Source organism: Pseudomonas sp. NPDC087614, from assembly GCF_044743485.1.
In the GTDB taxonomy this organism is placed as follows: domain Bacteria; phylum Pseudomonadota; class Gammaproteobacteria; order Pseudomonadales; family Pseudomonadaceae; genus Aquipseudomonas; species Aquipseudomonas baetica_A.
The window spans coordinates 1-57671 of record NZ_JBIUWN010000025.1 but is presented as its reverse complement, the minus strand read 5'-3'; the positions used below and the strand labels follow the sequence as shown (position 1 = coordinate 57671).

General features: G+C 59.6%; 46 protein-coding genes, 2 tRNA genes and 2 pseudogenes (1 of these 50 running past the window's edge). 34 read left to right on the top strand and 16 right to left on the bottom strand.

Going from position 1 to position 57671, the window contains the following annotated elements; all coding sequences use genetic code 11:
* From sixA to ACIOWA_RS12260, 3 genes are all read left to right on the top strand, one after another.
* Positions 1-134, top strand: the end of a protein-coding gene (gene sixA, locus ACIOWA_RS12270) for a phosphohistidine phosphatase SixA (RefSeq protein WP_339430824.1). 319 nt of this gene lie to the left of the window's left edge; the window shows 134 of its 453 coding nt (coding positions 320-453); its start codon lies off the left edge, out of view; its stop codon occupies positions 132-134.
* A gap of 122 nt (positions 135-256) precedes the next feature.
* A complete protein-coding gene (locus tag ACIOWA_RS12265) occupies positions 257-1912 on the top strand; it encodes an AMP-binding protein (RefSeq protein WP_401160003.1) in 1656 nt (551 codons plus the stop codon).
* Positions 1913-1943: 31 nt separating this feature from the next.
* Complete coding sequence (locus ACIOWA_RS12260) at positions 1944-2387, top strand: hotdog fold thioesterase (RefSeq protein WP_221732999.1); 444 nt, start codon at positions 1944-1946, stop codon at positions 2385-2387.
* 1 nt (position 2388) lies between these two features.
* Here ACIOWA_RS12260 and ACIOWA_RS12255 read toward each other — a convergent pair whose 3' ends face one another.
* Positions 2389-5385 (bottom strand): RHS repeat-associated core domain-containing protein, encoded by a 2997-nt coding sequence (locus ACIOWA_RS12255; protein WP_401160002.1) that lies wholly within the window; start codon positions 5383-5385, stop codon positions 2389-2391.
* Between the two features lie 216 nt (positions 5386-5601).
* Between ACIOWA_RS12255 and ACIOWA_RS12250 the strand changes: the two genes are divergently transcribed.
* From ACIOWA_RS12250 to ACIOWA_RS12235, 4 genes are all read left to right on the top strand, one after another.
* A complete protein-coding gene (locus ACIOWA_RS12250) occupies positions 5602-6408 on the top strand; it encodes an alpha/beta fold hydrolase (protein ID WP_401160000.1) in 807 nt (268 codons plus the stop codon).
* Positions 6405-7259 (top strand): alpha/beta hydrolase, encoded by an 855-nt coding sequence (locus tag ACIOWA_RS12245; RefSeq protein WP_339495424.1) that lies wholly within the window; start codon positions 6405-6407, stop codon positions 7257-7259. Before ACIOWA_RS12250 ends, ACIOWA_RS12245 begins: the two co-directional genes overlap by 4 nt.
* A 127-nt stretch (positions 7260-7386) precedes the next feature.
* Positions 7387-8196, top strand: coding sequence for a DUF4892 domain-containing protein (locus ACIOWA_RS12240; protein WP_221732995.1), 810 nt, complete (start codon positions 7387-7389; stop codon positions 8194-8196).
* Positions 8197-8263: 67 nt separating this feature from the next.
* Entirely contained in the window at positions 8264-9316 is a 1053-nt protein-coding gene (locus ACIOWA_RS12235; protein ID WP_339430818.1) for an AI-2E family transporter, read from the top strand.
* A 77-nt stretch (positions 9317-9393) separates the two neighbouring features.
* Here ACIOWA_RS12235 and ACIOWA_RS12230 read toward each other — a convergent pair.
* The 3 genes and pseudogenes from ACIOWA_RS12230 to ACIOWA_RS12220 all read right to left on the bottom strand — a co-directional run.
* Positions 9394-9549: pseudogene (locus ACIOWA_RS12230) on the bottom strand (histidine kinase); the annotation flags it as partial.
* A gap of 87 nt (positions 9550-9636) precedes the next feature.
* Positions 9637-10686 carry a HAMP domain-containing sensor histidine kinase gene (locus ACIOWA_RS12225; protein WP_339430817.1) on the bottom strand — a complete coding sequence of 350 codons (1050 nt, stop codon included), beginning with the start codon at positions 10684-10686 and terminating at the stop codon, positions 9637-9639.
* Positions 10686-11447, bottom strand: coding sequence for a response regulator (locus tag ACIOWA_RS12220; protein WP_401160012.1), 762 nt, complete (start codon positions 11445-11447; stop codon positions 10686-10688). The genes ACIOWA_RS12225 and ACIOWA_RS12220 overlap by 1 nt, the downstream gene beginning before the upstream one ends.
* 283 nt (positions 11448-11730) lie before the next feature.
* Here ACIOWA_RS12220 and pyrF point away from each other — a divergent pair, with 283 nt between their 5' ends.
* Entirely contained in the window at positions 11731-12429 is a 699-nt protein-coding gene (gene pyrF / locus ACIOWA_RS12215; RefSeq protein WP_339430816.1) for an orotidine-5'-phosphate decarboxylase, read from the top strand.
* A gap of 126 nt (positions 12430-12555) precedes the next feature.
* Here pyrF and ACIOWA_RS12210 read toward each other — a convergent pair whose 3' ends face one another.
* The gene (locus tag ACIOWA_RS12210) at positions 12556-13560 is read right to left on the bottom strand and encodes an NADP-dependent oxidoreductase (protein WP_401159997.1); all 1005 of its coding nucleotides are present in this window, start codon (positions 13558-13560) and stop codon (positions 12556-12558) included.
* Positions 13561-13797: 237 nt separating this feature from the next.
* Between ACIOWA_RS12210 and ACIOWA_RS12205 the strand changes: the two genes are divergently transcribed.
* The 4 genes and pseudogenes from ACIOWA_RS12205 (at position 13798) to ACIOWA_RS12190 (ending at position 18227) form a co-directional block, all read left to right on the top strand.
* The gene (locus tag ACIOWA_RS12205) at positions 13798-14559 is read left to right on the top strand and encodes an SDR family oxidoreductase (protein WP_401159995.1); all 762 of its coding nucleotides are present in this window, start codon (positions 13798-13800) and stop codon (positions 14557-14559) included.
* Positions 14560-14750: 191 nt separating this feature from the next.
* Complete coding sequence (locus ACIOWA_RS12200) at positions 14751-16151, top strand: PLP-dependent aminotransferase family protein (RefSeq protein ID WP_339464087.1); 1401 nt, start codon at positions 14751-14753, stop codon at positions 16149-16151.
* Positions 16152-16259: 108 nt separating this feature from the next.
* Positions 16260-17366, top strand: a pseudogene (locus ACIOWA_RS12195) (HAMP domain-containing protein); the annotation flags it as partial.
* The gene (locus ACIOWA_RS12190; RefSeq protein ID WP_401160011.1) at positions 17346-18227 is read left to right on the top strand and encodes a methyl-accepting chemotaxis protein; all 882 of its coding nucleotides are present in this window, start codon (positions 17346-17348) and stop codon (positions 18225-18227) included. The pseudogene ACIOWA_RS12195 and the gene ACIOWA_RS12190, both read left to right, overlap by 21 nt.
* A 141-nt stretch (positions 18228-18368) precedes the next feature.
* Here ACIOWA_RS12190 and ACIOWA_RS12185 read toward each other — a convergent pair whose 3' ends face one another.
* The gene (locus tag ACIOWA_RS12185) at positions 18369-19127 is read right to left on the bottom strand and encodes a hypothetical protein (RefSeq protein ID WP_339430812.1); all 759 of its coding nucleotides are present in this window, start codon (positions 19125-19127) and stop codon (positions 18369-18371) included.
* A gap of 385 nt (positions 19128-19512) precedes the next feature.
* Between ACIOWA_RS12185 and ACIOWA_RS12180 the strand changes: the two genes are divergently transcribed.
* Both ACIOWA_RS12180 and ACIOWA_RS12175 read left to right on the top strand, forming a co-directional pair.
* Positions 19513-19588 (top strand) — tRNA-Glu (locus ACIOWA_RS12180).
* A 3-nt stretch (positions 19589-19591) separates the two neighbouring features.
* Positions 19592-19667: transfer RNA gene (locus ACIOWA_RS12175), tRNA-Gly, on the top strand.
* Positions 19668-19804: 137 nt separating this feature from the next.
* On the opposite strand, the gene ACIOWA_RS12170 is transcribed toward ACIOWA_RS12175, so the two are convergent.
* The 3 genes from ACIOWA_RS12170 to ACIOWA_RS12160 all read right to left on the bottom strand — a co-directional run bounded on the left by ACIOWA_RS12170 (position 19805) and on the right by ACIOWA_RS12160 (position 21931).
* Positions 19805-20443 (bottom strand): LysE family translocator, encoded by a 639-nt coding sequence (locus ACIOWA_RS12170; RefSeq protein ID WP_401159992.1) that lies wholly within the window; start codon positions 20441-20443, stop codon positions 19805-19807.
* Position 20444: 1 nt separating this feature from the next.
* Positions 20445-21215, bottom strand: a complete 771-nt coding sequence (locus ACIOWA_RS12165; protein ID WP_339430810.1) for a 2OG-Fe(II) oxygenase — start codon at positions 21213-21215, stop codon at positions 20445-20447.
* A gap of 89 nt (positions 21216-21304) precedes the next feature.
* Positions 21305-21931 carry an alanyl-tRNA editing protein gene (locus tag ACIOWA_RS12160; RefSeq protein ID WP_401159990.1) on the bottom strand — a complete coding sequence of 209 codons (627 nt, stop codon included), beginning with the start codon at positions 21929-21931 and terminating at the stop codon, positions 21305-21307.
* Positions 21932-22021: 90 nt separating this feature from the next.
* On the opposite strand from ACIOWA_RS12160, the gene ACIOWA_RS12155 reads away from it, so the two are divergent.
* Positions 22022-23020, top strand: coding sequence for a LysR family transcriptional regulator (locus ACIOWA_RS12155; RefSeq protein WP_339430808.1), 999 nt, complete (start codon positions 22022-22024; stop codon positions 23018-23020).
* 63 nt (positions 23021-23083) lie between these two features.
* On the opposite strand, the gene ACIOWA_RS12150 is transcribed toward ACIOWA_RS12155, so the two are convergent.
* Both ACIOWA_RS12150 and ACIOWA_RS12145 read right to left on the bottom strand, forming a co-directional pair.
* Positions 23084-23491 carry a PA2817 family protein gene (locus ACIOWA_RS12150; protein ID WP_339430807.1) on the bottom strand — a complete coding sequence of 136 codons (408 nt, stop codon included), beginning with the start codon at positions 23489-23491 and terminating at the stop codon, positions 23084-23086.
* An 87-nt stretch (positions 23492-23578) separates the two neighbouring features.
* Entirely contained in the window at positions 23579-26026 is a 2448-nt protein-coding gene (locus ACIOWA_RS12145; RefSeq protein ID WP_401159987.1) for an acyl-CoA dehydrogenase, read from the bottom strand.
* Positions 26027-26274: 248 nt separating this feature from the next.
* Here ACIOWA_RS12145 and ACIOWA_RS12140 point away from each other — a divergent pair, with 248 nt between their 5' ends.
* The 4 genes from ACIOWA_RS12140 to ACIOWA_RS12125 all read left to right on the top strand — a co-directional run bounded on the left by ACIOWA_RS12140 (position 26275) and on the right by ACIOWA_RS12125 (position 29446).
* Positions 26275-26934: a transglutaminase family protein gene (locus tag ACIOWA_RS12140; RefSeq protein WP_401159985.1), complete on the top strand. Its 660-nt coding sequence runs from the start codon at positions 26275-26277 to the stop codon at positions 26932-26934.
* A gap of 43 nt (positions 26935-26977) precedes the next feature.
* The gene (locus tag ACIOWA_RS12135; protein ID WP_401159982.1) at positions 26978-27601 is read left to right on the top strand and encodes a glutathione S-transferase family protein; all 624 of its coding nucleotides are present in this window, start codon (positions 26978-26980) and stop codon (positions 27599-27601) included.
* 136 nt (positions 27602-27737) lie between these two features.
* Complete coding sequence (locus tag ACIOWA_RS12130; RefSeq protein WP_339430803.1) at positions 27738-28670, top strand: ABC transporter ATP-binding protein; 933 nt, start codon at positions 27738-27740, stop codon at positions 28668-28670.
* Positions 28667-29446: an ABC transporter permease gene (locus ACIOWA_RS12125; RefSeq protein WP_339430802.1), complete on the top strand. Its 780-nt coding sequence runs from the start codon at positions 28667-28669 to the stop codon at positions 29444-29446. Before ACIOWA_RS12130 ends, ACIOWA_RS12125 begins: the two co-directional genes overlap by 4 nt.
* A 75-nt stretch (positions 29447-29521) precedes the next feature.
* On the opposite strand, the gene ACIOWA_RS12120 is transcribed toward ACIOWA_RS12125, so the two are convergent.
* On the bottom strand, positions 29522-30040 hold the full coding sequence (locus ACIOWA_RS12120) for a DUF2062 domain-containing protein (protein WP_339430801.1): 519 nt from the start codon (positions 30038-30040) through the stop codon (positions 29522-29524).
* Positions 30041-30176: 136 nt separating this feature from the next.
* On the opposite strand from ACIOWA_RS12120, the gene ACIOWA_RS12115 reads away from it, so the two are divergent.
* From ACIOWA_RS12115 to ACIOWA_RS12055, 13 genes are all read left to right on the top strand, one after another.
* On the top strand, positions 30177-32411 hold the full coding sequence (locus tag ACIOWA_RS12115; protein ID WP_401159979.1) for a DNA internalization-related competence protein ComEC/Rec2: 2235 nt from the start codon (positions 30177-30179) through the stop codon (positions 32409-32411).
* 101 nt (positions 32412-32512) lie between these two features.
* A complete protein-coding gene (locus ACIOWA_RS12110; RefSeq protein WP_221733720.1) occupies positions 32513-33148 on the top strand; it encodes a MotA/TolQ/ExbB proton channel family protein in 636 nt (211 codons plus the stop codon).
* Positions 33145-33573 (top strand): biopolymer transporter ExbD, encoded by a 429-nt coding sequence (locus ACIOWA_RS12105; protein WP_221733712.1) that lies wholly within the window; start codon positions 33145-33147, stop codon positions 33571-33573. The genes ACIOWA_RS12110 and ACIOWA_RS12105 overlap by 4 nt, the downstream gene beginning before the upstream one ends.
* The gene (gene lpxK, locus ACIOWA_RS12100) at positions 33573-34583 is read left to right on the top strand and encodes a tetraacyldisaccharide 4'-kinase (protein WP_401159977.1); all 1011 of its coding nucleotides are present in this window, start codon (positions 33573-33575) and stop codon (positions 34581-34583) included. The genes ACIOWA_RS12105 and lpxK overlap by 1 nt, the downstream gene beginning before the upstream one ends.
* Before the next feature lie 22 nt (positions 34584-34605).
* Entirely contained in the window at positions 34606-34791 is a 186-nt protein-coding gene (locus ACIOWA_RS12095) for a Trm112 family protein (protein WP_187677807.1), read from the top strand.
* Positions 34788-35552, top strand: a complete 765-nt coding sequence (gene kdsB / locus ACIOWA_RS12090) for a 3-deoxy-manno-octulosonate cytidylyltransferase (RefSeq protein WP_221733710.1) — start codon at positions 34788-34790, stop codon at positions 35550-35552. Before ACIOWA_RS12095 ends, kdsB begins: the two co-directional genes overlap by 4 nt.
* The gene (locus tag ACIOWA_RS12085; protein WP_339430798.1) at positions 35552-36016 is read left to right on the top strand and encodes a low molecular weight protein-tyrosine-phosphatase; all 465 of its coding nucleotides are present in this window, start codon (positions 35552-35554) and stop codon (positions 36014-36016) included. The genes kdsB and ACIOWA_RS12085 overlap by 1 nt, the downstream gene beginning before the upstream one ends.
* Entirely contained in the window at positions 36013-37032 is a 1020-nt protein-coding gene (gene murB, locus ACIOWA_RS12080) for a UDP-N-acetylmuramate dehydrogenase (RefSeq protein WP_339430797.1), read from the top strand. The genes ACIOWA_RS12085 and murB overlap by 4 nt, the downstream gene beginning before the upstream one ends.
* Before the next feature lie 247 nt (positions 37033-37279).
* Positions 37280-37750, top strand: coding sequence for a (2Fe-2S)-binding protein (locus ACIOWA_RS12075; RefSeq protein ID WP_221733707.1), 471 nt, complete (start codon positions 37280-37282; stop codon positions 37748-37750).
* Positions 37747-40068 carry a molybdopterin cofactor-binding domain-containing protein gene (locus tag ACIOWA_RS12070; protein WP_401159974.1) on the top strand — a complete coding sequence of 774 codons (2322 nt, stop codon included), beginning with the start codon at positions 37747-37749 and terminating at the stop codon, positions 40066-40068. Before ACIOWA_RS12075 ends, ACIOWA_RS12070 begins: the two co-directional genes overlap by 4 nt.
* Positions 40068-41048: an XdhC family protein gene (locus ACIOWA_RS12065; protein ID WP_339496043.1), complete on the top strand. Its 981-nt coding sequence runs from the start codon at positions 40068-40070 to the stop codon at positions 41046-41048. Before ACIOWA_RS12070 ends, ACIOWA_RS12065 begins: the two co-directional genes overlap by 1 nt.
* Entirely contained in the window at positions 41045-41641 is a 597-nt protein-coding gene (locus tag ACIOWA_RS12060) for a nucleotidyltransferase family protein (RefSeq protein WP_339430794.1), read from the top strand. The genes ACIOWA_RS12065 and ACIOWA_RS12060 overlap by 4 nt, the downstream gene beginning before the upstream one ends.
* 141 nt (positions 41642-41782) lie before the next feature.
* Complete coding sequence (locus ACIOWA_RS12055) at positions 41783-42649, top strand: carboxylate/amino acid/amine transporter (RefSeq protein WP_339430793.1); 867 nt, start codon at positions 41783-41785, stop codon at positions 42647-42649.
* A 50-nt stretch (positions 42650-42699) separates the two neighbouring features.
* On the opposite strand, the gene ACIOWA_RS12050 is transcribed toward ACIOWA_RS12055, so the two are convergent.
* Positions 42700-43998 carry a mechanosensitive ion channel family protein gene (locus tag ACIOWA_RS12050; protein ID WP_221733702.1) on the bottom strand — a complete coding sequence of 433 codons (1299 nt, stop codon included), beginning with the start codon at positions 43996-43998 and terminating at the stop codon, positions 42700-42702.
* A gap of 190 nt (positions 43999-44188) precedes the next feature.
* Between ACIOWA_RS12050 and ACIOWA_RS12045 the strand changes: the two genes are divergently transcribed.
* Positions 44189-45529, top strand: coding sequence for a DEAD/DEAH box helicase (locus ACIOWA_RS12045; RefSeq protein ID WP_339430791.1), 1341 nt, complete (start codon positions 44189-44191; stop codon positions 45527-45529).
* A gap of 61 nt (positions 45530-45590) precedes the next feature.
* On the opposite strand, the gene ACIOWA_RS12040 is transcribed toward ACIOWA_RS12045, so the two are convergent.
* From ACIOWA_RS12040 to ACIOWA_RS12030, 3 genes are all read right to left on the bottom strand, one after another.
* A complete protein-coding gene (locus ACIOWA_RS12040) occupies positions 45591-46190 on the bottom strand; it encodes a hypothetical protein (RefSeq protein ID WP_339430790.1) in 600 nt (199 codons plus the stop codon).
* 12 nt (positions 46191-46202) lie between these two features.
* On the bottom strand, positions 46203-46787 hold the full coding sequence (locus ACIOWA_RS12035) for a papain-like cysteine protease family protein (RefSeq protein ID WP_401159970.1): 585 nt from the start codon (positions 46785-46787) through the stop codon (positions 46203-46205).
* A 261-nt stretch (positions 46788-47048) separates the two neighbouring features.
* Positions 47049-47324: a hypothetical protein gene (locus tag ACIOWA_RS12030; protein WP_003222690.1), complete on the bottom strand. Its 276-nt coding sequence runs from the start codon at positions 47322-47324 to the stop codon at positions 47049-47051.
* A gap of 442 nt (positions 47325-47766) precedes the next feature.
* Here ACIOWA_RS12030 and ACIOWA_RS12025 point away from each other — a divergent pair.
* Positions 47767-57671 (top strand): hemagglutinin repeat-containing protein (locus tag ACIOWA_RS12025; RefSeq protein WP_401159968.1); only part of this gene is annotated, 9905 nt, incomplete at its 3' end.

The following is a 57671-nucleotide window of genomic DNA, read 5'->3' as shown; positions in this document are numbered from 1 at the left end:
GCAATTTGCTCAGCTATCTGCAGCATGGCGCCGGGTATCCGCCCGAGAGGGTCAGCACGGCCGGGCTTGCGGAGCTTGAACACAGTGAGTTGCTGATCGGCTCGATGAAGCTCAATAGCCTCAAGCATCCATAACGTTGTAAACACCGCTCCCACATTTCGCTGTGTCGGTGGAAATTATTTGTTTGAATTTTCCAACCAAGCACTTGCTTGGTTGACTACGCTTGCTCCAGACCAAAAAAACAGGAGCGAGTCGCATGTCTGCCGCATTCCGTTTGCCGCTGGACGTGTTTTACGAACGCGAGGCGCGGCACCCGCGCCAGCGCTTCCTCGTACAGCCAGTCGGGGGCGGGCAGGTCGAAACGCTGACCTGGGCCGACGTCGGCCATCAGGCCCGCCGCGCCGCGCATTGGCTGCGAGCGCGCGAGTTGCCGCAGGGCAGCCACATCGCGCTGATCTCGAAAAACTGCGCGCACTGGATCATCGCCGACCTCGCCATCTGGATGGCCGGGCACGTCTCTGTGCCGCTGTATCCCAACCTGACCGCCGACTCCGTGGCTCAGGTGCTCAACCACTCGGAAAGTGTGTTGGCGTTTATCGGCAAACTGGATGATTGGCCCGGCATGTCGAAAGGCATGCCTTTGGGCCTGCCGACCATCAGCCTGCCGCTGCATCCGGCCGGCGACTTCGATTTCAGCTGGGCCGACCTGCAACGCAGTTCACCGATCCAGGACGACCCGCGTCCCGCCGGCGAGCAACTGGCCACCATCATCTACACCTCCGGCACCACTGGCCTGCCCAAAGGCGTGATGCACAGTTTCGCCAACCTCGGGTTTGCGACGACCCATGGCACGCAGTTATTCGGGCTTAACGAGCATGATCGATTGCTCTCCTACCTGCCGCTGTGCCACGTCGCCGAGCGGATGTTTGTAGAGTTGGCGTCGATCTACACCGGGCAGACGGTGTTCTTTGCCGAAAGCCTCGAGACCTTTATCACTGACTTGCAGCGTGCGCGGCCGACCGCAATGTTTGGTGTGCCGCGAATCTGGAGCAAATTCCAGATGGGCGTTTACAGCAAGATTCCGGCAAAGCGCCTGGATTTGCTCCTCGGCCTGCCGTTCATCGGCAAGCGAGTCGGGCACAAAGTGCTTGCTGGCCTCGGGCTGGATGCCTTGCACGTCGCCCTGTCGGGCGCCGCACCAGTGCCGCAAACCTTGCTTGCGTGGTATCAGAAACTCGGGCTCGACGTCCTGGAGGTCTACGGCATGACCGAGAGCTGCGGCTATTCGCACATCTGCCTGCCGGGTCAATACAAGCAGGGCTGGATCGGTAAACCGTGCCCGGATGTTGAAGTGCGTATCGATGAGTCCGGTGAAGTGCAGGTACGCAGTCAGGCGAACATGCTCGGCTATTTCAAGGAGCCGCAGAAAACCGCCGAAACGATCACCGAGGACGGTTTTCTGCGCACCGGTGACAAGGGCGAGCAGGATGCCGAAGGGCGCCTGCGCCTGACTGGTCGACTCAAGGAGATCTTCAAGACCAGTAAAGGCAAATATGTGGCTCCGGCGCCGATCGAAAATCGGCTGGCGGTGCATTCGCGTATCGAACAGGTCTGCGTGGTGGGCGATGGTTTGAGCGCGCCGCTGGGCTTGTGCGTGCTCTCCATTGTCAATCAGGAAGAGGGGCGGGCGAGTCTGCATTCGAGCCTGGAAAAACTGCTGGAGGAGGTCAACGCGGTGCTCGACAAGCACGAGCGCCTGCGTCGACTGGTGGTGGTCAAGGACAGTTGGGCGGTGGAGAACGGGTTTCTCACGCCGACCCTGAAAATCAAACGCAACGTCATCGAAGACACCTACGGCGCGCGCTTCGAAGAATGGAGCGAGCGCAGCGAGGCGGTGCTGTGGCAGGATTGAGCGACCACTAAAACAACAAAGGAAGTCTGTGATGAGCCTGTGGCGCACCACTCCCGACATCGAGCAGTTGAACGCAATCCAGAAAAACACCATCGGCGAAGTGCTGGATATCCGTTTCGAGGCGTTCGACGAACAATCACTGACCGCGAGCATGGTCATCGACCATCGCACCCACCAGCCTTACGGCCTGCTGCACGGCGGCGCCTCGGTGGTGCTGGCTGAAACTGTCGGTTCTATGGCCAGTTATTTGTGTATCGATGCCAGCCAGTTTTATTGCGTGGGGCTTGAGATCAACGCCAACCATTTGCGTGGTTTGCGCAGTGGCCGGGTGACGGCTGTGGCCAAGCCGATTCATATCGGTCGCACCACGCATGTCTGGGATATTCGACTGACCAGCGATGAAGGCAAGGCCAGTTGTGTCTCGCGCTTGACCATGGCAGTGGTGCCGTTGGGGCAGACACCACCCTCGAGTTGAGTCATACGCTACGTCGTCTGATAACACTCATGGGCAGGTCGCCCGCGTCGGGTGTTTCCGGGTGATAACCGGCGGGTGTCGCATCTCTCCAAATCCGGTTCGCTGGAGTGAAACGATCCAGAGTGAAGTCCCCATCGTCGTACCTGGCCAGCTCGAAGGCGCCACGCTGCACATGCTGGCCCAGGTATGTGCGGGCCTCGGTGGGGGTGGCCAGGCTTTCGACGACTGCTGATTGTAAGTGGGCGTTTTCGATTGTGTTCGTTAGAGGTTCGGCGAGCAATGTCAGTGAGGCGGTCAAGGTTGAGCCGGCGGTGCGTGTTACGACGCCGTACAGCCATTCCGCAGCATTCGGCACAGAAAGCCGATTGCGTTCCGGGCTGCTGTAGTCACCTCCACGCAATGAGTTGATCGTGGTTGTGGACGCTCCATCCAGGCCTTCCACGGTAGCGGCGACAGTGATATCCAGGCCAGGTGGCAGATTTGCCCCGAGCGCACCGTCAGCAAAAAGAACGGCTCCATAGAAGGCGGTGCGCCAAGCGGTCGTGGTGCCGCTTGGCGCAATCGTGACGCTGGGGCCGACGCTGGCGAACGTGCGTTGGCCTGCTTCCCTTGTCATGCTCTTGGGCACACTGGCAAGTATGCTGATGGCTGTCATGTTCAAGGTTTCCCGCTCAGACAGGTACGCATACAGTGGAGCGGCGGCTCCCGCCGCAGCGCCCGCCAGCCCCAAGATACCGGCCATGACTTTCTGTGTGGTGCGGTTGTAGTTGCGGCTGCTGGCAATACGACTGCCTGCTCCTATCCCCATGGAACCACCGGCCAACGCACCCACCATGCTGCCTGCTAGGGTCAATCCCAGATTGACACCCGGGTCTGGCGGTGAGTCCGGATCGCCGGTTGCCCATTGCTCCAACCCTCTTGCAGCAAAATATTTAACCGCTCCTGCGGCCAGTGCACTCACACTGTCCCGGCCAAAGGTTGCCAGAGCGGCGCCCACGCCTTCTTTCAGTGTGACCAGTCCCTGGAAGTCCACGTTCCCGACAGGGTTGCCGTGCACCATGGCAAACAGATTCAGTCCGTCCTGCACCCCCAGCGGGTCCGCATTGAGCCAGCGCTGAAGCCATGGCGTGTAGTAACGAAAACCGTAGTAATACAGGCCACTGGCATCCCGTTCCTTGCCCGAGTAGCGCAGGGTCTTGTAGCTCGCTTCGACCAGGCTTCGGCCCGCCCACCAACAGGTACCGCCAAACGGGTAATAGCTTTCCCGGGAGATCATCTGTGCCTGGGCGTCCAGTTCAATGGTGCTGGAGTTCAATTGATCGGTGAAGCTGTAGCGCTGCTGATGCTGGGGTATGCCGTGTGGTGGCGGTTTTTCAAAGTGCAACACCTGGATTGTCGCGCGACCGGCCTTGACGGTGATGACGTGTACGGTCTGATTCGGATCGGTGCGAATTTCCAGACCGGGCAAGTAGCGCGTTTCACTGAGTCGTTGCACCGATGCGGTACAGGCCTGACGGATTTTTCGCAGGCGTTGACCGCTGCCGTCATAGATGTAGAACTCGCAATCATTCGGTTCACCCTCTCGAACCACCTGATCAACCTGTTGCAATTCATTGCGTCGATCCCATTGCAGCGTTTGCCCTTCGTCTTGGAGAAACACGCGGTTGCCATTGGCGTCGTAAGCGGCGGCAATCGCCTGCTCATCGGGCAGATGGCCGTCGGGGCTTTCCGGCAGGCTGCGATTGCTGGCGCTGGCCACAACCGTGCGCTCGGTGCGGTTTCCACTGGCGGCGCGGTGCTCCATCAACAGCAGATTGCCGGACGGATCATAGGTGTAAGTGCGCGTGTAGTTTTCCAACTGACCCGGGTCGGCAGGAGAGGCAAATGCCGGCAGCTGTGGCCCGCCCGCAGCGTTGCGGATCTGCCGGCCACTGGCCTCGATCAAGCGCGAGAGGCTGTCGTAACGGTAGCGGCAGATCGCGTCTGTTCGCTGGTTACGGTGATAGACAGCCGCCTCTGCGCTATCGCTGATGCGAGTGATATTGCCGACTGCGTCGTACGCGTAGGACAGATCCTGGAGGATCGAGCCATGACTGGTCTGGCTCCTCAGACGTTGCAGGCGGCCATCGTCGAGGCTGAATGTCGCTTGGGAGATCACGTCATTTCCCGCGCGTTGCTGCTCAATAAGCCCAAAGGCGTTGTAGTGGATATCGCTGACCAGCGTCTGGCTGTCGTCGTTTGCGGCCAGTGTCAGACGGGTTTCTTTCACATGGCCCGCCACGTCTTGAAGCTGTATCTGCCGATTTCCCAAGGCATCTGTCTGACCAACCGACTCGCCAAGGGCGTTGTAGCTGAAGTGGGTCGCGGCCGATCGGGTTTCCAGAAAAAAATCGCGATCGACTTCCACTTCCGGCCAGTCCACCGCCCACGCGGGATCGGCACTGAAGGTGCGACAAAGTTGCAGTGGTTGCCCGCTCATACTGAGTTCAGTGAAGTGCAGGGTGCCTGCGGTGTCGTCATGCCGAATCAATCGGCCACGGCGGTTATGGTGGACTTCATCCGGATCATCGAAATAGGTGAAGCGCTCCGTACAGTGTTCAGGCTCGTCGGCAGACTGCTCGAAAGTGGCGCTCGGTCGTCGCAGAGCATCATGGACGATACGGCTGTGGTTGCGTTTCTGATCCCATCCGTCAATGTGAGCGCCGTCCTCTGCGAGCAAGCTCAGGCGCCAGCCTGCATCGCTGTTTTCACTCGACAGCATGGCGCCTGACAGGCTGAACACATTGCTCTGATTCGCCGGGCCGGGTTTTTCAGGTGTGTGCTCGCGGAACAGTCTGGGATCGCGACTCAATACCGTGCGCCCCGCTGCATCATGCGTCTGGTGAGTGATGTAACTCTCGGGTGCCAAAGTCTCATCGCGACGATGGTAATTCACGCTGCGTAATACCAGGCCTCGAGCGTCGAAGGCCTGGATGGCGGGTGTATTCGCGTGAGTCATGGGCGCCGGCAGCTTTAATGAGGGTGATCCTCTTATCAGCCTGAACACGGCGTGGGTCAACTGACAGAACTGACAGTTGACAAAAACACCCACACGGCGGTGCGTCGGATATAGCCATGGCGCGACTGTCATCATTCCTGGCCGTTACGGTCATTGCTGTGAGGCGCACTCTTGCGGACAATCAACGCCACGTTTCCCGCTCATGGATCTACCCGCATGTCGCAACCGATCTTTTTCGCCCACGCCAACGGATTTCCTTCGGGTACCTATGGCAAGTTGTTCGCGGCGCTGGCGCCCGAGTACCGGGTCGCGCATCTGGAGCAGCATGCCCATGACCCGCGATTTCCCGCGGACGATAACTGGTACAACCTTGTCGATGAGTTGATTCACCATTTGCAGCAGCAGGATCAACCGGTGTGGGGCGTCGGCCACTCGTTTGGCGGCGTGCTGCACCTGCATGCGGCGCTGCGTTGCCCTGAGTTGTATCGCGGCGTGGTCATGCTCGATTCCCCTGTGCTGACCCGTACCGATCAATGGGTGATCCGTGCGGCCAAGCGCTTCGGCTTCATCGACAGACTGACTCCGGCTGGACGCACCCTGGGCCGGCGCGAAGAGTTTGCCGATATCGACAGCGCACGCAGCTACTTTGCCGGCAAGACATTGTTTCGCAGTTTCGATCCCGAATGTTTCGATGCCTATCTGCAACACGGTTTGCATCAGGTGGGCGACAAGCTGCGGTTGCGCTTCGACCCGGCCACCGAGATCAGCATCTATCGCGGGGTGCCGCACACCAGTCCCGGCCTTACCCGACAGTTGCAAGTGCCGCTGGCGGTGGTACGAGGGCACAAGAGTCGCGTGGTGATGCGTCATCACACCCGTTTCGTTTCGCGTCTTGCCCAGGGCGAGGCGCTGAGCATGCCCGGTGGCCATATGTTTCCGCTTGAACGCCCGCAAGACACGGCGCGGTTGCTCAAGAGCCTGTTCACTCGCTGGGAAAATCGTCAGGACAAGGATTGCGCATGAGCCCGACCTTCGAAGAAGTACGCCTGAACCTGCCGCATATCGAGTTGGCTGCGCACTTGTTCGGTCCCGAGGACGGTTTGCCGGTCATCGCCCTGCATGGCTGGCTCGACAATGCCAACAGCTTTGCCCGCCTGGCGCCGAAGCTCAAAGGCTTGCGCATCATGGCCCTGGACATGGCCGGGCATGGGCACTCCGGGCATCGTCCGAGTGGCGCCGGTTACGCGTTGTGGGACTACGCCCATGACGTGCTGCAGGTTGCCGAGCAGATGGGCTGGAAACGTTTCGGCCTGCTCGGGCATTCGATGGGCGCCATCGTGTCGCTGGTGCTGGCCGGTTCGTTGCCGCAGCGTATCTCGCATCTGGCGTTGATCGACGGCGTGATTCCTCCTACAGACAAAGGCGAAAACGCTGCCGAACGCATGGGCATGGCCCTGCAAGCGCAACTGGAACTGCGCGAGAAACGCAAACCGGTCTACAACAGCCTCGACCGAGCCATCGAAGCGCGGATGAAAGGACTGGTGGCGGTCAGTCGTGAGGCGGCGGAACTGTTGGCGCAACGGGGATTGATGCCCGTTCCCGGCGGTTACACCTGGCGCACCGATAATCGCCTGACGCTGCCGTCGCCGCTGCGCCTGACCCTGGAACAGGCGATGGCTTTCGTCCAGCGCATCGACTGTCCTGCGCAATTGGTCGTCGCGGCCGACGGCATGCTGGCCAAACACCCAGAACTGCTGGAGCGTCTACCCTTTAACCGGGAACAGCTGCCCGGCGGACACCATTTGCACCTCAACGATGAGGCCGGTGCCGATCTTGTCGCAGACTGTTTCAATCGGTTCTTCGCCATTCCTTGACTTGCTGCGGGCAACTGTCGAGGCTGGGCGGGTTGAAATGGGAGATAACCATGATGGATCTTTACACCGCTACGACCCCGAATGGCCAAAGCGGCACCCAGGCCATGTCTGTCCGATGAACCTATCCATGCGTTCACTCAGTCTCTTGGCACTGTGCTGTTTCAGTTCCTTTTCAATCGCCGACGATGTACCGGGCAGTCAGGATCTACCCATCGTGCCGCGTCTGGCCGATGCACAAATCGTCGACTATCGTGCCCCGACCGAACTGGAGCGTGTCTATCCGCTCGGATCGATCCGTAAAATCAGCGGCAAGCTGCGCTTCGAAGGACAGGTCAGTGCCAGAGGCCAAACCACGTCAGTGACCTACGAACTGCCACCGGAACACTCCGCCAACGAAGCGTTCACTGCCGCCCGTGAAGCGCTGCAAAAAAAACAGGGCGCCGAGTTGCTGTATTGGTGCGAGTCCCGTGATTGTGGCGAAAGCAGCCTGTGGGCCAATGAGGTCTTTGGTAATTCGAAACTGTTTGGTTCCGATGAGCAGCAGGCCTATCTGTTGCTAAGGCTGGCGGCTCCAAGGGATAACACGCTGATAGCGCTCTACAGCATTACGCGCGGCAATCGCAGGGCTTATCTGCATGTTGAACAGTTCGTGGCCGAAGCGCCGCTGGGCGAGTTGTTGCCGACGTCTGCGACCCTGTTGCGGCAGCTCAAAAGCACTGGTGAACTGGACTTTCCGAAGTTGGTGGGCGATCCGGATGACACCTGGCTGCGGCTGATTTCCCGGGGCCTGAACCTGGATATTACGCAAAGGGTGACCGTGTCGGGCCCCAAGGCCGAGGCTTGGCGACAAGCACTGATCGAGCAGGGCGTGCGCGCGAGGCGGCTGGAAGCCGGCAGTGTCGAAGGCCCTGGCCTGCACATTAATCTGTTGCGATAAGGTGTATCGGGCGGGCACGCTGTGTGTTCGCCTATTTTTTGTCTGACTGACTTTTTCGAGACCTTACATGCTCAATAACGATCGGCTGTTGGTGCAAATCCTTCTGCTGGTGCTGTTTGGTGCCAGCCTGTGGGTGATGGCGCCGTTCTGGTCGGCGTTGTTCTGGGGCGCCGTGCTGGCGTTTGCCAGTTGGCCGCTGATGCGTCTTCTGACCCGCTGGCTCAATGGCCGCGAATCGCTGGCCGCCGCCATTCTGACGTTGGGCTGGATGCTGCTGGTGGCGGCGCCGCTGGTCTGGCTGGGGTTCAACCTGGCAGATCACGTGCGTGATGCCACAGCGTTCATCAAAGATGTGCAAGTCGATGGTTTGCCGCAGGCGCCGACGTGGCTGGGAGGTTTGCCGTTTGTGGGTGAGCGGCTGGTCGGGCTCTGGAACAGCATTGATGAGCAGGGCGCCGCGTTGATGGTGTCGATCAAACCTTATCTGGGGCAGGTCGGTAACTGGTTGCTGGCGCGCAGTGCGCAGATCGGCGGCGGGATTCTCGAACTGACGTTGAGCATTGTCTTTGTCTTCTTTTTCTATCGCGACGGGCCGAGGCTGGCGGCGTTTGCTCATCGCTTGCTGGAACGCTTGATTGGCGAACGCGCCGGGTACTACATCGAATTGGTCGCTGGCACGGTTCAGCGGGTGGTCAACGGCGTGATCGGTACGGCGGCGGCGCAGGCGATTCTGGCGTTGATCGGCTTCCTGATTGCCGGCGTACCGGGGGCGTTGGTATTGGGGGTTGTGACGTTCCTGCTCAGCCTGATTCCGATGGGACCACCGCTTGTATGGGTGCCGGCCACGGCTTGGCTGGCCTGGAAGGGTGAGTATGGGATGGCGGTGTTTCTCGGGATCTGGGGGACGTTCGTCATCAGTGGCGTGGACAACGTGCTCAAGCCGTACCTGATCAGTCGCGGGGGGAATCTGCCGCTGGTAATTGTATTGCTGGGTGTCTTTGGCGGGTTGATTGCGTTTGGGTTTATCGGGTTGTTTATCGGACCTACGCTGTTGGCTGTTGCTTATAGTTTGCTGACGGACTGGAGCAAGAGTCAGGCTCGGGTTGAAGACCGCCGTTAGTTTTTTGGAATGGGACGGTATGCGCGGGCCTGAGGACTGACCTGTCTCTGGCAGGAGTCCCCAGTCCGGACTGTGGGCACCGCACGTTTCAGCTCGTCCTGATCCACCGCGCCATCGCTGTTGCTGTCGAATTTGGCGAACAGTTGCTTTTGCAGTTGCTGGCCTCGGGCGTTTTGCGTGGAGGCGCTGCGGGTGCTGGTATAGCTCGTGTAGCTGCTGACGCTACCGATCATCGGGCTCACTCCTGAACTGGAAAACCGGTGGGTGTACCGGCGCAGTCAGCCTCAAGGGGCAGGTGGGTACACACGAGGATGGAGTTCTCAGGGTCGAGGCAGGCGGATGACTGCCGTGAGGCCGCCACCGGGGGTTTGTTCCAGGTTTAGATCTCCACCCAAACGCTGCGCGGCTTCCCGGGCAATGGTCATGCCCAGGCCGACGCCGCCGGAGTTGCGGTTGCGCGAGCCTTCCAGGCGATAAAACGGTTCAAACACTGCCTCGCGCTTGTCCTCGGCAATTCCCGGCCCATGGTCGATCACGCGGATCAGCAGTTGGCCGCGCCGATCCAGCAGTTCGATGCATGCCTGCCCGGCATAGCGCAGGGCGTTGTCCATCAGGTTATTGATGCATGAGCGCAGCGCCATCGGCTGTACCGCAAGTGGTGCGCAATGGCCGCTGACCTGCACATCCGAGCCTTGATCCTGGGCGTTTTCGCACAGAGATTCGACCAGCGCCTGCACGTCCATTAATTGCAAGGCTTCGCTGGTGCGCTGTTCGTGCAAATAGGTAAGGGTGGCATCGAGCATGCCGATCATGTCGTTCAGATCCTGGCGCATCTGGCTTTGCAATTTGTCGTCGCTGATGTTTTCCAGGCGCAGTTTCAATCGCGACAGTGGTGTGCGCAGGTCGTGGGAGACGGCGCCGAGCATTCGCGCGCGTTGCTGAATTTGTTCGCGTATCCGTTGTTGCATCAGGTTGAAGGTATGCGCTGCTTGCCGGGCTTCCCGCGGGCCGGATTCGTCCAGCGGTGGGCTGTCGAGGTCTTCACTGAGGCGCTCGGCGGCGTCACTCAAGCGCTGGATCGGGCGACTGAGCAGCTTGGCGCCATACCAAGCGGCGATCATCAAGGTAATGAACTGAAAGGTCAGTGGCACCACAGGGCCGCCGAACCAGGGTCGCGCTGGCCGTGGCGGATAGCGCGGATCCTGGTGAGGCCGTTGCCCCTCGGCATTTGGGGAAAACGCCGGGGGCGGCGGAGGTGGCGGCGGACCGTAGAGGTGAAACCAGGTGAACGCCAGCAGGTGCGCCAGGACGATCGCCACGAACAACACGCCAAACAGGCGGCCGAACAGGGTGTCGAAGCGCGCCCGCATCAGCCGATGTCTCGTGCGTCGAACAGGTAACCCTCACCGCGCACGGTTTTGATCAACTGCGGTGCTTTCGGATCGTCGCCGAGTTTCTGTCGCAGACGCGAGACCAGCAAGTCGATGCTGCGGTCGAACGCTTCAATCGAACGGCCTCGGGCGGCATCAAGCAATTGTTCGCGGCTGAGTACCCGGCGCGGGCGCTCGATGAAGACCCAGAGCAGGCGGAATTCGGCGTTGGACAGCGGCACCACCAGGCCATTGTCGGCGATCAGTTGGCGCAGAACGCTGTTCAGGCGCCAGTTGTCGAAACGAATATTGGCGCGCTGATCGGTACGATCGTCGCGCACGCGGCGCAGAATCGTCTGAATCCGGGCGACCAGTTCACGCGGCTCGAACGGTTTGGCCATGTAGTCATCGGCACCCAGTTCCAGGCCGATGATGCGATCGGTGGGTTCGCAGCGGGCGGTCAACATCAGGATCGGGATGTCCGATTCGGCGCGCAGCCAACGGCACAGCGACAAACCGTCTTCGCCGGGCAGCATCAGGTCCAGCACCACCACATCAAAATGTTCGGCTTGCATCGCCTGGCGCATCGCCGCGCCGTCAGTGACGCCACTGGCGTGGATATTGAAACGGGCAAGGTAATCGATCATCAGCTCGCGGATCGGCACGTCATCGTCGACGATCAGGGCGCGAATGCTCCAGCGCTTGTCGTCTTTGGGCTCATCCGTTCCGGTGGTTTGGGTGTTGTGCATGGGGCTGTTCATCTGCCAGTAGGCCGCCAACCACAAAGATGGGCTGCGAGGTTGTGGTTTCAGCATAGGTGTCCGGCCGCGAAGCGGGAAGTGCTGATGTAAGGACGTGTTTCGGCTGGCGAGGCTAGCGCGGGCGCTTGTTGGCGACATGTCGGTTGTGTATCGGAGTCGACACAATAGCGTCGAACGCTATGCTGATCACGTTTGGCGCGACGAATTACCGATCATCGGGTGCCGCGCCGCCGCCGGTTCCGCTACAATGCGCGCCGATTTCGACTTGCCTGAGAGCCCATCCATGTCCGCCTGCCAGACTCCTATCATCGTCGCCCTGGATTTTCCCACCCGTGACGCCGCACTGAAGCTGGCCGACCAGTTGGACCCGAAGCAGTGCCGGGTCAAAGTGGGCAAGGAACTGTTCACCAGTTGCGCCGCCGAAATCGTTGGCACCCTGCGTGACAAGGGTTTTGAAGTCTTCCTCGATCTGAAATTCCACGACATTCCCAACACCACCGCGATGGCCGTGAAAGCCGCCGCCGAGATGGGTGTGTGGATGGTCAACGTGCATTGCTCCGGTGGCCTGCGCATGATGGCCGCCTGCCGTGAAGAACTGGACAAGCGCAGCGGCCCGCAACCGTTGCTGATCGGCGTGACCGTGCTGACCAGCATGGAACGCGAAGATCTGGCCGGTATCGGTCTGGATATCGAGCCGCAGGAGCAGGTGCTGCGTCTGGCGGCACTGGCCGAGAAGGCCGGGCTGGACGGTCTGGTGTGCTCGGCGCTGGAAGCCACCGCACTGAAAACCGCGCATCCGTCGCTGCAACTGGTGACCCCCGGAATTCGCCCGGCGGGTAGCGCGCAGGACGATCAGCGCCGTATTCTGACCCCGCGTCAGGCGCTGGATGCCGGCTCCGATTATCTGGTGATCGGCCGTCCGATCAGCCAGGCGGCAGATCCGGCCAGGGCGCTGGCCGCTGTCGTGGCCGAAATCGCCTGATCAAACGCTGAAGATCCAAAATGTGGGAGCGGGCTTGCTCGCGAAGTAGGCGTATCAGTCGACACAGATGTTGACTGACACACCGCCTTCGCGAGCAAGCCCGCTCCCACATTGGTTTCTGGTGGCTTAAACCTTCAGCACCAACTTGCCGAAATTCTCACCGCTGAACAATTTCATCAGCGTCTCGGGGAAGGTCTCCAGGCCTTCGACGATGTCTTCCTTGCTTTTGAGCTGCCCCTTGGCCATCCAGTCGGCCATTTCCTGCGCCGCACTGGCGTATTGCGCGGCATAGTCCATCACCACAAACCCTTCCATGCGCGCACGATTGACCAACAGCGACAGATAGTTGGCCGGGCCTTTGACCGCTTCCTTGTTGTTGTACTGACTGATGGCGCCGCAGATCACCACTCGCGCTTTCGGCGCCAGGCGGCTAAGCACAGCGTCAAGGATGTCGCCACCGACGTTATCGAAATAAACGTCCACGCCTTTCGGGCATTCGCGTTTAAGCCCTGCCACCACGTCTTCGTTTTTGTAGTCGATAGCGCCGTCGAAGCCCAGTTCATCGATGAGGAATTTGCACTTGTCGGCGCCACCGGCAATGCCCACCACACGGCAACCTTTGATCTTGGCGATCTGTCCGGCAATGCTGCCCACTGCGCCCGCAGCCCCGGACAACACCACCGTGTCGCCAGCCTTAGGCACGCCCACCTCAAGCAGCGCGAAGTAGGCGGTCATCCCGGTCATGCCCAGTGCCGACAGATAAACCGGTAGCGGCGCCAGTTTCGGATCGACTTTGTAGAAACCTCTTGGCTCGCCGAGGAAATAATCCTGCACGCCGATGGCTCCGTTGACGTAGTCCCCGACGGCAAAGCCCGGGTTGTTCGACGCGAGCACTTTTCCTACGCCGAGCGCACGCATGACTTCACCGATGCCGACCGGTGGGATGTAGGACTTGCCCTCGTTCATCCAGCCACGCATGGCCGGGTCGAGGGACAGGTATTGGTTCTTGACCAGAATCTGTCCCGCAGCCGGTTCACCGACCGGCACTTCCTGATAAGTGAAGGTCTCGCGGGTGGCAGCGCCCACCGGGCGTTTGGCGAGCAGGAACTGGCGATTGGTCTGGGAAGTCATGGCAGGTTCTCGAATTGAATTAAGCCTTGTTGATAGACCTTCACCGGCGATGTCGCAAGGTTCGCTGATGCGGCGAATGCACATCGATCCAGTGCAGTGATAGTGATCTACGGGGTTCTATCACTGGGGCGCATGGGCGCATAAACAGGCTTTTGATAGTGCTGACGTCTGGTAGAACCCTGTGGCTATGCTGCACTTGAACCCATCCCCTGCATTTACCCGTTCGAGGACATAACAATGAGCATGACGTTTTCCGGTCAGGTTGCCGTAGTCACTGGTGCGGCCAACGGCATTGGCCGTGCGACCGCACAGGCATTCGCCGCCGAAGGCCTGAAGGTGGTGGTGGCCGATCTGGATGCGGCAGGGGGCGAGGGCACGGTGGCGCTGATTCGTACAGCGGGCGGTGACGCCACCTTTGTGCGTTGCAATGTCACCGACGAAAACGACGTAAAAAACCTGATGGAAGAGGTGATCAGTGTTTACGGCCGCCTCGACTACGCCTTCAACAATGCCGGGATCGAAATCGAGAAAGGCAAGCTGGCCGAAGGCTCGATGGATGAGTTTGACGCGATCATGGGCGTCAACGTCAAAGGCGTCTGGCTGTGCATGAAATACCAGTTGCCGCTGTTGCTGGCGCAGGGCGGCGGAGCAATCGTCAACACTGCCTCGGTGGCCGGGCTGGGTGCTGCGCCGAAGATGAGCATCTATGCAGCATCGAAACACGCGGTGATCGGTCTGACCAAATCGGCAGCCATCGAATATGCGAAGAAGAAAATCCGCGTCAACGCGGTATGCCCGGCCGTGATCGATACCGATATGTTTCGCCGTGCCTACGAGGCTGATCCGAAGAAGGGCGAGTTTGCCAACGCCATGCATCCGGTAGGCCGCATCGGCAAGGTCGAAGAGATCGCCAGTGCCGTGCTGTATCTGTGCAGCGATGGTGCCGCGTTCACCACGGGACATTCTTTGGCCGTGGACGGTGGTGTCACCGCGTTCTGAAAAAGCGCCGCTTGAAAGAACCCGCCTTCGTGCGGGTTTTCTTTTTATGGACCGCCGTCAGTTCCGTTAAACCGATAAACAATGTGTATCAAATGATTAGAACGGTCGCTTTTGGCGGCGTTGTCGCACAGCCTGTGCGGCGTGGCTGTGATTTACTGCCGCCAGCAAAACGGACAGGAGTTTGCTTGCTCATGGAATTGAGAATTGATCGACAGGCAATGGTGCCGGTCGTACAGCAGATTGTTGACGGACTGACTGACTGGATCCTGCAAAGCGGGGTACCGCCGGCTACCCGCTTGCCCTCTGTTCGGCAAATCGCCCGGGGTAATCTGCTCAGTCAGTCATGTGTCGTCGAGGCTTGTGAGCGGTTGGTAGCGCAAGGCGTTCTGTCCACGCGGCAGGGCGCGGGGTTTATCGTGGCACCGTCGCCGTCGAGCCAGAGCCTGGAGGATGAATCGGTGCCATGCGAGGGCCGGCAAGCCTGGTGCGATACCGTGTGCGGCACTTCAAGTGGCTTGAAACTCGGCGGTGGCGGTTTGCCGGAGAGCTGGCGCGAGCCCGACGATCTGAGCTATGCACTGCGTGAGGTAGCGCGTACCGACATGGCAAGCCTGTTCAACTACAGCACGCCACTGGGCCTTGCAGCGTTACGCGAGCAGATCGTCAAACGACTTAAACTGTTCAGCATCGAAGCCTGCAGCACACAGATTCTGAGCACTGGCGGTGCCAGTCACGCGCTGGATCTGATTGTTCGAACCTTGTTGAAGGCTGGCGATTGCGTCGTGGTCGAAACACCGGGTTATGCGCCGCTGTTCGACCTGTTGCGGCTGCATGGCGTGCGCATGCTTGAGGTGCGTCGAACGCCGAACGGGCCGGATATCGAAGCGCTTGAGGCTCTGCTGCGTCAGTTTCAGCCCAGTGCGTTTTTCATCAACAGCCATCACCACAACCCCACCGGCAGTTCCCTGACACCGGCAGTGGCTCAGCGCATCGTGCAGTTGAGCAGGATCTACGATGTACGCCTGATCGAAGACGATGTCTACGCGGACTTGCACACTGGCAATGGTACGCGCCTGGCTGCACTGGACGATGAGGAGCGGGTCATCTATGTCGGCAGCTTTTCCAAGACACTGAGCAGCGCTTTGCGGGTGGGGTTCGTCTTGGCCGACAGCGAGCTTGTTGCACGGCTGGCTCGGGTCAAGATGATCAGCGGTCTGGGATGCTCAAGATTTTCCGAAGCGGTGCTGGCCAGTCTGATGTCGACCGGCGCATACCGCAAACTGGTGCAGCGTCAGCGGCAGCGCTTGAACGCCGATCGCGCAGCGGCGTTACAGGCTCTGGAGGATGCCGATTGGGAGGTTTTCGGCAAACCGACGGGCGGATTGTTTATCTGGGCGCGTGCGCGAATGACCGATCAGGCTCGTGTGTTCAGGCAGGCCCAACGCTGCGGGGTGCTGCTTTCAGCTCCAGATGCCTTCAGCCCCAGTGGCGAGGCTGGCGAATGGCATCGCATCAACGTGGCCTACGCCTGTGATCCGCGCGCCCGCCAGTTTTTTCGCAATACCGGTTCGGATCGACCTCAAGTGTTCTGAAAACGACGCGGGCGTAGCTTTTTGCCATTATTCCGACGCCAGAGACTTGTGCTGGTTCATGGCCATTGCGACTCTTCATCAACAGACTTTGGCAGGGGACTACGCGCAATGATTTCGGCCGTGCAAGCACGTTTTGCCAACCTTGGTATGGCAAAAAAACTGGGTATCGGGTTTGCGTTGGTCTTGCTGCTGACCGCGCTGGTGGCAGCCATTGGTGTCTGGTCTCTGCAAACCATCAGCCAGCGTTTCGACGGGCTCAAACAGATGTCCTCGCTCAATAGCGGCCTGCTCAACGTTCGCTTGCTCGAGCAGGAATACGCCTTGCGCGGTGATCCTAAAACCGCCGATGCCGTGCGTGAGGGCGTGGACGGGCTTATTGCCCGGGCCAATGAGCTCAAGGCGCAATCACCGGTCAACGTGCCAGTGATGACGGATGTCGAGCAGTCGCTGGCGGCCTATCGAAAGGCATTCGATGAGTTCGTTTCGCTGACCCAGGCCAAGGATCTGGCGCTGGAAATGGCCAGTTGGTCGGTTTCCAGTGTGGCCAACAATCTCGACTTGTTGCAGGCCGGGCTGGCGGACGACGGTGCGTATACCTTGAAGGATTCCGAGGGCAAGGATGGCGCGCAATTCATTGAGCAGGCCAGTCAGGTCAGTCAGGTGTCGAAGCTGATGCTGCAAGCGATGAATGAGGCACGGGTTCGACTGGATCAAAGCCGCAAAGGTGATGCCGACAATGCCGACAAAGGCAAAATCGAACAGGCTGCCCAAGCCCAGGCGCAGGCTGATGAGTTGAAGTCCACGGTCAAGGACGAAGGCTATCTGACGGTGCTCAATGAAGTCTTGGGGCACATCGCAGGTTTCAACGAAAAACTGGCTGAGTACACCGGGCTGCTGGCTCAGGAAAAGACTGTTTATGAACAATTGCACGAGCGTGCTGCGCAGGTGGTAGAGCGGGTGAATCAGGCTTATGTCGCGCAAGACAGCGCGATGCAGGCTGAACTTAAGAAGAACGCGCTGCTGATCATTGGCTCATCGGCGCTGGCACTGCTTGTCGGTTTGATCGCTGCGTGGGTGATTACCCGTTTGATCGTCGCGCCGTTGCGCAGCGTGATTCAAGTCGCGCAGCAGATTGCTGCCGGAGATCTGAGTGCAACGGTCGAGGTCACCCGTCGTGATGAAATTGGCCAACTGATGTTGGCGATGCAGCAGATGGGGGCGGGCTTGAGCACGATTGTCAGCGGGTTGCAGGCCGGTATTGAGCAGTTGGCCAGTTCGGCACAATCGCTGTCGGCCGTGACCGAACAGACCAACCTTGAGGTCAGCAGTCAGAAGGAAGAAACCGAGCAGGTGGCCACGGCCATGAATCAGATGACCGCTACTGTTCACGATGTTGCGCGCAACGCGGAAGAGGCGGCGTTGGCGGCGCAGACGGCGGATGACAAGGTCGAAAGTGGTCAGCAGGTCGTGCGCCAGAGTATGGCGCGGATCGAGCAACTGGCTGATTCGGCGACTTCGGCCAGTTCCAGTATCGAAAGCCTCAGCGCTGAAATCCAGAATATCGGTACGGTGCTGGAGGTGATCAAAAGCGTGGCCGAGCAGACCAATCTTTTGGCATTGAATGCGGCAATCGAAGCGGCGCGGGCCGGTGAGCAGGGCAGGGGCTTTGCAGTGGTGGCCGATGAGGTTCGTGCTTTGGCCCGGCGTACGCAGCAATCGACTGAGGAGATCGAGCGCTTGGTCAGTGCTTTGCGCTCGGCGGCGCATTCTTCGGTGCAGCAGATTCAGAGCAGTGGTGAACTGGTGAAGCTGGCCGTCAGTGATGCCTTGCAGACGGAGAGTGCGTTGGGGAGTATTGCGGCGGCGGTTTCGCTGATTCAGCAGATGAATCAGCAGATTGCGGCGGCGGCCGAGGAGCAGAGTTCAGTGGCGGAGGAGATCAATCGCAGTGTGACGAGTATTCGCGCGAGTGCCGATCAGTCGTCGATTGCAATGCGTGGGAATGCAGCCTCGAGTGTTGAACTGGCGCAGTTGGGGGGCGAGTTGCGCGGGATGGTCGGGCATTTTCGGCTTTGATGACTTGACGACCTGACAGGTGTACTCGCTTCAAACTGTGGGCTTGCTCGCGAAGAGGGATGTAACTTCTGTGAGGCTGGGCCCCAACCGCATGACCACAAAAAAGCCACCTCTCGGTGGCTTAACTTTCAACGTCAGCGATCAGTCGTAGATCACTTTCTTCTTCCAGTCCGCATCGGTTTCGGCATCTTTGAGGCCAGCGGTCAGTTGGTTCTCTTCTCCTTCAACTGGCGCAATCTTGTCCATGACTTGGGCATTGGCGCGGGCGAGGAGTTTTTCCAGGTATTGCAACTGTTCGGAATAGATCTGCGGATCCTGTTGTTTGCGCAGGTATTGCACGCCGCGCTCGAAGGCGAGGCGGGCTTGGCCAGGTTGGTTTTGTTGCAAAGCTTGTTGGCCGAGGTTGTTGAAAAACTCAATGTGCAGCAGCACCAGAATGTGGCGGACTTCGCGAACCCAGTGCTTGGCTTCGTTCGGCGGCAGGAAGCCGTCATGGGCGGCACGGGTGATCTGTCCGTGGAGGGCTTCGAGCAGGAAACGCACGTCTTTGGCTTTGGCTTCGGTCAGAATCGGTGCCGGCGGGTTGTTGATCGGGATGGACTCGCCTTGGGCCACCAGTGCGCTCAGTTCAGTGATGCGTGCTTTAGTCGTCGCACTGGTTTTCTCAAGGTTCAACAGACGCTGGCAGACATTGAGTTCCAGGCGGGTCAGCAGCAGCTTGAGTGCAGGCGTCATGAATTGACCTGGAAAGGTCTCGGTCAGTTCGCCGCAGCGACGCAGGCGGTCGTTGAGTTCGACTTTGGTGCGGGCCTTCTCCAGTTTGCTGTTTTCCACCACATGGTTCATATAGCCAATGGCGATCAGAATTGCGATCCCGGCTATGACTAGCAGGGTGATCATGAGTGGTGTCACCGGTAAGACCTCTTTATAGGGTTCACATGCGAGTGTAGTGGCTGGGGCATTTATGCGCCTAGCGCCGCTCGACGAATTGGATCGGCAGGTGCAATCTGTATCGGCCGTTTGTTGCTTATATGAATGCTGGCCCTTGATGTGCAGATTGCCATCACTGTGCGGTGGACTATAACGTCTTGTCGACCGCCGGAATATAGGCGTCAAACGCCGGGCGACGGAAAAGCCCGAATGGCCTCGTAAAGCAGGTCGAAGTCATTGATTTAAATAAATTTATATCAGGGGGTTGACGACCTCTCAATCCATCCATAGAATGCGCGCCACTTGCAGCGTAAAGCACACAGCGAAACGAAGCAGGGAGTGAATGTTGTAGTGTGTCCCCTTCGTCTAGTGGCCTAGGACACCGCCCTTTCACGGCGGTAACAGGGGTTCGAGTCCCCTAGGGGACGCCATTTGCGGGAATAGCTCAGTTGGTAGAGCACGACCTTGCCAAGGTCGGGGTCGCGAGTTCGAGTCTCGTTTCCCGCTCCAATTTCACAAAAACGCCGCTCTATTGAGCGGCGTTTTTGTATGCGTGTGTTTTTACTTTACGGATTGAAGTCATCGAGTCAGTCAAAAAAAGAGGTCCGCCGAAGAGATTCGGCGGGCCTTTTGCGTTTCAGTTCGGATTACCAGGACAGCATCAGTCGGCCGGCAAACAAAATCAGCACGACGCCCATGGTGCGTTCGAACCAATGCCCCATGCGCATGAACAGCAAACGCACTTTGTTGCTGGAGAAGAACAGCGCGACGATGACGAACCACAACGCGTTTACAAAACACATCCACAGACCATAGAACGCCTGGATTTGCAGGGGCGTGCTGGCGCTGATGATCGTGGTGAAGATTGCGAGGAAAAACAGCGTCGCCTTGGGGTTGGTGGCATTGGTCAGAAAACCGGTACTGAACGCCTTGAACAGAGATTGCTCAACCAACGTTTGCTCCGCTGTTTTTTCGCCTTCGAGGGTGGTTTTCGGTTTGCTGCGGATCAGGCTGACACCGAGATACAGAATGTAGGCGCCCCCCACCACTTTGGCCGCGGTCAGCAGCCACGGCGTGGTGTGCATGAGTGCGCCGACACCGAGCAGCGTGTACAGAACGTGCACGGAAATCCCCGCCCCAATGCCCAGCGCCGTGCAAATCCCGACCAAGCGGCCAAAGCGCACACTCTGGCGAATAGTGACCGCAAAGTCGGGGCCGGGAGCGACCACGGCCAGAAAATGGATGGTGGCCAGCGCCAGAAACTCGCCCAGGTAATTCGATAACATTTCAGCTCCAGAAGGTCAGGGGTGAAGCATTGCCGCGATAGCCGACAAAGAAGGACAGGCTCAAGCGCGGATCCGCTACACCCGGAGTCACCGAGTGCATGCAGCGCGAATTGAACATGATGAAATCGCCGGGTTCGGGCCGAACCTCAAGTGTGGGCGGTCCAAGCAGGGTCGGGTCGATGCCGTAACTGTCGCCTCGCATTTCGTCGAACAGTTCGGGCGTTATGTCGTCGTCCCACATCTGCAACGCGCCACCTTCGGTCGGCATGTTCAGGTACACGTTGCAGGCAAACTGTGCTTCCAGGCTGCGCGCTTGAAAGCTCTCCGGTGCGTCCTTGGCGAAAATGTCGTGGTGGGCGAGGAAGCACACGCCGGGTTTTACGACACGCGACAGGCCTACATACATTTTGCGACCGTATAGATTTTCCAGATGCGCACCGGCCGGCCACGACTCGTCGAGCATGCAGCGCAGTGTGTCGACCGGTGAAGAGTAGGGGGCGCAGCGATTACGCAGTTCGGCGATGTTGCTGGTGGCGCGTTCGAAGTAATCCTCGATCAGCAGCGGCTGGTTTTCCGCCTCGTAAAACGCCATACCGATACGGCCGATACTCGGTGCGTTGATGTAGCCCTCAAAGCCTGGGGCGAGAATCTTGTCGCCAATCTGGATTGCCAGCGGTTCGGGCAAAAAGCCTTTGACGCGAATGGCGAGGACTTCTTCGTTGGCCAGTTTTTTTATGCACGTCTCATCGAGACGCTCGACGTCTAGCATCATTTTTTTAGGTCCATCTATCGATAGTCAACGGAACCGGCGAATGCGGTTCCCCGGCGCCGGACATTGCGCGGAGCAATGTCCGAAAATGCTCAGTCCACGCTGTAGTGGACGGACAATGTGCCTTTCTTCTGTGAAAGGGACGCGATCGTGACTGTGCCCAGATCCTTCAGGCTTCGTACATGGGTGCCACCGCAGCCATAGGCTGGCAGTTCACCAAAACCGATTTCCCGCGCGCCTTCGCGCAGCGAGGTCAGGCGTGGCAGATCGTGCTCGATCCACTGATCGATACCGAGTTGAACGGTGTGTGCGTCAACTTCCTGTGCGGCATCACCTGGCTTGAATTGCACGCGGCCTTCATTCGGCCAGTGGTGCGCTTTGACAGGCGTCCACCCCATGGCCTGGACGAAGTGCCCGATCAAATGCCCGGCCGAATGCAGGCGAGTGTTGAAGCAGCGGCGATCTTTGTCGACGCGAATACAGGTCATGCCGAGCGTGACCGGTCGATCAACGAAATGGATGATTCGATCTGCTTCTTGCACTACGCGCAGCACCTGGCTTGCGCCGATCCAGCCGGTATCACAGGGTTGGCCGCCACCTTGCGGATGAAACAGGGTAGCGCGCAGTTCTACCGCGAATTCGTTCTCGTGGGGCGTGCAGTCGAGGACTTCTACATTGGCCTTGAGGTCATCACTATGGAAAAAGAGGCGAAGCGTCATATTCCATGCCCTTATTAAAGTTTCTATTTTTATTATATGAATCGTGCAATAACGTGATAATCCGTTCAAACATCAAAGGACTTGTGCGCTGTGAGCATAAATCTACCGCTGCCGTTACTCGGTGAAATGGCGATTTTCGTCAAGGTCGTGGAAACCGGCAGCTTTTCTGAAGCCGCCCGCCAACTCGGATCGTCGCCTTCAGCGATAAGCCGCAGCATTTCCCGACTGGAAAAAGCGTTGGCCACACGGTTGCTGCAGCGCACCACGCGCAAACTGCGCCTGAGTGATGGGGGCGAAGAGGTGTTCAAGCGCTGTCAGGAAATGGTCAGCGCTGCCAAGTCCGTGATGGAAATCAGCGGCCAGTTCACCCATGAGGCTGAAGGGCTGGTGCGGGTCAGCGTACCGAAAGCGGTGGGGCGTTTCGTGATTCATCCGCATATGCCCGAATTTCTGCGCCGTTATCCCAAGGTCGATGTGGAGTTGTTACTGGAAGACCGGCAGGTCGATCTGATCGACGATCATGTCGATCTGGCGATTCGCATCACCGATCGGCCACCCGCCGGATTGGTCGGGCGTCAATTGTTGACGATTGACCATTTGCTCTGCGCAACTCCGCAATACCTGGCTGAAAACGGCACGCCAAAGCACCCTCACGACTTGCTCGATCACAGCTGTATTTATCTTGGGGAAACCCCAAGCGATGCGCGCTGGAAATTCAAAAAAGGCAGCAACGCCGTGACGGTCGGCGTGCGTGGCCGATATGCCGCCAATCACACTGGCGTGAGGCTGGGAGCGGTGTTGCAGCATATTGGAATTGGCAGCCTGCCGTACTTCACCGCACGGTATGCCCTGGAGCAGAAGTTGATTGTGCAGGTATTGCCAGAGTGGAGCTTCCTGGCTTCTTACCATGGCGGACTCTGGCTGCTGCATTCGCCGACGCGTTATTTGCCGCCGAAGCTGCGGGTGTTCATCGACTACCTGGTGGAGTGCCTGGAGAAGGAGCCGACCTTGAGCAAGCCCGGTAAATCGGGCGGTGCGAGTAATGCTGCGATGGTCTATGAATTGCCTGAGAGTGAAGGGCTGCTCTAACGGCAACTCAAAAAAAAGGCCCGCCTGGACAACCAGGCGGGCCTTTTCATTACCGAAAGAAAATCAGTGCTTGCTGTCCTGAGCGGACATTGCCATCAGTTGCTTTTCCTGATTCCAGTCGAACGGTTCGTCGTTTTGTTCGGCTTCGTAGCGGCGTTCTTCCAGGGCCTGATACAGGTCGATTTCTTCATCGGCCAGGTAGTGCAGGCAGTCGCCACCGAAGAACCACAGCAGATCCCGTGGGATCAGGTGGGCAATTTGCGGATAGCGAGTAATCACTTGAGTCAGGATGTCCTGGCCCAGGTATTGGCTTTCGATCGGATCGATCGGCAGTGACGCCAGCAATTCGTCGAAGCGCTCCAGGAACAGGGCGTGGCTTTCTTCGGGAACCTGATCGGCCTCACCTACGGCGACCAGAATACTGCGCAGGTGGTCGAGCAAAACAAGATGGTCGGCGACGACGTTGGACACGAGATAAGTCCTCAAGAGCAAAACGGGCGCGGGAGTATAAAGCCCCTGCGCCCGTTTTTCACAAATAAACGGCTACACGTTGAAGGATTAGCGGACTTTGCCGTCGGCCAGCACCAACTGCTCTTTGTCGAAATCATCGACATCGATCACCTTGCGCCGTGCCGCTTCGGCTTCGTGCAGGCTCTGCGCTTGCGCTGCCTGGAGAACCCCAGCCTCAAGCGCTGCATCGATCGCGTTTTCGCCGGCGACCGGTTTGACCTGACCGCTTTTCAACGAAGTGTGCAGTTTTTTCTGCAGCGGTTGCACAGCACTCAGCAGGTCGCTGGCGTGTTGCAGTGCGCCGACGGCATCCTCTGCCGATTGCGGGCGATAGCAGCCGGCAAGCAACTCTTCCAGCGCCGGATCGCCTTTGGTTCGACCAATAATGCTCGCCACTTCGGCACCGAGTTTGTCCGATGGGCCTTTGTGGCGCCGGCCGAACGGAAACACGATGACCCGCAAAATGCAGCCAAATATCTTGTTCGGGAAATTGCTCAGCAGCTCATCGAGAGCACGCTCCGACTGGAAAAGGCTTTCTTCCATGGCCCAGCGCAACAGCGGTTCCATATACCCTGGCGAATCCAGATCGTGAAAACGCTTGAGCGCAGCGGACCCCAGATACAGGTTGCTCAGCACATCGCCAAGACGTGCCGAGAGACGCTCGCGGCGTTTCAGTTCGCCCCCCAGCAGCATCATGCTGAAGTCGGCGAGCATGGCAAAGGCTGCCGCCTGACGATTGAGCGCGCGGAAGTAACCCTGACTGATCTTGTCGCCCGGCGCAGGTTCGAAGTGGCCCAAACCCAGGTTCAACACCAGGGTGCTGGCGGCATTGCTCACGGCGAAACCGATATGCTTGAGCAGCAGGCCGTCGAATTCTTTCAATGCCTGATCCTTGTCCTCGCGGCCGGCGAGGGCCATTTCCTTGAGCACGAACGGATGGCAACGAATCGCACCCTGACCGAAGATCATCAGGTTACGCGAGAGAATGTTCGCGCCTTCCACGGTGATGAAGATCGGCGCGCCGTTCCAGCTACGTCCGAGGTAGTTGTTCGGGCCCATGATGATCGCCTTGCCGCCGTGTACGTCCATGGCGTGGCTGATGCATTCACGGCCGCGTTCGGTCAGGTGGTACTTGAGGATCGCCGACAGGACTGACGGTTTTTCGCCCAGATCGACCGCGTTGGCGGTCAGCATTCGCGCAGCGTCCATCATCCACGCGTTACCGCCGATGCGCGCCATGGCTTCCTGTATGCCTTCGAAGGCCGACAGGGGCACATTGAACTGTTCACGAATCTGCGCGTATTGCCCGGTCACCAGGCTGGTGAACTTGGCTGCACCGGTACCGACTGCCGGCAGCGAGATCGAACGGCCGACCGACAGGCAGTTCATCAGCATCATCCAGCCTTTGCCGAGCATCTCCTGGCCGCCGATCAGGAAGTCCAGCGGGATGAACACGTCTTTGCCCGAGTTCGGGCCGTTCATGAACGCAGCGCCCAGTGGCAGGTGACGGCGACCAATCTCCACGCCTGCGGTATCGGTTGGAATCAGCGCAAGGCTGATACCCAGGTCTTCCTTGTCGCCCAGCAGGTGATCCGGGTCATACGCTTTGAACGCGAGGCCGAGCAACGTGGCGACCGGACCCAGTGTGATGTAGCGCTTTTCCCAGTTAAGGCGCAGGCCGAGGACTTCCTGACCCTCCCATTGGCCTTTGCAGATGATCCCGGTGTCCGGCATCGCGCCTGCGTCGGAACCGGCGAGCGGGCCGGTGAGGGCGAAGCACGGGATGTCGTCGCCACGGGCCAGCCGTGGCAGGTAGTGATTGCGTTGTTCGTCGGTGCCGTAATGCAGCAGCAGTTCTGCCGGGCCGAGGGAGTTGGGCACCATCACGGTGGAGGCGAGATCGCCGCTGCGGGTCGCAAGTTTCATCGCTACTTGCGAGTGGGCATAGGCGGAAAAGCCCTTGCCGCCGAATTCCTTGGGAATGATCAGGGCGAAAAAGCCGTGTTCCTTGATATGCGCCCAGGCTTCGGGCGGCAGATCCATCGACTGGCCGATTTGCCAGTCAGTGACCATCGCGCAGAGCTCTTCGGTCGGACCATCGATAAAGGCCTGTTCTTCTTCGCTCAGTTGCGCCTTGGGATAGGACAGCAGTTTTTCCCAGTCCGGACGACCGCTGAACAGCTCGCCATCCCACCAGACGGTGCCGGCATCGATCGCGTCGCGTTCGGTCTGCGACATCGGCGGCAGGGTTTTCTGGAACCAGTTGAACAGCGGCGCACTGAAATATTGGCGGCGCAGGTCAGGCAGCACCAATGGCGCGGCCACCATCGCCAGTACGATCCAGAGCACCAGCAACAGCCAGCCCGGTGCGTGGCTGAAAATCCCCATCGCCAGCAGGTAGACGGCAACGATGCCCAATGCGGGCAGCGGGGAAATTCGCCGGTGGGCGAGATACGCCACGCCAACGACCAAAACCAGTATCCACAACAACAGCATATTCAGTCCTCCGTGAACCAAGGAAAATCGACCCTTCAGAGCTTAGACGGCATCTGTAAAACCGGGTGGTCAGACCATGGTGATTGAAATCGTGGGAAACCTCTGACGGTTTTCGTAGGTTCGGTGGGCAACACGCGTGGGAAATCGTTCGTTCATTGCGCAACTTTGCGTGCATGTTTGGCCGAAACGTCGTTATCTCTGTGCTTGAGCGGTCGCTAGACTCGGGGCTCACCCAGGAGATTGCCGTCATGCACGAGTATCTGAGTCCCGGCCGCTTCATCGATAGTGACCACCCGGCGGTGGTGGAGTTCGCCGAACAGCACCGTGGCGCCAGCGGTGATCCGCTCAAGCAGGCGATCAATCTCTACTACGCCGTGCGCGAGGCGGTGCGCTACAACCCTTACACCTTCAGTCGGGATCCGCAGACGTTGCGCGGCAGTTACGCTTTGGCAACGGGAGAGAGCTATTGCGTGCCGAAAGCCACGCTGCTGGCCGCTTGCGCGCGACATTGCGCGATTGCGGCACGCATCGGTCTGGCGGATGTGCGCAATCATCTGTCGACCCCGCGTTTGCTTGAACTGCTCAAGAGCGATGTGTTCGCCATGCACGGTTACACCGAGCTGTTTCTTGGTGATCGCTGGGTCAAGGCGACGCCTGCGTTTAACCAGAAACTCTGCGAACTGTTCAACGTCGTGCCACTGGATTTTGACGGTATCAACGACAGTGTTTTCCACCCGTACAACCGGGACGGTGCGCAGTTGATGGAGTACCTGATCGATCACGGCCAGTTCGCCGATGTGCCGCAAACCTTCTTCTTTGAGCATCTGGAAAAATGTTATCCGCACCTGTTCGGCGATCAACAGCCGCCACTATTGGGCGACATGCAGAGTAATGTCAGCCGCCTCTGATCCGGCGTATGCTGCCTGCCCACGCATTTGCAAAGAGGCGGTCATGCTGAAGATCTGGGGACGGAAAAACTCATCGAATGTCAGGAAGCCATTGTGGGCCGCCGAAGAACTCGGCCTGGCTTACGAGGCGATCGATGCGGGTGGCGCGTTCGGTGTGGTCGACACGCCGCAGTACCGGGCGATGAATCCGAATGGCCGGGTGCCGGTGATCGAAGACGACGGTTTTGTGCTGTGGGAGTCCAACGCCATCGTCCGCTATCTGCTGGCCAAACATGCGCCTGACAGTGCCTGGTACCCGGCAGACCCACAAGCCCGGGCTATCGCTGACAAGTGGATGGACTGGACCACTTCGAGTTTTGCCGGTCCCTTCCGCACCGTGTTCTGGGGCGTTTTGCGGACACCGGCCGACCAGCAGGATTGGGCGGCTATCGACGCGGCGATCACGCAATGTAACGAGCTTTTGAGCATGGCCGACGCTGCTTTGGCCTGCCAGCCTTACCTCGGCGGAACAGAAATCGGCATGGGCGATATTCCGCTCGGCAGTTTCATTTATGCCTGGTTCGAGATGCCCATCAAGCGGGCTCCGCAACCGCATCTGCAAGCTTGGTACGAGCGGCTCAAACAGCGTCCGGCCTACAAAAAAGCCGTCATGACCGCGTTGACTTGATAATTACTATCGACACACTTGACTGTACTTGTGCGGCGGGGGCAAGCACCATTGCGCTCTTGCGCTGCGGTTGTATCCCTCGCCGCTTGCCCTTATTTCTCTCTTTCCTCCCTTCACCATGGTGCGTAAATCAGATATGAGTTCCGCTCTGTCCATCCGGCAGCTAACCAAAACCTACGGCAACGGGTTCCAGGCCTTGAGTGGTATCGATCTGGACGTCGCCGAAGGTGATTTTTTCGCCTTGCTCGGCCCCAACGGCGCCGGCAAATCCACGACCATCGGCATTCTTTCCACCTTGGTGAACAAGACCAGCGGCACGGTGAATATCTTTGGCAATGACCTGGACAAGAGCCCGGCCGCGCTTAAGCGCTCGATCGGCGTAGTGCCCCAGGAATTCAACTTCAACCAGTTCGAAAAGACGTTCGACATCGTCGTGACCCAGGCCGGTTACTACGGCATTGCGGCGAAAATCGCCAAGGAACGTGCCGAGCAGTACCTGACCCAGCTCGGCCTGTGGGACAAGCGCGATGTGCCTTCGCGTTCGCTGTCGGGCGGCATGAAGCGCCGCTTGATGATTGCTCGGGCGCTGGTGCATGAGCCGCGCCTGTTGATCCTCGACGAACCGACGGCCGGCGTCGACATTGAACTGCGTCGTTCGATGTGGACGTTCCTCACCGAACTGAACCAGAAAGGCATCACCATCATCCTCACCACGCATTATCTGGAAGAGGCTGAGCAGTTGTGCCGCAACATCGGCATCATCGACCACGGCACGATTGTCGAGAACACCAGCATGCGTCAGTTGCTCGGCCAACTGCATGTGGAAACCTTCCTGCTCGACCTCAAGGGCAATTTGAGCGTCGCGCCGCAACTGGTCGGCTATCCGTCCCGTTTGGTGGATGCACACACGCTGGAGGTGCAGGTCGACAAATCCATGGGCATCACCGCGTTGTTCGGCCAACTGGCTCTGCAGAACATCGAAGTGTTGAGCCTGCGCAACAAAACCAATCGCCTTGAGGAGCTGTTCGTGTCCCTGGTGGAGAAAAATCTGTCGAAGGTGGCGGTATGAGTTCCGAATTCCGTCCCAACCTCGTCGCGCTCCAAACCATTGTTTACCGCGAGGTCAAACGCTTCACCCGGATCTGGCCGCAAACCCTGCTGCCGCCGGCGATCACCATGGTTCTGTACTTCGTGATCTTCGGTAACCTGATCGGTCGGCAGATCGGCGACATGGGTGGCTTCACTTATATGGAGTACATCGTGCCGGGGCTGATCATGATGTCGGTGATCACCAACTCCTACGGCAACGTGGTGTCGAGCTTCTTCGGTAGCAAGTTCCAGCGTTCCATCGAAGAGTTGATGGTCTCGCCGGTCTCGCCGCACACAATCCTGATCGGCTATACCTGTGGTGGCGTGCTGCGCGGGTTGATGGTGGGTGTGATCGTCACCCTCCTGTCGCTGTTCTTTACCCACTTGCAGGTGCATCACCTGGGCGTGACCCTTCTGGTGGTGGTGCTGACGGCGACGATTTTCTCGTTACTGGGCTTTATCAACGCCGTGTTTGCGCGCAATTTCGATGATATTTCGATCATCCCGACCTTCGTGCTGACACCGCTGACGTATCTGGGCGGCGTGTTCTACTCGATCACTTTGCTGCCGCCGTTCTGGCAGACGGTGTCGCTGGCCAATCCGGTGCTGCACATGGTCAACGCCTTCCGCTACGGCATCCTCGGTGTTTCGGATATCCGCATCGGTATTGCGATCACCTTCATGCTGGTGGCGACGGTGGTGTTGTATTTCGGTTGCGCGCGTTTACTGGTGAGCGGGCGCGGGATGCGGACCTGACGCTATGCCCAGTTGCATGCCTGGCTAGTCCGGGCACCACAAAAAACGGCCTCCATTGCGCAGGCCGTTTTGCATTCAAGGCGTTCGGTTTTTCTTGCGCCGCGCCCATTGCCGTGCGACCCACCAGCGCCAATACATCATGACCACGAAGTAGGCGAGGGCGCCCAGCACCAACCCGGACAGCACCGAACCGAGCAAAAACGGTTGCCACAACGTCGACAGCTCACCGCTTATCCATTCCCAGGTCAGTTGATCGGGCAAATGCCGTATCGGCACGTCCATCAGCCACGCACCCACCTTATAAGTGCAAAAAAACACCGCTGGCATGGTGATCGGATTGGTCAGCCAGACCAGGCTCACAGCAATTGGCAGGTTGCCGCGCACCTTGATTGCCAGCGCTGCGGCCACCAGCATCTGCAACGGGATCGGTAGGAATGCGGTAAACAGACCCACTGCCATTGCTCGAGCGACCGAGTGGCGATTGAGGTGCCAGAGGTTCGGGTCATGCAGCAACTTGCCGAGAAATCGTAAGGATTTGTGTTCCCTGATCCTCGTTGGGTCGGGCATGTAGCGTTTGAATAAGCGCCGGGGCATAAGGCTTCTCGGTCGATTAAGGCGGCAAGTATGTCTGGATTCTACGAACCGCCCATTCAGACTTTGTGACAATTGTTGACGACGGTCGTGCCCAAGACCCGCTATGCCTAAGTGCGCGACTCTCAAGGACGGGCTTATGCGCACAGGGATGATGGCGTTGGCAGTCGGTCTGCTGGCCCCGATAGTTTTGCCGGCTTTGCCGCCGGTCGGGTTGGCCGTGTTGCTGGCGGTGGTGGGGTTGATGTTGCTGCCGTTTCGCAGCTATCCATTGGCATTTTTATTGTTTGGTTTCACTTGGGCCTGCGTCGGCGCGCAATGGGCGCTGGATGAGCGACTTTCAACCCGTCTGGACGGCGAAACTCGCTGGCTTGAGGGGCGGGTGGTTGGTCTGCCGCACAATGGCGACGGTGTGGTGCGTTTCGAATTGGCTGATACGCGCTCGCGTCACGAGAAACTGCCGTCACTGATGCGTCTGGCCTGGTACGCCGGGCCACCAGTCAACAGTGGCGAGCGCTGGCGCCTGGCGGTCAAGCTCAAACGCCCGGCCGGTTTGCTCAATCCGGATGCCTTCGATTACGAAGCCTGGCTGCTGGCGCAACGCATCGGTGCGACCGGTACGATCAAGGATGGCCGGCGTTTGGCCGAGGCGCGGTGGGCGTGGCGCGACAGCATTCGTCAGCGCTTGCTCGCGGTGGACGCTCAGGGTCGGGCCGGTGCATTGGCCGCGCTGGTGCTGGGCGATGGCTCTGGGCTCAGCCGCGACGATTGGCAGATTCTGCAGGACACCGGCACCGTCCATTTACTGGTGATTTCCGGCCAGCACATCGCAATGCTGGCGGCGGTGATGTACCTGGTGGTTGCCGGGTTGGCCCGTTATGGGCTGTGGCCGCTGCGTTGGCCGTGGCTGCCATGGGCCTGTGCGCTGGCGTTCGCCGCGGCGCTTGGTTACGGGTTGCTCGCCGGATTCGACGTGCCGGTGCGCCGGGCCTGCGTGATGGTCGGGCTGGTGCTGTTGTGGCGTTTGCGCTTTCGCCATCTCGGCGCGTGGTGGCCGCTGTTGCTGGCGTTCAACGCCGTGCTGTTGCTTGATCCGCTGGCCGGTTTGCGCCCCGGCTTCTGGTTGTCCTTCGCGGCGGTGGCGGTGCTGATCCTTACCTTTGGCGGTCGTCTCGGAGGCTGGCGTTGGTGGCAAACCTGGACGCGGGCGCAGTGGCTGATTGCAATCGGTTTGTGTCCAGTGCTGATGGTGCTGAGCTTGCCGATCAGCCTGAGTGGGCCGTTGGCGAATTTGCTGGCGGTGCCTTGGATCAGTCTGGTGGTGTTGCCGCCGGCATTGCTCGGCACTTTATTGTTACCCGTGCCGTATGTCGGCGAAGGCCTGTTATGGGCGGCCGGCGGTTTGATCGGCGGGTTGTTTCGAGCCTTGGCGTTGGTTGCCGGGCAATGGCCTGCGTGGATTGCACCGTCGATTCCCGCGTGGGCGTTAGCCATGGGCAGTCTAGGCGCCTTGCTGTTACTGCTGCCGCGCGGTGTACCGATGCGTCCTCTGGGCTGGCCGTTACTGCTGGTTCTGGTCGTGCCGCCACGCGAGCGATTGGACGAAGGCTTGGCCGACATCTGGCAGCTCGACGTCGGCCAAGGGCTGGCGATTCTGGTCCGCACCCGGCATCACACCTTGCTCTACGACGCCGGGCCGCGTTTCGGTGATTTGGACCTCGGCGAACGCGTTGTGCTGCCCGCCTTGCGCAAATGGAGGGTCGAGAAGCTCGACTTGATGCTGCTCAGCCACGCCGATGCCGATCATGCCGGTGGTGCTCTGGCAGTGGTGCGCAACTTGAAGGTGGATCGAGTCATCAGCGGCGATCCGCCGGGGCTGCCAGCCGAACTGAACGCCGAAGCTTGTGAAAGTGGCCGCCGATGGCAGTGGGATGGCGTCGGTTTTCACCTGTGGCAATGGGCGGATGCCCGCGACAGCAACCAGCGCTCCTGCGTATTACAGATCGAGGCCAGCGGCGAGCGCCTGCTGCTGACCGGCGATATCGACACCCATGCCGAACGTGTCCTGCTCGACAGCCCGCTGGCAGTCCCGACGCAATGGTTGCAAGCGCCGCACCACGGCAGCCGCAGTTCTTCATCGATGGCCTTGCTGAAAGTGTTGAAGCCCGGCGCCGTGCTGATTTCCCGAGGCCGCGGGAATTCGTTTGGCCACCCCCACCCGACGGTGCTGGCACGCTATCGCAAACAGGGGCTGCGCATTTATGACAGTGCTGAACAGGGCGCCATTCATCTGCAATTGGGCCGCTTCAGGCCTCCCTGGACAATGCGCCAACAGCGGCGTTTCTGGCGTGATCCACCGTCATTGACCCATTGATCGGGGCGTGGACGAAGGCGACGTCACGGTCGTCGGGGCGGCGGGTCTTAATCATGAACCGGTATGGTAAAGTGGCGCACTTTTTCGAGGGGACTGTCACTGTGTGGGAATTGGTCAAATCCGGCGGCTGGATGATGTTGCCGATCATTCTGAGTTCCATCGCGGCCATGGCGATTGTCGCCGAGCGCCTGTGGACCCTGCGCGCCAGTCGCGTCACTCCCGAGCATCTGCTGGGTCAGGTCTGGGTCTGGATCAAGGACAAGCAGCTCAATAAAGAAAAACTCAAGGAATTGCGCGCCAATTCGCCGCTGGGGGAAATCCTCGCCGCAGGCCTTGCCAACTCCAAACATGGTCGCGAGATCATGAAAGAGTGCATCGAAGAGGCCGCTGCCCGGGTCATTCACGAGCTTGAACGCTACATAAATGCACTGGGCACCATCGCCGCCATGGCGCCCTTGTTGGGCCTGCTCGGCACCGTACTGGGTATGATCGATATTTTCAGCGCGTTCACCGGTTCCGGCATGGGCACCAACGCCTCGGTGTTGGCTGGCGGTATTTCCAAAGCGCTGATCACCACCGCAGCGGGCCTGATGGTTGGTATTCCGGCGGTTTTCTTCCACCGTTTCCTGCAGCGCCGCATCGATGAACTGGTGGTGGGCATGGAGCAGGAGGCGATCAAACTGGTTGAAGTGGTGCAGGGCGACCGTGACGTCGATCTGGCTGAGGGCAAAGCGTGAAATTCCGTCGCAAACCCCGGGAAACCGTGGACATCAACCTCGCGTCGCTGATTGACGTGGTGTTTATCCTGCTGCTGTTTTTCGTCGTGACCACCACCTTTACCCGTGAAACCCAGTTGCGCGTCGATTTGCCGGAAGCGGTCAGCGGTTCGCCCGCCGAAGATCAGCAGGTCAAACAGATCGACGTCGCCATCAGCGCCGAGGGCGTGTTTTCGGTGAACAACAAGATTCTGCCGAAAAACGATCTGGCCACCCTGATGGAAGCCATGCAGAAAGAATCCAACGGCGACACCAGCCTGCCGTTGTCGATCAGTGCCGATGGCAAAACTCAACACCAATCGGTGATCACTGCCATGGACGCGGCCGGCAAGCTCGGTTTCAGCCATCTGCGCATGACCACGGTCGAGGCGGCGCCCAAATCCTGATGAGCCTGTCTGATCGCTTGCTCGCCGCGTGGTATCAGGGGCACCCGGCCCTGACGCTGCTGCGGCCGCTGGAAATGTTGTACCGCCGCGTGGTGGTCAACAAACGCCAGCGTTTTCTTGATGGCGAAGGTGAAATCTACCAGCCGCCAGTGCCGCTGATCGTGGTCGGCAACATCACCGTCGGTGGCACCGGCAAGACACCGATGATTCTCTGGCTGATCGAACACTGCCGGCGCAGCGGTTTGCGTGTGGGCGTGGTCAGCCGTGGCTACGGCGCCAAGCCTGCGCAACTGCCATGGCGAGTCGAGTCTGATCAAAGCGCCGATATCGCGGGCGATGAACCGCTGCTGATCGTTCAGCGCACCGGCGTGGCGCTGATGATCGACCCCGATCGCAGCGCCGCCGTCAAAGCCTTGCTCGAAAGCGAACCGCTGGATCTGATTCTGTCCGACGACGGCATGCAGCATTACCGTTTGGCCAGGGATCTGGAGTTGGTGCTGATCGATGCCGCCCGAGGCCTGGGCAATAAGCGCTGCCTGCCTGCCGGGCCATTGCGCGAGCCGATTGAGCGTCTGCAAAGCGTCGATGGTGTGCTGTTCAACGGTGCGCTCGATGATCGCGACGACGGTTTCGCCTTCCGTCTGCAACCCACCGCACTGGTCAATCTGCGCAGCGGCAAACGTATGCCGCTCGATCATTTTCCGGCCGGTCAGGCTGTGCATGCGGTCGCCGGGATCGGCAATCCGCAACGTTTCTTCAATACCCTCGAAGCGCTAGACTGGCCAGCAGTCCCCCATGCGTTTGCCGACCACGCCGAATACAGCGTGCAGGCCTTGAATTTCACACCGTCATTGCCATTGGTGATGACCGAAAAGGACGCGGTGAAGTGCCGTGCCTTCGCTGCTGCCGACTGGTGGTACCTGGCGGTCGATGCGGTGCCGTCGCCGGCTTTTGTGGCCTGGTTCGACACACAACTGATGCGCCTGTTGCCGGATCGTCTTTTGCCTTAACTCTTTTATCCAGGGAATGTTCATGGACACCAAATTGCTCGACATCCTCGCGTGCCCTATCTGCAAAGGCCCGCTCAAGCTCAGCGCCGACAAAACCGAACTGATCAGCAAGGGTGCAGGTCTTGCCTATCCCATCCGTGATGGCATCCCGGTGATGCTCGAAACCGAAGCCCGCACCTTGACCACCGACGAGCGTCTGGATAAATGACCACAGCCTTCACCGTTGTCATCCCGTCGCGATACGCCTCCACTCGGTTGCCGGGCAAACCGTTGCTGTTGATTGCCGGCAAACCGATGATCCAGCACGTCTGGGAGCAGGCGAGCAAAAGCAGCGCCACCCGCGTGGTGGTCGCAACGGACGATGCGCGCATCGTTGAGGCGTGCAAGGGGTTTGGCGCCGAAGTGGTTTTGACCCGTGAAGATCACAACTCCGGCACCGATCGTCTGGCTGAGGTCGCGGCGAAACTGGGACTTGAACCCGACGCGATCGTGGTCAACGTGCAAGGCGATGAGCCGCTGATCCCACCGAGCGTGATCGATCAGGTCGCCGCCAATCTTGCAGCCCACACCGAAGCGCGGATGGCCACGTTGGCCGAGCCGATCGAGGACGTGGAAACCCTGTTCAACCCGAACGTAGTCAAGGTTGTCAGCGACCTCAACGGCCTGGCGCTGACGTTCAGCCGTGCCACGTTGCCGTGGGCCCGCGATGCCTTCGCCAAGAGCCGCGAGCAACTGCCCGAAGGCGTGCCGTACCGTCGCCACATCGGCATTTATGCCTACCGTGCCGGTTTCTTGCAGGACTTCGTGAGTTGGGGCCCGTGCTGGCTGGAGAACACCGAATCCCTCGAGCAACTGCGTGCCTTGTGGCATGGCGTGCGTATTCATGTGGCTGACGCTCTGATCGCGCCGCCGACCGGTGTCGATACCGCCGAAGACCTCGAGCGCGTCCGTCGCCTGCTGGAGGCCTGATGCGCGTTCTGTTTGTGTGCCTGGGCAACATTTGCCGGTCACCCACTGCCGAAGGCGTGCTGCGCCGCAAACTGCGTGAGGCCGGGTTGGCGGATCAGGTTGAAGTGGCTTCTGCCGGTACTGGTGACTGGCACGTCGGCAACCCGCCGGACAAGCGCAGCCAGGCCGCGGCCAAAGTGCGCGGCTATGACCTGTCGGCGCAACGCGCGCAACAGGTCAGCCGTGCCGATTTCGCCCGTTACGACCTGATCCTGGCCATGGACAACAGCAACCTGCGCAACCTCAAGGCCTTGCAGCCGTCCACCGGCAAGGCCGAACTGGATCTGTTCCTGCGTCGTTATGCCGGTGTGGTCGATGACGTGCCAGATCCGTACTACGACGGCGATCAGGGCTTCGAGCAGGTGCTGGATCTGATCGAGACGGCGTGTGACCAACTGTTGATCGAAGTGAAGGGCCGGTTATGAGTTTGCAGGTGCAACCCGGGGTTTCCCTGAAACCGTTCAACAGTTTTGGCGTTGATGTGCAGGCGCAACTGTATGCCGAAGCCCACAGCGACGCCGAGGTGCGTGAGGCGCTGAGCTATGCTGCTGCTCACCAGGTGCCGTTGCTGGTGATCGGTGGCGGCAGTAACTTGCTGCTGACCGCTGACATTGCGGCGCTGGTGCTGCGCATGGCCACACGCGGTATCCGCGTGATCAGTGATGACGGCAACCGTGTGGTGATTGAAGCCGAAGCGGGCGAACCGTGGCATGCGTTTGTGCAACACACCTTGGCACAGGGTTTCTCCGGACTGGAAAACCTCAGCCTGATCCCCGGCACCGTTGGTGCAGCGCCGATGCAAAACATCGGTGCCTACGGTGTCGAGATCAAGGATGTATTTGCCGGGCTCACCGCGCTGGATCGTCAGAGCGGCGAGCTGCGCGATTTCACCCTGGAAGAATGCAACTTCGCCTACCGCGACAGCCTGTTCAAACAGGAGCCGGGGCGTTGGCTGATTCTGCGGGTGCGCTTCAGACTCGATCGCGTAGCTCATCTGCACCTGGAGTACGGCCCAGTGCGTCAGCGCTTGACCGAACAGGGCATCGAACAGCCGACGCCCACCGACGTCAGCCGCGCCATTTGCAGCATACGCAGCGAAAAACTGCCGGACCCGGCAGTGCTCGGCAATGCCGGTAGCTTCTTCAAAAACCCGCTGGTGTCGGCGGCGCGGGTGGCGCAGATCAAGGAGCAGCACCCGGATCTGGTGGCGTACGCGCAGCCAGACGGGCAGATGAAGCTGGCGGCCGGTTGGCTGATCGAGCGCGCAGGCTGGAAAGGTTTTCGTGAGGGCGATGCCGGTGTGCATAAATTGCAGGCGCTGGTGCTGGTCAACTACGGGACGGCGACAGGCCTGCAATTGCTCGATCTGGCGCAACGTATCCAGAACGATATTGCCGAGCGTTTCAATGTCGAGCTTGAAATGGAGCCCAATCGTTATTGAGGCTACGCTTGCAGAACACCATCCCAAGCCCTGCACCGATTAAAAAGTGCAGGGCTTTTTTGTTAACGCTGGGTTAACTTAGTGAGCTAACGATACCAGCCATTTGCTCCATCAAAGGCCCGGTGCAGGCGTTCCCGTCGGCACAAGAGAGCCGCATTAGCCTGAGTCGATCTGCGTGAACCCTCCGTTGCTTTTTCGGCAGCAGATTGCTCGACCCCATAACCTCCATGAATATGCGGGCGTGCCCATGATTACCCTGAAACTCAATGGTCAAGACCATTCCCTTGACGTCACCGAAGACATGCCGCTGTTGTGGGCCATTCGCGACGTCGCCGGTTACAACGGCACCAAGTTCGGCTGCGGCATGGGCTTGTGTGGCGCGTGCACGATTCATATCGACGGCTTGCCGGCACGCAGTTGCATCACGCCGATCGGCTCGGTCGTCGGGCAGAACGTTACGACCATCGACAACCTGCACGCTGATCCGGTCGGGCAAGTCGTCCAGCAAGCCTGGCTCGACAGCGCCGTGGCCCAGTGTGGTTTCTGTCAGGGCGGGCAGATCATGTCGGCCACTGCATTGCTGAAAACCAACCCGAACCCGAGCGACCAACAGATCGAAGAAGCGATGGTTGGCAATATCTGCCGCTGTGGCACCTACAACCGAATCAAAACCGCGATCCGTCAGGCTTCCACTCATTTGAAGGAGGCCAAGGCATGAGTCGTCTACCCCATGATTTCGCCCTGAGCAATCTCAGCCGTCGCGGTTTTCTCAAAGGCGCCACCGCCACCGGTGCACTGGTGTTGGCAGCGAGTTGGGGTTGGCAGGATGCGTTGGCTGAGGACAAACCGAAGAAGTTCGGCGCCGACGGCATGCCCAACGGCTGGATCGACGATCCGAAGGTTTACGTCAGCATCGCCGCGGATGGCACCGTGACCGTGGTCTGCAACCGTTCCGAGATGGGCCAGGGCGTGCGTACCAGTCTGACCATGGTGGTGGCCGACGAGTTGGAGGCCGATTGGGCTCACGTCAAAGTCCAGCAGGCACCGGGCGATGAAGTGCGTTTCGGTAACCAGGACACTGACGGTTCGCGCAGCATGCGCCACTGGTATGAACCGATGCGCCGCTGCGGCGCGGCAGCCCGGACGATGCTGGAACAAGCGGCGGCCGAGCAGTGGAAAGTGCCGGTTGGCGAGTGTCATGCACAGTTGCACAAAGTCCTGCATAAACCGTCCGGCCGTGAGCTGGGCTATGGTGAACTTGCCGCTGCTGCCAGTGCGTTGGCGGTGCCGGCGCGTGACAGTCTGCGCCTCAAGCAGCCGTCCGAATTTCGCTACATCGGGAAGGAGGGCACCAAAGCCATCGACGGTGATGACATCGTCAAGGGGCGCGCGGTGTACGGCGCCGATGTGCATTTCGATGGCATGTTGTACGCCACCATTGCCCGGCCAGCGGTGTATGGCGGCAAGGTCAAATCGCTGGATGACAGCGCCGCGCTGAAGGTCCCCGGCGTGCTTAAAGTGATTCAGATCGAAAGTCGTCCGTTGCCCTCGGAGTTCCAGCCGTTGGGCGGAGTGGCGGTGGTCGCCAGTAACACGTGGGCTGCGATCAAGGGGCGCGAGGCACTGAAGATCGAGTGGGATGACGGCCCGAACGCCAGCTACGACTCGGTTGCCTACCGCAAGGAACTGGAAGCCGCGTCGCTGAAACCCGGCAAAGTGGTGCGCAACACTGGCGATATCGACAAAGCCATGAGCGGCGCCGCGAGCACCCTTCAAGCCTCTTATTATTTGCCACATCTGGCGCAAGCGCCGATGGAGCCGATGGTCGCGATTGCCCGCTTCAAGGACGGCCACTGCGAAGCCTGGGCGCCGAGTCAGGCACCGCAGGTTACCCGTGAGCGAATCAGCGAGCGTTTAGGGCTGCCTTTCGACAACGTGACCGTTAATGTCACCTTGCTCGGCGGCGGTTTCGGTCGCAAGTCGAAACCCGACTTTGTCATCGAAGCGGCAATCCTCGCCAAGCAATTCCCCGGCAAAGCCGTGCGGGTACAGTGGACGCGCGAAGATGACGTTCACAATTCGTACTTCCACACCGTGTCCGCTGAATACCTGAAGGCTGGCGTCGACAAGGACGGCATGCCGTCCGGCTGGTTGCACCGCACCGTGGCGCCAAGCATTACCGCGCTGTTCGCGCCGGGCATGAATCATGAAGCGGCGTTCGAGTTGGGTATGGGCTTCACCAACATGGCGTATGCGATTCCCAATGTGCGTCTGGAAAACCCCGAAGCCACGGTGCATACGCGGGTTGGCTGGTATCGCTCGGTGTCGAACATTCCCCATGGTTTCGCGATCCAGAGCTTTGTCGACGAACTGGCGCACAAGGCCGGTGAGGATCCGCTCAAGTACCAGATCAAGCTGCTTGGCCCGGATCGGCAGATCGACCCGCGCACGTTGAGTGAAGAGTGGAACTACGGCGAATCCCCTGAGCGTTATCCGATCGACACCGGGCGTATGCGCACCGTGCTGGAAACCGCTGCCAAGGCGGCCGGTTGGGGGCGCAAACTGCCCAAGGGCCGTGGTCTGGGATTGGCGGTGCATTACAGCTTCGTGACTTACGTGGCAGCGGTGATTGAGGTCGAGGTCAAGGATGACGGCACGCTGATCGTGCACAAGGCTGACATCGCTGTGGATTGCGGGCCGCAGATCAACCCTGAACGCATCCGGTCGCAGTTCGAGGGCGCGTGTGTCATGGGCCTGGGGAACGCGGTGCTGGGTGAAATCAGCTTCAAGGACGGTAAGGTTCAACAAGACAACTTCCACATGTATGAAGTGGCGCGCATGTCGCTGGCGCCCAAGGACGTCGCGGTGCATCTGGTGACGCCGCCGGGTGATGTGCCATTGGGCGGCGTCGGTGAGCCGGGTGTGCCACCTATCGCGCCGGCGTTGTGCAACGCGATTTTCGCGGCGACCGGCCAACGCATCCGGAACCTGCCGGTGCGTTATCAGTTGCAGGGCTGGCAGAAGGCGAAAGCGTGATGGACAGCGTCGACCTGAACGTCCTGCGCAGCGTGCTCGAATGGCGCCGCGCCGGGCAGCGGGTCGTGCTGTTCAGCGTGGTGCAGACCTGGGGCACCGCGCCCCGGGCTCCTGGCGCGATGTTGGCGTTGCGCGAAGATGGCGTGGTGATCGGCTCGGTGTCGGGCGGGTGTGTCGAGGATGACTTGATCGCCCGTCTGCACGACGGACGCATCGCTACCGACGGGCCGCCCGTGCAATTGATCACTTACGGCGTTACCCGTGAAGAAGCGGCGCGCTTCGGCTTGCCTTGCGGTGGCACGTTGCGTCTGACTGAAGAGCGCGTCGGCGATCCGGCGTGGGTGGCCGAATTGCTCGCACGTTGCGAAGCCCACGAGATTGTGGCGCGCGAGCTGAATATCGACACCGGTGAAGTGGTGTTGTCGCCAGCCAGCCAGTCCGATTCGCTGCTCTTCGACGGCAAAACCCTGCGTGCCATCTATGGCCCGCGTTGGCGTCTGCTGTTGATCGGTGCCGGGCAATTGTCACGTTACGTCGCGGACATGGCGCGGTTGCTGGATTTCGAGGTGTTGATCTGCGATCCGCGCACCGAGTTCGTCTATGGCTGGGAAGAGCATCACGGTCGTTTCGTCCCCGGCATGCCGGATGATGCAGTGTTGAGCATTCAGACCGACGAACGCACGGCGATTGTCGCGCTGACTCACGACCCGCGCCTGGATGATATGGCGCTGCTCACTGCGCTCGATTCGCGGGCCTTTTACGTCGGCGCGCTGGGCTCGCGGGTCAACAGCCAGAAGCGTCGGGAAAATCTGGCCCAGCTAGGCTTGTCGGCACAGGCCATCAGTCGATTGCACGGTCCGATCGGGCTGCACATCGGCAGTCATTCGCCGGCGGAAATTGCTTTGTCCTTGCTGGCAGAAATCGTCGCGATCAAAAACGGCGTCGAGCTGAAACAGAAAAGGGCAGTGGAGGGCGCATGAGTCGATCCATTGCTGTGATTGTGCTGGCAGCGGGCGAGGGCCGTCGCTTTCGCGAAGTGGCGGGCGCCGACAAGGATAAGTTACTGGCTGATTGCGCCGGTCGTGATGGCGCCGTGCGTTCGGTGATCGAGCAGGTCTTGGTCAATCTGCCGGCCAGTCTCGACAAGCGAATCCTTGTGACGACTGAAGCGCGGCCGCAGGCGATGCGCATGGCGCAGGCTTATGGTTGCGAGGTGCTGTCAATTGCATCGACCGGGATGGGCGACAGTATTGCAGCGGGTGTGGCGGCGTGTCCGGATGTGGATGGCTGGCTGATCGTGCTGGGGGATATGCCGTTTATCTTGCCGTCGAGTATCGAGCAGGTGGTGGCGGCGATGGCCGATGATGCGGTGAGCGTGCCGGTGCTGGATGGCGAGTTTGGGCATCCAGTCGGGTTCGGCCGTTCGTTGGGGGCGCGGTTGCAGGCGTTGTCGGGTGAGCGCGGTGCCAGGCCTTTGTTCAAGCAGGGACGGGTGGTGGAGGTGGTGGTGGAGGATCCCGGGGTGCTTTGGGACATCGATGTGCCGCAAGCCTTGGTCTTTGCTCAAGCTTGAGCTTATTGGGGGTTCTTGATAGCCCTCACCCGAAAGGCGAGGGAACTGACCAGGCAGTTTTTTCGAGGTTTTTTTGCCTGCGATTTATCCGCTTCACGACAAAACCCGCTATCGTCGCCGCCATTCGAAACAGAGGCGAGCATGGGCTATCTACTTTTTGTCACGCTGATCCAGGCGTTTTCTTTCAGTCTGATCGGTGAATACCTGGCCGGTCATGTCGACAGTTACTTTGCGGTGCTGGTGCGTGTGGTGCTGGCCGGGCTGGTGTTCATCCCGCTGACCCGCTGGCGTTCGGTGGAGCCGGCGTTCATGCGCGGCATGCTGCTGATCGGCGCCTTGCAGTTCGGCGTGACCTACGTCTGCCTGTACCTGAGCTTCCGGGTGTTGACGGTGCCGGAGGTGTTGCTGTTCACCATCCTCACGCCGTTGCACGTAACGCTGATCGAAGATGCGCTGAATCGCCGCTTCAACCCATGGGCGCTGGTCGCCGCACTGGTGGCGGTGGGCGGCGCGGCGGTGATTCGTTTCGACCGGGTCAACCCGGACTTCTTCATGGGCTTCCTGCTGCTGCAACTGGCCAACTTCACCTACGCCGCCGGGCAGGTGCTGTACAAGCATCTGGTGGCAAAACATCCCAGCGATCTGCCGCATTACCGGCGCTTCGGCTTCTTCTATCTCGGTGCGCTGGCGGTGGTGTTGCCAGCGTTCCTGATGTTCGGCAAAGCCAACTTCCTGCCGGAAGCGCCGCTGCAATGGGGGGTGTTGCTGTTCCTCGGTCTGGTCTCGACGGCGTTGGGCATGTACTGGTGGAACAAGGGAGCGTGCCTGGTCAACGGCGGGACTTTGGCGGTGATGAACAACCTGCATGTACCGTTGGGCTTGCTGCTGAATCTGCTGATCTGGAATCAGCATGAGGCGCTTGGAAGATTGTTCCTCGGCGCGAGTGTGATTCTGGCAGCGGTGTGGATCAGCCGGTTGGGGATCCGCAAACCACTGGCCAGCGCATAACCCACTGTGGGAGCGGGCAAGCCCGCTCCCACCGTTTTTGCTTCGCGGTGTTACATCAAGTGTTTCTGGGCTTCGGGAATGTGGCTTGCACCCAACACCGCCGGCAGCAACCCCGTCCGCAGATCCCCGCCGCTTGGCTGCTGATACAGGCTCAGGCCAAACTCCGGCAACACCGCCAGCAGATAGTCAAAAATATCTCCCTGAATCCGCTCGTAATCGGCCCACGCCGTGGTGCGGGTGAAACAGTAGATTTCCAGGGGAATGCCTTGAGCCGTGGTCTGCATCTGACGGACCATGCAGGTCATGTTCGGCTGGATCTCTGCGTGGCTTTTCAGATACGCCAGCGCATAAGCGCGGAACGTTCCAAGGTTGGTCATGCGTCGACGATTGGCGGACATCGCCGCGACGTTGCCCTGGGCTTGGTTCCACGCCTTGAGCTCGGCTTTCTTGCGGCCCATGTAGTCGGTCAGCAGATGTACCTGGCTCAGCTTCTCTTCTTCATCATCGCGAATGAAACGCACACCGCTGGCGTCGATGAACAGGCTGCGTTTGATCCGCCGCCCGCCAGACTGCTGCATGCCGCGCCAGTTCTTGAACGACTCGGACATCAGGCGCCAGGTCGGGATCGAGACAATGGTCTTGTCGAAGTTCTGCACCTTGACCGTGTGCAGGGTGATGTCGACCACGTCGCCATCGGCACCGACTTGTGGCATCTCGATCCAGTCGCCGACCCGCAGCATGTCGTTGCTGGTCAGTTGCACGCTGGCGACGAACGACAGCAGCGTGTCCTTGTAGACCAACAGAATCACCGCCGACATCGCGCCCAGACCCGAGAGCAGCAACAGTGGCGAACGGTCGATCAGGGTGGCGACGATGATGATTGCGCCAAACACGTACAAGACCATTTTCGCCAGTTGCACATAGCCCTTGATCGAGCGAGTGCGGGCGTGTTCGGTGCGTGCATAGATGTCGAGCAAGGCGTTGAGCAGGGCGGTGACCGACAGCAACAGGAACAGGATGGTAAACGCCAGCGCAACGTTGCCCAGAAAGGTCATGGCGGTGTCACTCAGTTCGGGCACCAGATGCAGGCCGAACTGGATGACCAGCGATGGCGTCATTTGCGCCAGACGCTGAAACACCTTGTTGTGGCGAAAATCGTTGATCCAGTGCAGCGAAGGCTGGCGGCCGAGCATGCGGCTGGCGTGCAGGATCAGGTAGCGCGCCACTCGTCCGAGTACCAGCGCGATCACCAGCAACACTGCCAAAGCCAGGCCGGCCTGCAAGAGTGGATGCTGTTCCAGGGTGCCCCAGAGGTCCTGGGCGTTGAGCCAGAGCTGTTTGAAATCCATAAGAGAAACGATTCTTCTGTAAGACGCGATGGGCGATTAGAGCATTTAAGACGCTGTGTATTACCGTAAGAGACAAATCAGGCAACAAAAAAACACTGATTAGCACCGTTTGTATAAAGAAACTCGGCCTGAGCGCTCGAAACCGGTAACCTATGCAGCTGTTTTTTTGCATATCTTCGAGGTAGCACCCGTGTTTTCCCAATTCGCCCTGCACGAACGCCTGCTTAAAGCCGTGGCCGAGCTGAAATTTGTCGAGCCAACGCCTGTGCAAGCCGCGGCCATTCCGCTGGCGCTCCAGGGGCGTGACCTGCGGGTGACGGCGCAAACCGGTAGCGGCAAGACCGCCGCTTTCGTACTGCCGATCCTCAACCGCCTGATCGGCCCGGCCAAGGTCCGCGTCAGCATCAAAACGCTGATCCTGCTGCCCACCCGTGAACTGGCCCAGCAAACCCTGAAAGAAGTTGAGCGTTTTTCGCAGTTCACCTTCATCAAGTCCGGCCTGATCACCGGCGGTGAAGACTTCAAGGTGCAGGCCGCCATGCTGCGCAAGGTGCCGGACATCCTCATCGGCACCCCAGGCCGGATGATCGAGCAACTCAACGCCGGCAACCTCGACCTGAAAGAAGTTGAAGTGCTGGTGCTCGACGAAGCCGACCGCATGCTCGACATGGGTTTTGCCGAAGACGTGCAGCGTCTGGTCGATGAATGCCCGAACCGTCAGCAGACCATGCTGTTCTCCGCCACCACCGGCGGTTCCGGCCTGCGCGAGATGATCGCCAAGGTGCTGAACAACCCTGAGCACTTGCAGCTCAACGCGGTCAGCCAACTGAACTCGACCACCCGTCAGCAGATCATCACCGCTGACCACAACCAGCACAAAGAACAGATCGTGAACTGGCTGCTGGCCAACGAGACCTATCAGAAAGCAATCATCTTCACCAACACCCGCGCCATGGCCGACCGCATCTATGGTCGTCTGGTGGCTCAGGAATACAAGGCGTTCGTGCTGCACGGCGAGAAAGACCAGAAGGATCGCAAACTGGCGATCGATCGTCTGAAGCAGGGCGGGGTGAAGATTCTGGTAGCGACCGACGTCGCGGCCCGTGGTCTGGACGTCGATGGTCTGGATATGGTGATCAACTTCGACATGCCACGCAGCGGCGACGAATACGTACACCGCATTGGTCGTACCGGTCGTGCCGGTAACGACGGTCTGGCGATCTCGCTGATCTGCCATGGCGACTGGAACCTGATGTCGAGCATCGAGCGCTACCTGAAGCAAAGCTTCGAGCGCCGCACCGTCAAGGAAGTCAAAGGCACCTACGGCGGGCCGAAAAAGGTCAAGGCCTCGGGCAAAGCCGTCGGCGTGAAGAAGAAAAAGACCGACGCCAAGGGCGACAAGAAGAAAACCGCCGCCAAGACGCCGACCAAGCGCAAGAGCGTCAATCGTCCGAAGCCGGACTCTCTGGTGAGCAGCGACGGCATGGCCCCACTCAAGCGCCGCAAGCCGGCAGAGCCTGCGGCTGAGTAAGTCGTTTCAGGCGCACACAAAAAACCCGGACAGTGTCCGGGTTTTTTACGGCCGGGATTTGTCAGCTCCCGAGCTGCCCGCTGGTGTCGGCATCAAAACGTTGCTTTGCCGTGTCAGCGGCCGGCTTCAGCAGGGCGAGCAGCGCCGCCTCGCTGTACAACCGGGTGCCCGCCAGTTCTTTGGGCGTTGGATCGATTGGAATCAGCACATCTTCACCGTCGGCGTGCAGCCAGATCGCCACAACGTGCAGCGCTGAAACAAACAACACCCGCAGCTCAACGGTTTTACCCTGCAGTTGTGGTGACTGTTCGGCCAGTTTCAGCGCTCCGACAGTCGCGGCGGCGAGCGTCCCGTGGTTCAACGAGGCGAACTCGACGTGACCGCGTACATCGGCCAGTTGCGCATCGGCAATCGTCACGCCATCGGCGAACACCAGGTAATGCCAGTCGCCCACCTTGGCGTCTTTCAGCCCTTTGCCGGTGCTCAGGTCATCCAGACTCAATGAGTAGCCGCGATAGGCTTCGCTGAGGCTGATTTTCGCAGGTGCTGCATTGGCAAACTGGCGATTGGCGCCGAAGCCTTGGGTTTGCAGTGCGGCTTGCAGCGCCGGACGCAGTGTCTGAACGCCGTTGGAAGGCGCCTTTGGATAAGTCAGTTGCATGATGTCGCCCTCCTAGTTTTTGGCGGTGAAGTAAGTGTGGGTCCAGTTGCCGCCACCGTTATACGAACCGGGGAAAGCGTTCAACGCACGGGTCGAATAGCCATAGATCGAGTCGGCGACCAGCACGTAGTTGCCGTTGGTGCCATAGATCGTCAGGAAGTGCGCACCGCCGCCGTACCAGGCACAGCGCAGGCCGACCGGACGGCCCATGTTGATCTGGTTCTGGATGGCCGACATCTGCAGTGAACCCTGATTCATCCCGTTGTAGCTGCGGGTGGTTTGCAGGGCCGAATCCAGATAGCCGTAGACGTTACACGGACCCGGCTGGTTGCAGCAGTTGCGATCCAGCTGGGTGCTCGCGACTCCGCACTGTGTCCAGTTCCCGGTGCCGTAGTAGTTGCCGACCGAGGCGGAAACGGCGGCCCAGCACCAGTTGGTCTGCGTCTGTTTCTGCATGGTGAAGTTGAGATTGGCAGCGGCCAGTGCCGCAGTTTGCGCAGTGGCTTCAACCTCGACCAGTTGCGGGTCGAGCAGGTGGCCGACGAGGCACATTGGCAGGCTCTCGCCGGTGAACGATGTTGCTTGAGTGGTTAACATTTTTTCAGTCCTCCATGAATGAAAACAAGCGTCCAGCTTGTGATTGTGTTGCGGTATTGCCGAGCGATCGGTGGTTAACGGTTTTCATCTGCGATGAACGGTGCCGATCTCCTTGCTCGATGTAACCATAGTCTGGATATGCGTTTATGCAAGAAAATAAATGCACAAATGCATTTTTAAGGGCAAAAGATCGCAGCCTGCGGCAGCTCCTACAGGGTTCGGTGTAGGAGCTGCCGAAGGCTGCGATCTTTTGCTCTTGCTTTAGCTCTCGGTTTTTTTCTCGGCCGAATCCAGCTCTTTCAAGCGCTGATCAATCAACTGGCATTTGTCCGGCAAATCTGCACTGGCCGTGCCCAAGTCCATTTTCTGCAACTCGGCATTGATCTCCTTGGCCTTGGTGGGGTTCTGCTCGGTGAGCTTGGCGACTTCCTTGGCCAGTTGTTCACGCTTGGCGGTGGCTTCTTCCGGCGTGCAGGCCCAGACGGGCAGGGCGCAGGCGAGTGTGGCGGCGAGGGTTAACTTGAGCAGGGTTTTCATGGGGGCGGGCCTCCGTTCCGGGTAAGGCGGGTTAATCGGTGGAGGGGTTTGGGCGGTGAAAAGTTCAGTGACAGTATTTTTACCGGCCCATTTGGAGTGACCGAACGGTCGCGATCCCCCCTGAAAAGTAGACTTCTTGAGGAAAAGCCGCGGGCTAGAGCGGTTGCGAAAAAAGACGCGGTACGACTTATTGATGTCAGAATGATGGCAATCTACCATCGCGCCATCACATTGATATCAATTGGTGATTTCGAGGGATCGAACAAACTCTTCGCAAGCAGTTCTGCGATCGTTTCTGCCACGCTTTGGACGTTCTGACCAAAGCGCGCATTTATCCCCTTTTTGCTTGTTCTCTCACCTGGCGCCGTGTTTTGCCGGGCAGGGATCGCTTTGCCTGTTGATAACCCAGACCTCATTCGCCTGTCGCAACGAGAGCTCAAACATGGACGTTCGCCAATACGCCTTCCTCGCTCGTCAGCCTTCTGCTGCCGTGAAAACCCGTGAGCATTTCTGGGGCATGCCCAAGCGCGGTCTGGCGTTCCTGCTGGCGAACGTAATGTTCTGGCAACCGATGTGGGCGCAGGCCGACGGCATTGTCGTGGCCAACCCGAACACCGCGCTGGACCGGGCCGGCAATGGCGTGCCGATCATCAACATCGCCACGCCCAACGGCAGCGGGCTGTCGCATAACCAGTTCCACGATTACAACGTCGGCGCGCAGGGCGTCATCCTCAATAACGGCTCGAGCCAGACGTCGAACACGCAATTGGGCGGCCACATCATCGGCAACCCGAACCTGAAAAACAGTGGTTCGGCGCAGGCGATTCTCAACGAGGTCATCAGCGGCAACCCGAGTCAGTTACGCGGTTACACCGAAGTGGCGGGGCAGTCAGCGCGAGTGATCGTCGCCAACCCGTATGGCATCACCTGTAATGGCTGCGGCTTCATCAACTCGCCACGGGTCACGCTGACCACCGGCAAACCGGTGCTGGATGGCGCGGGACGGCTGGATCGTTTTCAAGTTGATCAGGGCAGCGTCGCCATCGAAGGCGCAGGCCTCAACGCCAACAACGTCGACCGCTTCGAAATCATCACCCGTAGCGCGAAGATCAACGCTGAACTCCAGGCGCATAACCTGACGATTGTTGCCGGGCGCAACGACGTCGATGCGCAAACCCTCAACGCCACGGCCCGCGCCGATGACGGCAGCGCCAAACCGCAACTGGCGATTGACTCCTCGGCACTCGGCGGGATGTACGCCGGGGCGATCAAACTGGTCGGCACCGAGGCCGGGGTCGGGGTGAAACTCGACGGCAAACTGATCGCCAGCGGTGGCGATATTCAGCTTGATGCCAACGGTCAATTGAGCCTGGCCGATACTTCGGCGACCGGCGCGGTCAACGTCAAGGCGGCCAGTCTCGATGCGCGCGGGCCGGTGTATGCTGGCACGGCATTGAACGTGCAGACCCAGGGCAACCTGACCAACCGCCAGACACTCGCCGCCCGCGACAGCATCGCCCTCAGTGCCGGCGGTCAATTGACCAATGCCGGGGCCATCGAAGCCGGGGTCAACGCCGACGGCGGGCGCAACGCCAACGGTGATCTGAGCCTGAATGCGCAGAACCTCGACAACAGCGGCAAGAGTCTGGTAGCCAGTCGCAATCTGACAGTCAACACCACGCAAACCCTGAACAACCAGAGCGGCACACTCAGTGGGCAAACCACAGCGATCACTGCGGGGACACTGGACAACCGCAACGGTGGTCGCGTGCAGAGCAGCGCTACGCTGAACCTCAATGCCGCTCAAGTGCTGAACAACAAAGGCGTGATCAACAGCCAGGCCAGACTGACCGGCAATATCGGCCAACTGATCAACCGCAATGGTGAACTTGCCGGCCAGACCGACGCGGTACTGACGGTCACTTCGCTGGATAACGTCGCCGGCGTGATGACCGCCGGGCAGTTGCTCGACATCACCGCACTCGGTGCGATCAACAACAGCAACGGCGGCCGGATCGGCGCCAAACAATCGCTGACCCTGCGCGCGCGACAACTCGACAACAGTCAGCAAGGCCAGTTGATCAGTGAAAGCACACTGACCACGCGCATCAGTGATCGCCTGGACAACCAGAACAAAGGCCTGATCCAGGCCAACGCTGCCACGGACGTACAGGCCACGCGCCTGGATAACCGCGCCGGCAAGATTTCCAGCCTCAACACCCTGACGCTCACCAGCGCCAATACGGACAACCGCGGCGGCACGATTCGCGCTGATCAGGCGGCGAAACTGCTGATCAGTGAGCTGGACAACCGCGACAAGGGCCGCGTTGAAAGCAAGGCAACACTGACGTTCGAAGGCAACACGCTGGACAACCGCAATGGCGGCTTGCTCACTTCGACCGGCCTGCTGAGCCTCAAGGCCAAAAATGTCACCAACGATGGTGGGCGCATTTCCGGCAAGGGCGATATCGACGCCAGCATCGACAGCCTGAACCAGCAGGGCGGTGAACTGGTCGCCGAAGGCAATCTGTTGCTGACTGGCAAGACGCTGCAGAACCATCAGGACGGTCTCGTCGGGTCGCTCAAGACCCTGACGGTCAACGTCGACCAGATCGACAACCGCGGTGGCTCGCTCTCCAGCCAGCAGGACCTGCACATCAACGGTTCGCGCCTAGACAACAGCGAGGGCGGCAAGGTGTTGTCCGACACCACGCTGGAGGCGAAAGTCGCGCAGATCATCAACGGCACTAACGGTCTGATTTTCAGCAAGGGCGCGAGCACGCTGAGCGGCATCGGTTTGAGCAACGTCGCCGGGCGGATCGTCAGCCAGAAAACACTGGGTCTGACCTTCGGCGAGGCCGTGGATAACCAGCAAGGCCTGATCAGCAGTGAAGGGCAGATGACCCTCAACCTCGGCAGTCTCGACAATCGTCTGGGCAAACTGTCGAGTATCGAGTCGATGGCGCTCACCAGCGTCGGCGCTGTATTGAACCAGGGCGGATTGCTCGCCTCGCAAAAGGGCCTGACATTTACCAGTGGCAGCCTCGACAACAGCGACACCGGCATCATCAGCGCCAAGGCCGATTCGACGCTGACCACTGGCGAATTCAAGAACCTGCGCGGCGGCAGTCTCGCCACCGATGGCACGCTGTTGCTCACCGCCACCCACCTGGATAACTCAGGCGGGACCATCGGCAGTCAGCAGAACCTGGACGTATCGGTCACTTCGCTGGAGCAGGACGGCGGCGAGCTGTTCAGCAACGCCGATCTGACCGTGGACATGCACAACGGTCTGCTCGACAACCAGCGCGGTAACATTCATGCGCCGGGTCAATTGCTGTTCAAGAACCTCAATGAGGTGAACAACAGCGCTGGTGAGATTTCCGGCGCGAAAGCCTGGAGCGTCAACGCGCAAAGCCTGAACAACGATGGCGGCAAACTGCTGAGCAACGAAAAGCTCACGCTGATTGTTGAACGTGCCCTGAGCAACATCAAAGGCGTGATCGCCTCAGCAGGCATCGAAGCGCGCAGCGCCAGCCTGGACAATACCCATGGCGAAATCCGTGGTCGCGGCGACGTTGATTTGAGCGTCACCGGTCTGTTCGATAACCAGGACGGTGTGGTCATTGCCGACAACGGCCTGACGCTCAAAGCGGCGTCTCTGGATAATCGTCAGGAAGGTCTGGTGGGCGCGACAAAAGCGCTGAACCTCACCGTTGACCGTGTCGACAACCGCAGCGGCGAACTGTCGAGCAAGGCCGATGTGAGCCTGATCGGCGCCTGGCTCGACAACAGTGACAGCGGCTACATGCTCGCTGGCGGCAATCTGGCGCTGACGGTTAATGAAGTCATCAACCGCAACAAGGGGCTGCTGTCCGGTGACAGCGGCCTGACCCTGACGGGCAAGACCCTGGAAAACAGCGGACGTCTGACCAGCCAGAAAGATATCGCAATCAACCTCTCTGCGGGTCTGAACAACGGGCTGGGCAGTGTCGTCAGCGAAGGGGCTCTGGCGATCAACGCCGACAGCCTCGACAACAAGGCCGGCACGGTCTCCAGCGCTAAAGCGCTGACCATCGACACCCGTGGCGCCGTCAGTAACCAGGGCGGCAAACTGCTGACCGATACCGACCTGACGCTCAACAGCAGCACGCTGGATAACCAGCAACAAGGCGCGATCAGTGGCAAAGGCAAACTGAGCATCACCACCGGCGACCTCAACAACAGTCAGGCCAGCATTTACTCCGCCGATCAACTGCACATCACAGCCGGCCAGGTGACCAACACCGCCGGCAGCCTCGGCGCGGCCAATTCGCTGGTGGCCAATGTTCGTGGTCTGGATCAGCAGAGTGGCAAGCTGTTCAGCAGCAATGCTGATGTCAGCGTCGACCTGAACGGCGGCGCTTTGAACAACCAGGGCGGCGTCATCAGTGCGCCGGGTCAGTTGCTGTTGAAGAATCTGGCCGACGTAAACAACCGTGGCGGCGAGATCTCCAGCGAGCAGGCTTTCGAACTGCTCGCCAAGTCATTGGATAACAGCGGCGGCCAACTGCTGAGCAATCAAAAACTCACCCTGCAGATCGACAACGCGCTGACCTCGATCAAAGGCAAGATCGCGGCGGCGGCGCTGCAGGTTCGCGCGGCGAGTCTGGACAACAGTGGCGAAGGTGTTTTGCTCAGTGACAGCGATATCGACGTCAAGGTCGATAGCCTGCTGAACAACCAGAACAAGGGCAGCATCAAGGCCGCGCAACAGCTGAACCTCAACAGCACCGGCCTGAATAATCAGGGCGGCACGCTGGTGGGTGTTGCGGGCGTGGCGATCGATCTGGGCGCCACCGCACAGGATCTGAATAACCAGGACGGCCTGATCAGCAGCAAGGGTTTGCTGAGCATCGCCCACCTGCGTGATCTCAATAACCAGAACGGCGTGATCAACAGCAAAGGCGTGTTGAGCATTGAGACGCTGCGCAACCTGAATAACCAGAAGGGCGAGATTTCCAGCGTCAACAGCTTCAATTTGAAAGGTAACAGCCTGGACAACCGTGGCGGCAACTTGATCAGCAACGATCAACTGACCCTGACCGCTGCCGAGCTGAAAAACCAGGGCGGTCTGGTCTCTGGCTGGAACGGCGTGAGCGTCACCGGCGGCACCCTCGACAACAGTCAGGAAGGCAGTGTCTCCAGCCTGCTCGGCAACACCAGCATCGACCTCAGTGGTGCGCTCACCAACCACAGCAAAGGTGGCGTGGGCGCGAAGGGCGAAGTGAGTATCAAAGCGGCCAGCCTCGATAACAGCAACGGCACGGTCAGCAGTGGCGGCAAACAGACGCTGGCCCTGACTGGCGGCACGCTCAGCAATGCTTCCGGCGGCTTGATCGAGAGCGGTGACGCGCTCGACGTCCGCGCCGCATCGCTGGACAACAGCGGCGGCAGAATCACTGCGAAAAAAGCCCTGACCTTCACCGGCACGCACCTGAACAACAGCAATGGCAGCCTCGTTGGCGATGACAGCGTTAGCCTCGACCTGCTCGGTGCCCTGACCAACGTCAATGGTGCGCTGGGCAGCAGCGGCCCACTGCTGATCAAGCGTTCCGCCAGTGTCGACAACCGCGGCGGACAATTGATCAGCCAGACCTTGCTGAGCCTGCTCACCAGCGGTGATCTGAACAACAGCCAAAGCGGCACCGTGTCGGCCAACGGCCAACTGGATCTCACCGCTGGCGGCACTCTGCACAACGACACCGATGGCCTGATCTCCAGCCGCGATGCCGGGGTGAACCTCACCGCTGCGGCGCTGAACAACGCCAAGGGCGCTGTGCAAAGCATGACAGCACTGACCGTGAATGCGGGCAGCGGCGCCATCGACAACCAAGGCGGCAAGATCATCGCCCAGAACGGCGACCTGACCCTCACCGCCGCCAGCCTCGACAGCCGTGGCGGTGTGCTGTCGAGCCTCAAGGGTTTGCTGCAGACCCGCCTGACCGGCGTGTTGCGTAACGGCCAGGGCGGCAAGATCGAAGGCAGCCGCCTCGACTTGCGTGCTCTCGGTGGTATCTACAGCGACGGCGGGCGCATCGCCGCCAACAGCGGCGACATTCTGCTCGATGCCGGTGGTAATGCACTCGACAACAGCAGTGGCGGCATCTATGCCCGAGGCATGGTCAAAGTCAGCGCCGGTTCGCTCAACAACAACGCCGGGCAGATCAGTGGCAATGGCATCGAGCTGGGCGTCAACGGCAACCTGACCAACCGTGGCGGCCTTGTCGAAAGTGCCAACACCCTGGCCGTGCGCGCTGCCAGCCTCGATAACCAGAGCGGCAAACTGCGCGCGCTGAGCGTCGGTGGTAAAACCGATTTCCAGATCGGCAGCCAGTTCGATAACCGCAACGGTCTGGTGGAAACCGCCAACAACGACTTCAACCTTGCCACGCCGAGCTTCCTCAATGCTGGCGGCTCGATCACCCATGTCGGCGTGGGCGAGTTCGGCATCTCGACCACCAACGTCATGAACGCCGGCGGCTCGCTGGTAACCCGCGGCGGCCTGACGCTGAACGCGGACAGCTGGACTAACAGCAGTGTGATCCAGGCCGGACGCTTGACGGTCAACGTCGGCAATTTTGTGCAGACCGCTAGCGGGCAGTTGCTGGCGTCGAACCAGTTGGTGGCGCGTGGCGGCAACTGGACCAACGAGGGTTTGATCGCCAGTGATGGTGGCATGGACTTCCAGATAGGCGGGACTTACGGCGGTAATGGTCGTGTCAGCAGCCTGGGTGACATGACCTTCAACGCTGCTCAACTGGGCCTCACCAGCGTCGCCAGCATCGGCAGTGGCGGGCAGGGTACCTTCAACATTGGCGGGCTGTTGAACAATGCCGGAGGTCGACTGACTTCCAACAACGGCCTGACGATCAATGCAGGCACCGTGAGCAACACCGGCACGCTGGGTGCCGCGCAGGACCTGACGATCAGCACGGCTAGCCTAGTGAACGACCACGGGCTGGTCTTCAGCGGCGGCAACATGAATCTGCTGGTCAATGATTTCACCAACCAGACCGGGGACGTTTACAGCATTGGCAACCTGACGATTGCCGGTATTGCTGGCGGTCGGGCAAACAGCGTCAACAACCTCGCGGCTTCGATCAATGTGGACGGTGATTTTTCGCTGTCCGCCAACAGTTTCAATAACAAGACTGAAGGTGTGATAGGCGAGGAGAAATTTCTCTCCGGCGACATTACGTTCAGCGGTACCACGTTCTACGTCAACGAAAACTTTGAGTCGACCTCGAAGATCACCGGGCCGCAATCATCGCTCTCGGTGGCTGGCAATCTGACCGCGAATGTCGGGGCCTTCACCAACACGGCGTCGCTGATTTCCGCGGGCAAGAACATCACCCTCGACGTTGATAGCTTCGATAATTTCGGCTTGCAGTCGGGCACCTTTGCACGGATGCGCACCTACAAACTCGGCGGGCTTCCAAACAAACCCCAATCGAGCTGGGTCAGCACGGACCTGCAGGCTTATGCCGACCGAAACTCAAAAAATCAATATGACTATATTGATAGCTGGCACGAGCCTGACAAGGGCGGGATGCATTGGGATTACCAGGCGCTGAACAAGCAGTTGCTCAACAAGGTCAACACCAAGTTCGGAATCGGGCCCGAGGTCGCAGTGCCGGCACAGATCCTGGCAGGCGTGAAGCAGCGCGATGACCGGGTTTTCACCAACGGCGGCGGCAGTGTTCCTTCGATCATTCAGGCCGGACAAGCGGTACAGATCAACGCCAAGACCACCATCAACAACGGCAACCTGAACCCATATACAAACTTTGACGGCACCACCAAGGGCGGTGCCGATACCGGGGTGAAAAACGCGGCCAAACCGACGGTGGTTTTCTTGAACCCGCAGTTGCCGCCGGATCTGGCGCAACAACAGGTCAACCCGCTGGCACTGCCAGGCTTCACGCTGCCGACCGGTGACAATGGCTTGTTCCGTCTCAGCGGCAAGGGCGGCACAGAACAAACGTTGGTTGCCGGCAAGGACTGGACGATTGGTTCCATAGCCGCAAGTACTACAGAGCGCTCCGATGGCATGCCGGTCAGGCACGCCACTGACTTGCAGTTCGACACAAACGATCCGGTCTCGGTGAAAAACCGAGAGCTGGCATTGGCCAGTCGCCCATCGTTGAACCTCAACGACAAGACGGCCGTGATCAATGTAAACGCAGCCGCGGGTGACGGGCCGGTCGGCGTACTGTTGCCCAACCGGGGAAGCGCCTCATTCAATGTTCCGCGCGTTCAGGGCTTGCCTGACACCAGCGTGCGCTCCAATCCGCACAAATACCTGATCGAGACCAACCCGGCACTCACCGATCTCAAGCAGTTCATGAGCTCGGACTATCTGCTCGACAAACTGGGGTACGACCCGGACAACAGCGCCAAGCGTCTGGGCGATGGCCTGTTTGAACAGCGCCTGGTTCAGCAGGCTGTCGTTGCCCGCACCGGCCAACGTTTCATCGACGGCCAGACCTCCGACGAAGCGATGTTCAAGTACCTGATGAACAACGCCATCGCCAGCAAGAATGAACTCAACCTGTCGATGGGCGTGACATTGACGGCGCAACAAGTGGCGGCATTGACCCATGACATCGTCTGGCTCGAAGAGCACGAAGTGAATGGCGAGAAGGTGCTGGTGCCGGTGCTTTACCTCGCCCAGGCGAATAACCGCCTGGCACCCAACGGCGCATTGATTCAGGGCGGTGACGTGACCCTGATCGCCGGTGCGGACCTCAATAACGCCGGCACGCTTCGCGCCTCGAACAACCTGTCGGCTGAAGCCGGCAACAACCTCACCAACAGCGGTTTGATCGAAGCCGGTGAGCGTCTCACGCTCAAGGCCGGCAACAACATCGTCAACAAGGGCGGCGGCGTTATTTCGGGCAAGGACGTCAGTCTGACGGCCACCAACGGTGACGTGATCAACCAGCGCGATGTTTATGGCTACGACACCAACTACGGCGGCACGCTGCAGCACCGCGACGTCCTGAACAACGCGGCACGGATCGAAGCGGCCAACGTTCTGACGATCAATGCCGGGCGTGATATCAGCAATATCGGCGGCGTGCTGAATAGCGGTGGGGACATGACGCTCGATGCCGATCGCGATGTGAACATCACCTCGGTTCAGGATCGCCGCACGGATTCACGTGGCAGCAACTTCCTGAATCAGACCATTACCCAGCACGGTGCTGAAGTGACGTCCGGGCGCGATCTGTCGATCAGTGCCGATCGGGATGTGGCGGTTGTGGCTAGTCGGCTGGATGCGAAGCGCGATCTCAAAGTTGATGCCGGCCATGACATCGTGATCACCTCGGCAGCCGATGAAAGTGACTATGTCGCGCGTAGCAAGAAGCGCGCTAACGAAACCCACAGCATTACTCAACAGTCGTCGGTTTTAAATTCCGGGCGCGACATTTCCCTGAAGGCAGGTAATGATCTTGGGATTATCGCCAGCCGGATCAAGGCTGAAGATGATGTCAGCCTCGACGCAGTACAGGATATTACTGTCGCTTCGGCCAAGGACGAGAGTTCCTCTTACTACTACAGGAAGAAAAAAGGCTCCTTTGGTCGAAGCAAGACCACCCAGACAGAAAGCTATGAAAGTGAAAACGTCGCGTCAGTAATCGACGCGGGACGTGATCTGACCGTCAACGTCTCAAGGCGTAAAGACGGCGACCTCAGTCTTGATGGCGGTCGTAACGTCACCATCATCGGCAGCCAGATGAACGCCGGTAATGATCTGTTTGTCGGTGCGACCAACGATGTCGCGGTGCTTTCCGCTACGGAGGAGTCGGGCAGTTACAGCAAAAAAACCAAAACCGGCCTATTCGGCATGTCCAAAAGTGGCAGCAGTCATTTGCAGACATCGGTTACCCAGGTCGGCAGTGAGTTGAACGCTGGTCACGATACGGTGGTTCTCGCCGGGCGCGATGTTCGCCTGAACGCCAGTGAAGTCAACGCCAAAAACGATGCTGAACTACACGCTGGCCTGGTGGACAAGGAAGGCGATATCACCCTGTCTTCCGCCGATGATCAGGCCTACAGCCGTGCCGAAGAGTACAAAAAGAAACTGGGCCTTTCGCTGAAGGACGCTATCGGTTGGGCTGCCGGAACGCCAGGCTTTGGCGCGGACATGACTTTTGCCACTTCCCACAATGGTGGACGGGAAGTTGTCAGCTCCGAGAGTATCGGTAGCCAGGTCAATGCCGGGCACGATGCGATTCTCAATGCATCTCGGGACATCAACGTCATTGGCAGTGGAATCAGTGCCGATAACAGCGTTTCGCT

Bases quoted from the DNA above. Each gene is read 5' to 3' on its own strand.
- ACIOWA_RS12265 (WP_401160003.1), top strand. From the start codon at position 257: ATGTCTGCCGCATTCCGTTTGCCGCTGGACGTGTTTTACGAACGCGAG.
- ACIOWA_RS12260 (WP_221732999.1), top strand. From the start codon at position 1,944: ATGAGCCTGTGGCGCACCACTCCCGACATCGAGCAGTTGAACGCAATC.
- ACIOWA_RS12255 (WP_401160002.1), bottom strand. From the start codon at position 5,385: ATGACTCACGCGAATACACCCGCCATCCAGGCCTTCGACGCTCGAGGC.
- ACIOWA_RS12250 (WP_401160000.1), top strand. From the start codon at position 5,602: ATGTCGCAACCGATCTTTTTCGCCCACGCCAACGGATTTCCTTCGGGT.
- ACIOWA_RS12245 (WP_339495424.1), top strand. From the start codon at position 6,405: ATGAGCCCGACCTTCGAAGAAGTACGCCTGAACCTGCCGCATATCGAG.
- ACIOWA_RS12240 (WP_221732995.1), top strand. From the start codon at position 7,387: ATGCGTTCACTCAGTCTCTTGGCACTGTGCTGTTTCAGTTCCTTTTCA.
- ACIOWA_RS12235 (WP_339430818.1), top strand. From the start codon at position 8,264: ATGCTCAATAACGATCGGCTGTTGGTGCAAATCCTTCTGCTGGTGCTG.
- ACIOWA_RS12225 (WP_339430817.1), bottom strand. From the start codon at position 10,686: ATGCGGGCGCGCTTCGACACCCTGTTCGGCCGCCTGTTTGGCGTGTTG.
- ACIOWA_RS12220 (WP_401160012.1), bottom strand. From the start codon at position 11,447: ATGAACAGCCCCATGCACAACACCCAAACCACCGGAACGGATGAGCCC.
- pyrF (WP_339430816.1), top strand. From the start codon at position 11,731: ATGTCCGCCTGCCAGACTCCTATCATCGTCGCCCTGGATTTTCCCACC.
- ACIOWA_RS12210 (WP_401159997.1), bottom strand. From the start codon at position 13,560: ATGACTTCCCAGACCAATCGCCAGTTCCTGCTCGCCAAACGCCCGGTG.
- ACIOWA_RS12205 (WP_401159995.1), top strand. From the start codon at position 13,798: ATGAGCATGACGTTTTCCGGTCAGGTTGCCGTAGTCACTGGTGCGGCC.
- ACIOWA_RS12200 (WP_339464087.1), top strand. From the start codon at position 14,751: ATGGAATTGAGAATTGATCGACAGGCAATGGTGCCGGTCGTACAGCAG.
- ACIOWA_RS12190 (WP_401160011.1), top strand. From the start codon at position 17,346: ATGTTGGCGATGCAGCAGATGGGGGCGGGCTTGAGCACGATTGTCAGC.
- ACIOWA_RS12185 (WP_339430812.1), bottom strand. From the start codon at position 19,127: ATGATCACCCTGCTAGTCATAGCCGGGATCGCAATTCTGATCGCCATT.
- ACIOWA_RS12170 (WP_401159992.1), bottom strand. From the start codon at position 20,443: ATGTTATCGAATTACCTGGGCGAGTTTCTGGCGCTGGCCACCATCCAT.
- ACIOWA_RS12165 (WP_339430810.1), bottom strand. From the start codon at position 21,215: ATGATGCTAGACGTCGAGCGTCTCGATGAGACGTGCATAAAAAAACTG.
- ACIOWA_RS12160 (WP_401159990.1), bottom strand. From the start codon at position 21,931: ATGACGCTTCGCCTCTTTTTCCATAGTGATGACCTCAAGGCCAATGTA.
- ACIOWA_RS12145 (WP_401159987.1), bottom strand. From the start codon at position 26,026: ATGCTGTTGTTGTGGATACTGGTTTTGGTCGTTGGCGTGGCGTATCTC.
- ACIOWA_RS12140 (WP_401159985.1), top strand. From the start codon at position 26,275: ATGCACGAGTATCTGAGTCCCGGCCGCTTCATCGATAGTGACCACCCG.
- ACIOWA_RS12135 (WP_401159982.1), top strand. From the start codon at position 26,978: ATGCTGAAGATCTGGGGACGGAAAAACTCATCGAATGTCAGGAAGCCA.
- ACIOWA_RS12130 (WP_339430803.1), top strand. From the start codon at position 27,738: ATGAGTTCCGCTCTGTCCATCCGGCAGCTAACCAAAACCTACGGCAAC.
- ACIOWA_RS12125 (WP_339430802.1), top strand. From the start codon at position 28,667: ATGAGTTCCGAATTCCGTCCCAACCTCGTCGCGCTCCAAACCATTGTT.
- ACIOWA_RS12120 (WP_339430801.1), bottom strand. From the start codon at position 30,040: ATGCCCCGGCGCTTATTCAAACGCTACATGCCCGACCCAACGAGGATC.
- ACIOWA_RS12115 (WP_401159979.1), top strand. From the start codon at position 30,177: ATGCGCACAGGGATGATGGCGTTGGCAGTCGGTCTGCTGGCCCCGATA.
- lpxK (WP_401159977.1), top strand. From the start codon at position 33,573: ATGAGCCTGTCTGATCGCTTGCTCGCCGCGTGGTATCAGGGGCACCCG.
- ACIOWA_RS12095 (WP_187677807.1), top strand. From the start codon at position 34,606: ATGGACACCAAATTGCTCGACATCCTCGCGTGCCCTATCTGCAAAGGC.
- kdsB (WP_221733710.1), top strand. From the start codon at position 34,788: ATGACCACAGCCTTCACCGTTGTCATCCCGTCGCGATACGCCTCCACT.
- ACIOWA_RS12085 (WP_339430798.1), top strand. From the start codon at position 35,552: ATGCGCGTTCTGTTTGTGTGCCTGGGCAACATTTGCCGGTCACCCACT.
- murB (WP_339430797.1), top strand. From the start codon at position 36,013: ATGAGTTTGCAGGTGCAACCCGGGGTTTCCCTGAAACCGTTCAACAGT.
- ACIOWA_RS12075 (WP_221733707.1), top strand. From the start codon at position 37,280: ATGATTACCCTGAAACTCAATGGTCAAGACCATTCCCTTGACGTCACC.
- ACIOWA_RS12070 (WP_401159974.1), top strand. From the start codon at position 37,747: ATGAGTCGTCTACCCCATGATTTCGCCCTGAGCAATCTCAGCCGTCGC.
- ACIOWA_RS12065 (WP_339496043.1), top strand. From the start codon at position 40,068: ATGGACAGCGTCGACCTGAACGTCCTGCGCAGCGTGCTCGAATGGCGC.
- ACIOWA_RS12060 (WP_339430794.1), top strand. From the start codon at position 41,045: ATGAGTCGATCCATTGCTGTGATTGTGCTGGCAGCGGGCGAGGGCCGT.
- ACIOWA_RS12055 (WP_339430793.1), top strand. From the start codon at position 41,783: ATGGGCTATCTACTTTTTGTCACGCTGATCCAGGCGTTTTCTTTCAGT.
- ACIOWA_RS12050 (WP_221733702.1), bottom strand. From the start codon at position 43,998: ATGGATTTCAAACAGCTCTGGCTCAACGCCCAGGACCTCTGGGGCACC.
- ACIOWA_RS12040 (WP_339430790.1), bottom strand. From the start codon at position 46,190: ATGCAACTGACTTATCCAAAGGCGCCTTCCAACGGCGTTCAGACACTG.
- ACIOWA_RS12035 (WP_401159970.1), bottom strand. From the start codon at position 46,787: ATGTTAACCACTCAAGCAACATCGTTCACCGGCGAGAGCCTGCCAATG.
- ACIOWA_RS12030 (WP_003222690.1), bottom strand. From the start codon at position 47,324: ATGAAAACCCTGCTCAAGTTAACCCTCGCCGCCACACTCGCCTGCGCC.